We start from the raw sequence: 56,032 nt of genomic DNA on the forward strand, positions 1-56,032 counted from the left end.
ACCTCCTCAGCAGACAACGCAGCGGCGGAAACGAAGCGCAGCGACCTGCACCGATCTTTAACAGAACGAATAACCGATAGGTGTAAGTGCTCGGTCGATGACCAAACACTTGCACTGCAAGACGAGAAATGTCTCGATGTTTCTTTGATCTTGCGTGCCAGAAAATTTGCTTGGAATTGAACTGAAGAGTTTGATCCTGGCTCAGATTGAACGCTGGCGGCATGCTTTACACATGCAAGTCGAACGGTAACAGGGTGCTTGCACCGCTGACGAGTGGCGAACGGGTGAGTAATGCATCGGAATGTACCGTGTAATGGGGGATAGCTCGGCGAAAGCCGGATTAATACCGCATACGCCCTGAGGGGGAAAGTGGGGGACCGTAAGGCCTCACGTTATACGAGCAGCCGATGTCTGATTAGCTAGTTGGTGAGGTAAAGGCTCACCAAGGCGTCGATCAGTAGCGGGTCTGAGAGGATGATCCGCCACACTGGGACTGAGACACGGCCCAGACTCCTACGGGAGGCAGCAGTGGGGAATTTTGGACAATGGGCGCAAGCCTGATCCAGCCATGCCGCGTGTCTGAAGAAGGCCTTCGGGTTGTAAAGGACTTTTGTCCGGGAGCAAATCCTAGTGGTTAATAACCGCTGGGTCTGAGAGTACCGGAAGAATAAGCACCGGCTAACTACGTGCCAGCAGCCGCGGTAATACGTAGGGTGCAAGCGTTAATCGGAATTACTGGGCGTAAAGCGTGCGCAGGCGGTTGTGCAAGTCTGATGTGAAAGCCCCGGGCTTAACCTGGGAACGGCATTGGAGACTGCACGACTAGAGTGCGTCAGAGGGGGGTAGAATTCCGCGTGTAGCAGTGAAATGCGTAGAGATGCGGAGGAATACCGATGGCGAAGGCAGCCCCCTGGGATGACACTGACGCTCATGCACGAAAGCGTGGGGAGCAAACAGGATTAGATACCCTGGTAGTCCACGCCCTAAACGATGTCAACTAGCTGTTGGGGGTTTGAATCCTTGGTAGCGTAGCTAACGCGAGAAGTTGACCGCCTGGGGAGTACGGCCGCAAGGTTAAAACTCAAAGGAATTGACGGGGACCCGCACAAGCGGTGGATGATGTGGATTAATTCGATGCAACGCGAAAAACCTTACCTGGTCTTGACATGTAACGAACGCCGCAGAGATGTGGCGGTGCCCGAAAGGGAGCGTTAACACAGGTGCTGCATGGCTGTCGTCAGCTCGTGTCGTGAGATGTTGGGTTAAGTCCCGCAACGAGCGCAACCCTTGCCATTAGTTGCCATCATTAAGTTGGGCACTCTAATGGGACTGCCGGTGACAAACCGGAGGAAGGTGGGGATGACGTCAAGTCCTCATGGCCCTTATGACCAGGGCTTCACACGTCATACAATGGTCGGTACAGAGGGTCGCGAAGCCGCGAGGTGGAGCCAATCTCATAAAACCGATCGTAGTCCGGATCGCACTCTGCAACTCGAGTGCGTGAAGTCGGAATCGCTAGTAATCGCAGATCAGCATGCTGCGGTGAATACGTTCCCGGGTCTTGTACACACCGCCCGTCACACCATGGGAGTGAGTTTCACCAGAAGTGGGTAGGCTAACCGTAAGGAGGCCGCTTACCACGGTGGGATTCATGACTGGGGTGAAGTCGTAACAAGGTAGCCGTAGGGGAACCTGCGGCTGGATCACCTCCTTTCTAGAGAAGGTTGTTGATCGAGTACTTACAGCCTATCGGTTATTCGCGAGTTTGAGTCTCGCGATCAGAGTGCTTGGATGAGTACTGTGATCGCGTTGTTTGAACGCACTGATCTTTAACAAACTGAAGAAGCCGAATATATAAAGACGGCGAGAAGGAAGCGTAGAGTTAACTCTTTACGTGGACGGATCGTCATCTTGGGTATTTGATTGTATCTAGGCTACGTCGCCATATCAAAAGGGGCGGTGTAGTCGTCGCACAAACACACTTGTTGTTTTGGTGATCTAGGTTACTGAAATGATAGGGTCAAGCGACTAAGTGCATCTGGTGGATGCCTTGGCGATCATAGGCGAAGAAGGACGTGTAAGCCTGCGAAAAGCGCGGGGGAGCTGGCAATAGAGCTTTGATCCCGCGATGTCCGAATGGGGAAACCCCTCCGCAAGGAGATCCCAGACTGAATCCATAGGTCTGAGGAGGCGAACGCAGCGAACTGAAACATCTAAGTAGCTGCAGGAAAAGAAATCAACCGAGATTCCGTTAGTAGTGGCGAGCGAACGCGGAAGAGCCTGTACGTGTTATGGATTGTGTTAGTGGAAGGTTCATGGAAAGGACCGCCATAGTGGGTGATAGCCCCGTACACGAAAACGCATTCCAAGGACTAGGCGTACGATAAGTAGGGCGGGACACGAGAAATCCTGTCTGAAGATGGGGGGACCATCCTCCAAGGCTAAATACTCATGATCGACCGATAGTGAACCAGTACCGTGAGGGAAAGGCGAAAAGAACCCCGGGAGGGGAGTGAAATAGAACCTGAAACCGGATGCATACAAACAGTGGGAGCGGACTTGTTCCGTGACTGCGTACCTTTTGTATAATGGGTCAGCGACTTACGTTCAGTAGCGAGCTTAACCGAATAGGGGAGGCGTAGGGAAACCGAGTCCGAATAGGGCGATTTAGTTGCTGGGCGTAGACCCGAAACCGAGTGATCTATCCATGGCCAGGATGAAGGTGCGGTAACACGCACTGGAGGTCCGAACCCACTAGTGTTGCAAAACTAGGGGATGAGCTGTGGATAGGGGTGAAAGGCTAAACAAACTCGGAGATAGCTGGTTCTCCCCGAAAACTATTTAGGTAGTGCCTCATGTATCACTTCCGGGGGTAAAGCACTGTTATGGCTAGGGGGTCATTGCGATTTACCAAACCATGGCAAACTCTGAATACCGGAAAGTGCGAGCATGGGAGACAGACGGTGGGTGCTAACGTCCATCGTCAAGAGGGAAACAACCCAGACCGCCAGCTAAGGTCCCAAATGATCAGTTAAGTGGTAAACGAGGTGGGAAGGCATAGACAGCCAGGATGTTGGCTTAGAAGCAGCCATCATTTAAAGAAAGCGTAATAGCTCACTGGTCGAGTCGTCCTGCGCGGAAGATGTAACGGGGCTCAAACTGATAACCGAAGCTGCGGATTTGCACGTAAGTGCAGATGGTAGGGGAGCGTTCTGTAGGTCTGTGAAGGTGTCTCGTAAGGGATGCTGGAGATATCAGAAGTGCGAATGCTGACATGAGTAGCGATAAAGCGGGTGAAAAGCCCGCTCGCCGAAAGCCCAAGGTTTCCTACGCAACGTTCATCGGCGTAGGGTGAGTCGGCCCCTAAGGCGAGGCTGAAAAGCGTAGTCGATGGGAAACGGGTTAAAATTCCCGTACTTTTATGCAGTGCGATGTGGGGACGGAGAAGGTTAGGTCATCAGACTGTTGGAATAGTCTGTTTAAGCCGGTAGGCTGGGGTGGTAGGCAAATCCGCCGCCCCTTAAGGCCGAGACGTGATGACGAGGGTCTACGGACCTGAAGTGACTGATACCACGCTTCCAGGAAAAGCCACTAAGCTTCAGCTGCATAAGAACCGTACCGCAAACCGACACAGGTGGGCAGGATGAGAATTCTAAGGCGCTTGAGAGAACTCAGGAGAAGGAACTCGGCAAATTGATACCGTAACTTCGGGAGAAGGTATGCCTCTTAGAGTGAATCCCCTGCGGGAGGAGCTTTGAGAGGTCGCAGAGAATCGGTGGCTGCGACTGTTTAACAAAAACACAGCACTGTGCCAACACGAAAGTGGACGTATACGGTGTGACGCCTGCCCGGTGCTGGAAGGTTAAGTGATGGGGTGCAAGCTCTTGATCGAAGCCCCAGTAAACGGCGGCCGTAACTATAACGGTCCTAAGGTAGCGAAATTCCTTGTCGGGTAAGTTCCGACCCGCACGAATGGCGTAACGATGGCCACACTGTCTCCTCCTGAGACTCAGCGAAGTTGAAGTGTTTGTGAAGATGCAATCTCCCCGCTGCTAGACGGAAAGACCCCGTGAACCTTTACTGTAGCTTTGCATTGGACTTTGAACAGACTTGTGTAGGATAGGTGGGAGGCTATGAAGTGGGAACGCTAGTTCTCATGGAGCCGTCCTTGAAATACCACCCTGGTGTGTTTGAGGTTCTAACCTTGGTCCGTGATCCGGATTGGGGACAGTGCATGGTAGGCAGTTTGACTGGGGCGGTCTCCTCCCAAAGTGTAACGGAGGAGTTCGAAGGTTACCTAGGTACGGTCGGAAATCGTGCTGATAGTGCAATGGCAAAAGGTAGCTTAACTGCGAGACCGACAAGTCGAGCAGGTGCGAAAGCAGGACATAGTGATCCGGTGGTTCTGAATGGAAGGGCCATCGCTCAACGGATAAAAGGTACTCCGGGGATAACAGGCTGATACCGCCCAAGAGTTCACATCGACGGCGGTGTTTGGCACCTCGATGTCGGCTCATCACATCCTGGGGCTGTAGCCGGTCCCAAGGGTATGGCTGTTCGCCATTTAAAGTGGTACGTGAGCTGGGTTCAAAACGTCGTGAGACAGTTTGGTCCCTATCTGCAGTGGGCGTTGGAAGTTTGACGGGGGCTGCTCCTAGTACGAGAGGACCGGAGTGGACGCACCTCTGGTGTACCGGTTGTGACGCCAGTCGCATTGCCGGGTAGCTAAGTGCGGAAGAGATAACCGCTGAAAGCATCTAAGCGGGAAACTCGCCTGAAGATGAGACTTCCCTGAGGGCTTGACCCTCCTGAAGAGTCGTTCGAGACCAGGACGTTGATAGGTCGGGTGTGGAAGCGCTGTGAGGCGTTAAGCTAACCGATACTAATTGCTCGTGAGGCTTGATCCTATCATTTGAGTGGCTTGGGAAACTGAGCGACGAGATAGTGTTGTGCGGCACAATTGAATACCGAATATATGTGGGGTGGTGTAGACCATCCCAGGCTTCTTCAAGTTTGTACCAGTTTATGTCTGGTGGCCATAGCGAGGTGGTCCCACGCCTTCCCATCCCGAACAGGACCGTGAAACGCCTTAGCGCCGATGATAGTGTGGCATTCGCCATGTGAAAGTAGGACACCGCCAGACGCCCCATTGCAAAGCCCAGCTCAATCGAGCTGGGCTTTATGCATTGCATCGCCGTCTGGCTGACGATCCCTTTCCCGTTTCTGCTCCTTGTCTTCCCTTCTGTCTTGATTTAGTTGCCGCTTGTCCAGCCAGGCTTGCCTGCGTTCGCTTCTCTATACAATCCTGAAAAAACAGCTTAAGCAATGGGAATGGAATGGGCCGGCGAACGACGTTGGGTGGTTTCACCATGGTTGAGCTATTGGTGACCATTGCGGTGGTGGGGATTGGCCTGGCATTGGCGGTGCCGGCGTTTAACCAATTCATCGACACCAATCGTTACCAGGCGTTGTCGCGCGCCTTGGTGGCGGACATGACCAATGCCCGCGCCGAAGCGATTCGCCGCGGCGTGCCGGTGGGCGTGTGCGCGTCGACCGATGGCAGCAGTTGTTCCAATACGGCCAGCAATTGGTCGGTGGGCTGGTTGGTTTTCGCCGATCTCGATGGTAGCGGCGCGCCTTCCAGCAGCGAAATCCTGTCGGTGCATAACCCTGGCGGCGCCGCTGTCGCTTCGAGCACGGTGGCCGGTTTTCGTTTTGCGCCCAGCGGCGAGGCGAGGGGGGCGACGGCCAGCGGCACGCGCCTAACCACCACGCTGCAGATTCAGTTTCGTAGCCAGACCACTACGGCCAGCAGCACGGTGCAGGTGGCGCCGTACGGCTTGATCAGCGGGAATTAATATGCGCGCACGGATAAGAGCGGAGGCCGGGTTCTCCTTGCTGGAGGTGCTGATCTCAGTGCTGGTGGTGGCCCTAGGCATGTTGGCCATGGCCGGCATGCAGCTGAAATCCATCCGCGATTCACATGACGCTTATATGCGCAGCCTGGCTTCGGAATTGGCGGTGGAGGCGGCCGAGCGGGTGAGGGCGGCGACCGGCGATCAGGTTTACGCCCTGAATACCGCCAGCAATCAGATGGATTTGAATGGCGCGCTGGGGTGCTACGCCTCCGGGGTGGCGACGTCGGATTGTACCGCCAACAGTTCCGCCACGCAGACCATGGCGACGACAGACACTTCTTACTTTTCATCCACTGCCAATAGTTTGCTGGGCTCGGGCTCGGTGCAGGTTCTGCTAAAAAAAACGGACGGCAGTTCCGCGGCTACCTTGAGCGCGTGTAGCTACAGCCTGGCAGGGGCTTCCGGCACGGGTACGGCTTGTCAGGTTTCGGTCAGCGTCAGCTGGCAGGAAAAAGCGGCGAGCGGCACCACTCCCATGCAAACCCAGACCTTCGAGTACCGATTCCGATGAAAACCTTGGCGATGCGCAGCCGCCGTGAAGGCGGCATGACCTTGATCGAGCTGATGGTGGCGTTGACACTGGGCTTGATGGTGGTGCTGCTGGTCGGCCAGGTGTTCTATTCCAATAAGACCGTGTTTCGCAGCCAGGCGGCGCAGGCCGAGGTGCAGGAGAAAGGCCGTTTCGCCCTCCGCTGGATATCGGAGCAAGTGCGTCAGGCTGGCTATGTGGACACCACCAAGCTGGCCAATGGCCTGGCCGTCAATTTCCCCGCCAGCGGTACCACATTCACGAGCGCGGGAACGGTGTTGCTGGAGGCGAGCGGCACTTTGAACTACCGCTTTTACGGAAATAACGATAATCAGATCATAGATTGCCAGGGCAGTCCGGTGGCCAGCGCGTCGACGGCTTATAATTTCGCAATTGCCCGTACCGCCAGCGATGTGATGACCTGCACCACGGCGGGCAGCACCAGCACGGTGTTGAGCGGGGTGAAGCAATTGGTGCTGACGTATGGGGTGGATAGCAGCACGACGCCGGATAATATTCCAGAGAGTTATGCGGCGGCGGCAGCGGTTGCAGACTGGACCAAAGTGCATGTGGTGAGGGTCTGCATCCTGGTGGAGTCGGACACTCAGTACACCGCGCCCAGCGGCTACTCCGTGACCGACTGCAATGGCAGCGCTTATCCGGCGGCCGGGGTGTCCAATAGCGGCAAGCTGGCGCGTACCTTCCGGACCTCCATCTTCTTGCGGAACAATCTGTCATGACGGCCAAGGCGCAACAACAGGGGTTTTCATTACTGGTGGCCCTGATCTTCCTGACCGTGCTGGCGATGCTCGGTTTCGGGGCGGTGCGTTCGGCGCTGATGGAAGAAAAACTGGGCGGCAACAATCGCGAACGGGCCATCGCCTTCATGGCGGCGGAAGTGGCGATGCGTCAGGCCGAGACTTATATCGCCACGGCCGACAATCTGCCGGCAAGCGGCACCATGGCGAGCGGCACTGTCGCCGTGCCCAATTCGGCCGCGTCCGCCACCTATACCATTAGCTATGTCAGCACCAACGGGGGGCGCGATTACTACCGCCTGCTGGCGACGGGCTACGGCGGTCGCAAGACCCTGTTGAACACAACCCAGACGCAATTGGAGTCCGTTGTCTGGGTGGAGCAGTAAGGAGACGGAAGATGGCGCGCATCTTGATGCAAGGTTGCTTGAGTCTGATCTTGGCCCTGACCCAGGGGAGCCTGGCCTGGGCGTTGACCATTCCGACCCAGCCCTTATTGCAAAACACTTTGCAAGTGAACCCGATCAATCTGCTGGTGATGGGCAAGAGCCATAATCTGTTTGTCGCAGCTTACAACGACTATACGGATCTGGACGGTGTCGGGATGCCGGATATCGGCTACAAGCCCAAGTCCATCGACTATTACGGCTATTTCGACTCCTTCAAGTGTTACACCTATAGCTCGTCCAGCAGCGCTTTCATTCCCTATGCGACGACCAGCGACAAAACCTGCGACGGCTCGCACTGGAGCGGGGACTTCCTCAACTACGTCACCATGTCGCGCATCGATGTGCTGCGCAAATCGCTGTATGGCGGCAAGCGGGCCAGCGCTTCGCCCGCGACGCTGATCCGCTCCAACATCCCGCTGGACGCCCATGTCTGGGGCAAATCTTTCGGCAGCGTCATTTCCACTAGCCCCACGGTGTCCTTGGCCTCCTACGTCGATACCACGCTGGGCGTGTCCAAGTATGAAAATGGCGCCGGCACCTCTACCAGCACTATTGCCAGCATGCTGTCGGCGGGCCGCAACATCGTCATGGTGAACATGGATAGCGGCACCTATCCGGGTACGCCGGTGCTGCGGATCGCGGCGATGGATCCCACCAAGAACGTGATGACGGACTGGGTCAGCACCGAGAGTAACGGCAAGCTGTCTCAGAACTTCACCGCCTTGACCATGCAAGTGCGGGTGTGCGTGGCGGGCTTGCTGGAGAGCAATTGCAATCAGTACGGCAGCAATTACCTGCCCACCGGTCTGCTGCACAAATACGGCATCAGCAGCAATATGGAGTTTGGCTTGCTGACCGGCTCGTATGACTCGCCGCAGTTGGGCGGGGTGCTGCGCGACGCCATCGGCAAGTTCGGCGACGAATTGAACAGCGACGGTACTTTTAAGGCTGGGGGTACGGCCGATACGATCGACCGCCTCAGGATCAATAAGCCCAGCTCCAGCTACGACACCTCCACCAGCGGCAGCGGCAACTGGGGCAACCCGGTGGCCACCATGTATTACGAGGGCCTGCGTTATCTGGCGGGCAAGAGCGGGCCCAAATTCATCACCGGCACCACCTCGATCGATACCAGTACTTTGGGCCTGCCCAAGATCACCAGCTGGACCAACCCCTATAACGGCAGGGCCTGGTGCACCAAGCCCTTTGTCACCGTGATCAGCGAGGCTTTGACCTCTTACGACAGTCAGATGCCGGGCTCGCCCTGGGGCTTCTCCTACAGCAACGATTTGAGCGGGATGAACGTCAGCCAGTTGGGCAACACCTTGTGGGGCTACCAGTTTGGCAGCGGTAGTAAGAACGTGATGATAGGAGAGGTGTCCGGCGGCACCGCCGACGGTTTGCCGACCAGCAAGCCCGCCTCCAATTTCGATGTCCGCGGTTTGTCGCCGGAGGAGCCGACGCGGCAGGGCAGCTTTTACGCGGCGATGGCCGCTTATTATGCGCGCACCAATATCCTGGTGACGCCGACCAGTCCGCCCAGCGGCGCCACCTTGGCGCCGGTGCGCACTTTCGCGGTGGGGCTGTCTTCGCCCCTGCCCAAGATCACCGTGCCCTTGACCGGCGGTTCGGTGACGCTGGTGCCTTTCGGCAAGGTGGTGATTGGCGCAAGCAATACCTTGACCATTACCAACTTCTTCCTGACCAGCGCGGCCAGCGACGGCAGTTCCTATTCCTTTCAGGTGAACTTCGACGATAGCGAGTTCGGCAGCGACTACGACCTGGATGCTATCGCGACTTATCAGATCAGCAAGGTGGGCAGCAATCAGGTGCAGGTGACGGTCAACTCCACCTATGCGGCCAGCGGCTACGCAAACCATCTGGGTTTCATCATCTCCGGCGTGCAACCCTTGGCCGGGGCCTCCACCGAGAACAAGGCCGGCGCCTACCTGGTGGTGCGCGAGAACGAGTCAAGCAGCGCTACTCAGTGCATAGGCACCAGCAGCGGGCAGTCAGGCTATAACCCGCTGAATTACGGCCTCAGCAGCGGCTCTTGCCGTGTGCTGCCCTTGACCTTTACCGCCACCTTCACGCTGGATCCGACCAAGGGCTCGACTACGCTGTTCGAGAGCCCGTTGTGGTATATGGCCAAGTACGGCGGTTTCACCGACAACAAGACCAATCCCAGCAGCCCCAACTCCTTTGACCCGAACAATGTCTGGCAATGGGACGCGGACGGCGACGGCAACCCCGACAATTACTCGCTGGTCAGCAACCCGTCCAAACTGAACGCCCAGCTGGATCAGGCCTTCCAGAACATCAGCAATCAGAACGGGTCAGGTTCGGCCGGGGTGGGCAGCAAGTCCACGATCAGCGGCGATACTTATTACTACGAAGCCTCGGTCAACAGCGCGGACTGGTCCGGGGACTTGAGCGCCCGCAAGATTCTGGTCAGCGGCACCAGCTTGTCCCTGAGCAATCCCTTGTGGAACGCCAAGCTGAAGGTGAACAGCGACACCGGCCGCCAGATCATCACTTCCAGCGGCGGCATCGGCGGCGGGCAAGCCTTCCAGTGGTCCAGCCTGAACACCGTGCAGCAGCAGGCTCTGCGGGCTTCCTCGTCCGAGCTCAGCTCAGTGACGCAAAGCCGGCTGACTTATCTGCGCGGCAGCCCGGCGAACGAGGGCTACGGCAGCACGCAGTTCCGGCCGCGGCCTGCCACCAAGCTGGGAGACATCGTCAACTCCTCGCCGGCTTACATCCCGGCACCGGCGAACGGCTCCAGCGATCCGAACTACAGCAGCACCAGCTACCAGTCCTTCGTGACGAGCAAGGGCAGCCGTTCCTCCATGGTGTACGTGGGCGCCAACGACGGCATGCTGCATGGCTTTCAGGCTACCACCGGCGCAGAACTGCTGGCCTACATCCCCTCGCCGGTGTTCGGCAACCTGAACCTGCTGGCCAGCAACTCCTATACCCATAACTTCTATGTCGACTCGACCCCGGTTGCCGTCGACGCCCAGATTGGCAGCACCTGGGGCAGCTATCTGGCCGGCGGCCTGGGCGCGGGCGGTAAGGGCTTGTATCTGCTGGATATCACCAATCCGGACGCCTTCAGCGAAAGCAGCGCCGCCTCCATCGCCAAATGGGAGTTCAACGCCACCAACGATCTGGACATGGGCTATGTGTTCGGCGCGCCGCAGATCATCAAACTCAATGACAACAAGTGGTATGTGGTCAGCCACAATGGCTACAACAGCACCAACGGCGACGCCGCCCTGCTGATTCTGTCGCTGGATTCCAGCGTCAGCTGGGTCCTGAACAGCAATTACTACAAGCTGTCCACCTTGTCCGGCACCGCGGTGTCGCCCAACGGCCTGTCCACCATCGAGCCGGTGGATCTGGACGGCAACGGCACGATAGACGTGGTCTACGCCGGGGATCTGAAGGGCAATATGTGGAAGTTCGACCTCAGCTCCGGCACGCCGTCCAATTGGAAAGTGGCCTTGAACCGCGTGCCCTTGTTCAGCGCCAAAGACAGCAGCGGCGTGGCCCAGCCCATCGTGCTGGCGCCGGTGACCGCGCCCATGCCGGTCAGCAACGGCGTCACCTCGGCGAGCAATAGCAACCGGATTGTGATGTTCGGCACCGGCAAATACATAGAAAGCTGCGACAAGACCAGTAGCTGCACGCCGGAATCCAACAGCCACAGCGTGTACGGCATTTGGGACTGGGGCGCGCCGGTTTGCGATCGCCGCCTGTTGTTGCAACAAACCCTATCCACCAATGTAATCAGCGGCACCACTTACCGGCAGGCCACCAATACCTCGATCAGCTGGAAAGACTACACGCTGGCCAGCGCGACGGCGAACCAGAGCTGCTCGACGCAGTACGGCTCGATCAGTTCCACCGCCGGCAAGTTGGGCTGGTACGAGGATTTGAACATCAGCGGCGAGCGGGTGGTGGGGATGCTGAACTATTATTCGAAGACGCTGGAATATCAGACCTATATCCCTTCTTCGGATACCAGCGATATTTGCACGCCCAAGGACGCCGCCTATATTCTGCGGGTGCAGTACGATAACGGCGGCGCCGGGATCAAGCCCAAGCTGGCGGACACCGTGGCGCAGACGACGGACTCCTCCGGCAACTACAAGCCCATCATCGGCAAGCAGATGGGCGGCTCGTTGGGCACCACCGATTTTGTCCTGAGCGGCAAGGTCTACTCGCTGTCCAGCAGCACCACGGGCAGCACCTCGATCACGGGCTGGAACTTGGGGCGCAGCTGGAAGCGCGTCACCTGGCGCGAACTGACCAATAACTGAGGATGGGGAATGGGATATCGCAGCAAAGCGGCGCGGCGGACACATCGCGGCTTCACCTTGATAGAGCTGATTGTCGTAGTGGCCATTATCGGTATTTTGGTCAGCATCGCCTTGCCGTCGTACACCAACTACGTGCAACGCACCTATCGGGCCGAAGTGCAGACCGAGCTGCAAGCCATCGCCCAGGCGCAGGAAAAATACTTCACGCTGAATAATGCTTATGCGTCCTCGCTGACCGCGCTGAGCTACGCCTCCTCCAGTATTAGCAGCCAGGACAACCGCTACACCATCACCATGGGCGATCTGAGCGCCTCCGCCACATTGGCCAACGGCCAGGGCTATACCTTGCAGGCGGCCCCGGCCGGCGGGCAAGTGGGAGAGAGCTGCGGCACGCTGAGCCTCAATAGCCTGGGCAGCAAGAGCGCTGCCAGCGGCACCGTCAGCAATTGCTGGCGCTGAGGGCGAAACGAGACAGCCGCGGACCGGAGTCCGCGGCTTGGCTAGCGGCAGCGGTGGGGGGGCTGTGGTATCCTTCGCAACTTGATGTCCATGGGGGCGTGGCCGCCCATGGACGATTGCCGAGTTTGAAGGAAGCCGATGTCCTACCCGACACCTTTGTTCGAAAATAAAATCTGCACTCAGGAACAGCTGGCGGACAAGCTGGCGGCCTTGCCGCGCCCCATCGTCTTCACCAATGGCTGCTTCGATATCCTGCACCGCGGGCATGTGACCTATCTCGCGCAGGCGCGCGCCTTGGGCGCCAGCCTGGTGCTGGGTTTGAACACCGACGCCTCGGTGCGCCGCCTGGGCAAGGGCGACGACCGGCCCATCAATCATCAGGACAACCGCGCGGCGGTATTGGCCGCCTTGGAAAGCGTCAGCCTGGTGATCTGTTTCGACGAAGACACCCCGGCGCAGCTGATAGAACAGGTGCGTCCCGATGTGCTGGTCAAGGGCGGCGACTGGACGCCGGACAAGATCGTCGGCAGCGCCGAGACGCTGGCGCGCGGCGGCCAGGTGCACTCCATTCCCTTCCTGTTCGACACCTCCACCACCTCCACCTTGAATAAGATTCGGGCCAGCGAGGCCGGCCGGTGAGCGAACACGCTTTCGCGGTGCTGCGCCGTCTCGCCGACGGCCGTTTCCATTCCGGCGAAGACATCGCCGGCGAACTGGGCTGTTCCCGCACCCTGGTCTGGCAGGCGGTGCACGCCATCCAGCAAGACCTGGGCGTCACCGTATTCAGCGTGCGCGGGCAGGGCTATCGCTTGGAAGCGCCGTTTGAATGGCTGGACGTGTCGGCCATCCGCGACGGCCTGAGCGAGGCGGCGGCGGATACCTTCACGCTGGCGGTGGCGGAGCGCACCGACTCCACCAATTCCCAGCTGCTGGCGCGAGCCGCCAGCGGCGGCCTGCACGGCCTGGTATTGGCGACGGAGCTGCAAACCGCCGGCCGCGGGCGCTTGGGGCGGCGCTGGCAGGCGCGGCTGGGCTCGGGTCTGACGTTCTCCCTGCTGTGGCGCTTCGACCGCGGCCTGTCCCAATTGGCCGGCCTGTCCCTGGCGGTAGGGGTGGCCTTGGCGCGGACGCTGCGGCGGCTGGGCGCGCCGGTGGCCTTGAAGTGGCCGAACGATGTGTTGTTGAACGAGCGCAAGTTGGCCGGCATCCTGATAGAACTGTCCGGCGACGCGCTGGGTCCGACCGCGGTGGTGATCGGCATCGGCATGAATGTGGGCGAACCGGGCGAAGTGGATCAGCCGGTGGCCTGTTTGGCCGAGGCGGGCGTCAAGCTGGCGCGCAGCGCGTTGCTGGCGGAGCTGCTGAACGAACTGCACCGGGTGCTGAGCGATTTCGACCGTCATGGCTTCGTGCCCTTGCGGCAGGAGTGGATGAGCTTGTCCGCGCATCAGGACGCGCCGGTCTGCCTGAGTTTTTCCCATGGCGAGCCGGTGCAGGGCGTGGCGCGCGGCGTGGCCGAGAGCGGCGCCCTGCTGGTGGACACCGCCGACGGCGTGAAGACGTATCACGCCGGCGAGGTCAGTTTGAGGAAACTGGCATGAAGTTGTTGATCGACGCCGGTAATAGCCGGGTCAAATGGGCGGTGCATGATGGCCGTGACTGGCTGGTGCAGGGCGCGGTGGAGCATGGCGACATCGCCAGCCTGGCTGAAGTCTGGCGACAATGGCCGATCACGGCCGCCTGGGGCGCGTCGGTGGCGCGGGCGGAGGCGGCGCAAGCCTTGGAGGCGGCAACGCCCTGTCCCTTGCGATGGGTGCGGGCGGAGGCCGGTTTCGGCGATGTGCGCAACGCCTACCGCAACCCGGCCGAGCAGGGGGCCGACCGCTGGCTGGCGGTGCTGGCCGCGCGGCAACTGCATAGGGACGACTTGATCGTGGCCTGCGCCGGCACCGCGCTGACCGTGGAGGCCTTGACGGCCGAGGGTGATTATCTGGGCGGGCTGATCGTGCCCGGGCTGAAGCTGATGTTGAGCAGCCTGGCGCGCAACACCGCCAATCTGGACCGTTCCGCCGGCGTGGTGACGCCGTTCCCGCAAGGCACGGAAGACGCCTTGGCCAGCGGGGCGGTGTACGCGCTGACCGGCGCGGTGGAAACGCAGCGTCGGCAATTGCAGGCGCATACCGGACGCGCTCCGGTGCGGGTGCTGTTGACCGGCGGCGACGCGGCGCGCTTGGCGCCTTGGCTCGCCGGGCCGGTCGAGATCGTGGATAATCTGGTGTTATTGGGCTTATTAAGAGTGGCCGACGAAAAATGAAGTGGTTTCTAGCCTTGGTCGTGGTGCTGAATTTGCTGGTGGCGATGTATGGCTCGTTCAAACAGCGTCCGCCGGCGGACGTGCGGGCGCAGGAAGTGAGCCCGGAACTGGTCAAGCTGCTGCCGGCCAATTGGAAGCCGAACGCCTCCGCGCCGGCCGCGTCCGCCCCGGCGGCGGAGCCGCTGCGCGAATCTTCCGCGCCCAAAGCGGACAAGCTGGCCGCGGCCAAGCCTAAGGCCCAGGAAGCGTCCGCGCCGAAAACAGCGGCCGCCAAGGCGGAGGTTGCCAAAACGGAGACCGCCAAGCCGGAGCCCAAGGCCGAAACGGCCAAGCCGGCGGAAGCCGCCGCGGCCTGCCTGCAATGGGGGCCGCTGGACGACAAGCTGCTGGCCAGGGTCAAGGGCGGTGTGCCGCAGCTCAAGCTCAAGGCCGGCCAGCTGAGCGAGGCCAGCAAGGAAGAAACCGCCGGCGGCGGGCGCTTCTGGGTCTATTATCCGCCGCTGGCCACCCAAGCGGAGACGTCGACGCTGTCGTCGGAACTGAAGGGTAAGGGCTTTGACAACTACATCGTCAAGAACGACGACTTCAAAGGCCATCTGTCGCTGGGCCTGTTCGGCAAGGAAGACGCGGCCAAGGGTCTGGCCGCGCGGCTGAAGGCGGCCGGCTACGACAAGGCGCTGGTGCAGCAGAAGGGGCAGAAGGCGAGCAAGACCACGCTCAGCTTCAAGACGCTGGACGCGCAGCAGGCCGACAAGCTCAAGGGGCTGCAAAAGCGGCTGACGCCGGGAATCGGCCTGAAATCCTGCGGATGAGACGGATAGTCTTGATCTGACCGCTTGCCAGCGCCGGCGCGGCGATGCACTATCAAGCATCGCCCCAAGCGGGCGCAGGCGCAGGTCTTCATTTCTCCGATGACGGCGGCCTCTGGCCGCCGTTGTTCATTCTGTCAGCAGGATATGTCCAGACGAAGCAACATCACCCGGCTGTTGGACCGGGGCCGTTTCAATGACCGCACCTTGCGGCATTTGGGGTGGTCCATGGCCTTCATCGCCGGCGCGCTCAACGCCGGCGGCTTTCTCGCCGTGCACCGCTACACCTCGCACATGTCCGGCATCGTGTCCGGCATGGCCGACGAGTTCGCGCTGGGCGAGGTGACGCTGGGCCTGTCCTTGCTGGTGATGCTGCTGTGCTTCATCGCCGGCGCCATGCACAGTTCCTGGTTGATCCTGTGGGCGCGCCGGCAGCGTCTGCGCGGCGGTTACGGCGTGTCCATGATGGAAGAGGCCGGCCTGCTGCTGCTGTTTGGCCTGCTGGGGGCCGCGCTGTCCTTGCACAAGGGCTTTTTCACCCCGCTGACCGTGATGTTGCTCTGCTTCATCATGGGCATGCACAACACCATCGTCACCAAGCTGTCCGGCGGCCTGTTGCGCAGCACCCACATGACCGGCATCGCCACCGACATCGGCATCGAGCTGGCCAAGCTCAGCTACTACGGCCGGGAAAGCATGCCCAAGGTCAAGGACGTGCGCGCCAACCGCGTCAAGCTGCGCACCTATCTGCTGATCCTGCTGTCGTTTTTCGGCGGCGGCGTGGTGGGGGCGCTGGGCTTCAAGCATATGGGATACAGCTTCACCCTGCCGCTGGCGCTGCTCTTGTTTCTGCTGGGGCTGCGCCCGGTCTGGTACGACGTGAGACTGCGTTTTCGGCTGTGGCGCATCCAGCTGGAAAGCCATTGATTCGATTGGCTCTTGTGCGTCCGCGCGCATCGCGGCAAACTTCGGGGTTCCGCCCCAAGGGGGGCGGCAGCCTCAAGCCGTCGGCTGTGCAAAATGGACGGTAATCGTCGGGACGCCTGAGCCCGGCGTACTCTCTCGCGGAGAGTATTCATGAGCGAAACCATTTACGGCGACGGCGCGATCCGCCGTCAGGGCCTGTACGGCTCTTCCATTGAAAACACCTATGCCGGCGTGCTGTCCTTCATGCGCCGCAACTATAGCCGAGATCTGACCGGCGCCGACGTGGTGGTGTCCGGCATTCCGCTGGACCTGTCCACCACCTTCCGCTCCGGCGCGCGGCTGGGTCCGCAGGCGATCCGCGCCGCCAGCGTGCAGCTGGCCGAGTTGAGCCCCTTCCCCTGGGGCTTCAACCCCTTCGACGATCTGGCCGTGATCGACTACGGCGATTGCTGGTTCGACGCGCATAATCCGCTGACCATCAAGCCCTCCATCATCGAGCACGCGCGCACCATCCTGGCCTCCGGCGCCAAGATGCTGACCTTCGGCGGCGACCATTTCATCACCTACCCGCTGCTGATCGCGCACGCGGAGAAATACGGCAAGCCGCTGGCGCTGCTGCATTTCGACGCGCACTGCGACACCTGGCCGGACGACGAGCCGGACAGCCTGAACCACGGCACCATGTTCTACAAGGCGGTGAAGGATGGCCTGATCGATCCGAAGAAGTCGGTGCAAGTGGGCATCCGCACCTGGAACGACGACTTCATGGGCATGAATGTGCTGGACGCGCCCTGGGTGCACGACAACGGCGTGGACGCCACCATCGCGCGCATCAAGGAAGTGATCGGCGACAGCCCGGTCTACCTGACCTTCGACATCGACTGTCTGGACCCGGCCTTCGCGCCGGGCACCGGCACCCCGGTGCCGGGCGGCCTCAGCAGCGCTCAGGCTTTGAAGATCGTCCGCAATCTGGGCGATCTGAACATCGTCGGCATGGACGTGGTGGAAGTAGCGCCCGCGTACGACAATAGCGAGGTGACCGCCCTTGCCGCCGCGCATCTGGCCTGTGACATGCTGTGCCTGATGCGCAATAAGAAGCTGGCCGGCACGCTTTAAATCGTTGACGCATGCAAGAACGCCGCTCTCATCAAGCGGCGTTTTTATTTGCGCGGAACCAGGACCAGGCGCGCGCCGGCTGCGCCGCCGGCTCGCGCCGCAGCTCCATATAGCGTTCGCCGTCGCGCAGTTCGGCAAAGCCCAGCCGGCGGTAGAACGGGCGCGCGTCGCGGGACACCAGCAGAAAGCGCCGCAGCTGCTGCAGCTCGGGGTGGGCCAGCGCCGCCTCCATCAAGGCGCGGCCGACGCCGAGGCGACGGGCCTCGGCCAGCACGAACACATCGGACAAATAGGCGAAGCTGGCGTAGTCGGTGACGATGCGGGCAAAGCCCAGTTGCCGTTGTCCGCGGTAGGCGCCGAACACCAGCGAGTGCGCTATGGCCTTGTCCAGCTGCTCCGGCGTCAGGCCTTGCGCCCAATGGGTTTGAGACAGGAAGCGCTGAATCATGTCGCGGTCCAGCCGGCCGCGCTCGCAGCTGATCTCCAGATGGGCCATGGCGGCTCCGTGCGATGACGACGCCGCCAGTATCCGCGCTCGGCATCACCGCCGGATGACGGGGAGATGGCGGTATCGTTGCAGCGTTGCTAGAGCGCCGGCCAGCGGACCGCCAAAAGCAGCAAGAGGCCGATTTCGCACAACTCAATGCCCGCGCCCAGGCAGTCCCCGGTCATGCCGCCCAGCTTGCGCAGCAGGAAGCGCCGCCAGGCCAGCGCCGCCAAAGGCGCCAGCAGCAATGCCGGGGCCAGCCAGGCCGACAACACCGCCAGCAGCGCCGCGTTGACCGCCAGGCTGGGGCCGTGCCGCCGCCAGGCGAAGCGCTCGCCGCTGCCGGGCGCGATCGCCGGCAGGCTGGCCGACCAGTACACCGCGAAACAGCGGCACCAGGCGGGGATCAGCAGCAGGCCCCAGGGCGGCGCCGGCTGTTTGGCCAGCAACATCAGCAAGACCAGCTTGGCGACGATGGCCAGGATCAGCGCCAGCGCGCCGAAGCTGCCGACGTGAGGATCTTTCAGCACCTCGAAGAAACGTTCGCGCGAACGGTGGGCGGCGCCCAGCGCGTCGGCGAGATCGCCCAAGCCGTCCAGATGCAGGCCGCCGGTGACCCAGGTCCACATCAAGAGCGCCAGCAGCGCCGCCAGCCAAGGATCGCTCAGGCGGCCCAGGGTCAGCGCCGCCAGCAATAGCGCGCCGACGATCAAGCCCACCGCGGCGAACCAGCGAGCGCTGTCGGCCAACCACTCGGGCTTGAACTCGCGCAGCTGCGGCGTGGGCAGGCGGGTCAGGAACTGCAGCGCCAGAATCAGTCCGCGCACGGTGCTTCCAGCCGCATCAAATAGGCCGGGTGCCCGTCCAGGATGGATAATTGGGCAAAGCCGCCGCGCTGCACCGTCATCAGCTTGGCCACCGCAAAATCGGCGCCCAGCAACTCCGCCAGCAAGGTGGTGATGACGCCGCCGTGGGTGACCAGCACGCGGTGGCTGCCGCTGGCCGTGGTCATCCACTCGGACAGGCCGGCCAGCACTCGGGTGCGGAAGCCATCGTAAGCTTCGCCGCCCGGCGGCGTCAGCTCCCCGGCCGCCAGTTTGGCGCGCCAGTCCGGATAGCGCTGCGCCAGCACCTGCACGTCCATGCCGTCCCAGTCGCCAAAGTCCATTTCCGCGAAGCGCGGGTCCACTTTCAGCGTCAGCGAGCCGTGCAGAGCGTGCTGGACCGCGAACTCGCGGCAACGCTGCAAAGGCGAGCTGGCCATCGCCGTCACCGGCGCCAGCGCGCAAATGCGCTGCCAGCTTTGCGCCATCTGAATGTGTCCGGTGGCGTTCAGCGGCAGATCGCAACTGCCGATCAAGCGGCCCTCATGATCGATTTCGCCGTGACGCAACAGGGTCAGGGTATAGGGGTTCATTCCGCTTTTCCGGTGATGCCCGCCTCGGCGAAGGTGGCCATCTCGTTGTGCAGGCGGATGGCCATTTGCAGCAAGGGCACGCACAAGGCAGCGCCGGATCCCTCGCCCAGATGCATGCCCAGGTCCAGCACCGGCTCCAGCTTCAGCGCGTGCAGCGCCAGCAGGTGGCCGGTTTCTTCCGAGCGGTGGCTGGCCAGCAGCCAATCTCCCGCGCGCGGCTCCAGCGCCAGCGCGCAGAGCGCGGCGGCGCTGGAAATGAAGCCGTCCACCAGCGCCGGCGCGCCTTGCGCGGCGCTTTCCAGATAGAAGCCGGCCATGGCGGCGATTTCCAGGCCGCCCAGCTCGGCCAGGATGTCCAACGCGGACAAATCGCGCTCGGCGACGCGGGCCAGCGCGGTGCGCACCATTTGGCGCTTGGTGTCCAGGCCGGCCTCGTCCAGGCCGGTACCGCGGCCGACGATGCGCTCCGGCGGCAAGTCCGCCAGCCGGCAGATCAGCGCGGCGGACGCGGTGGTGTTGCCGATGCCCATGTCGCCGGCGATCAGCAAATTGGCGCCGCCGTCCAGCGCGCGGCGCGCGGCCAGGCGGCCCACTTCCAGCGCGGCCTCCGCCTGTGCCGGCGTCATTGCGGCCTCCCTGGCCAGATTGCCGGTGCCGGCCCGCACTTTGGCGTGGACGATGGGCAGCGCGGAGACGTCGCTGAGCACGCCGGCGTCCACCACCTCCAGCCTGGCATCCAGGCTTTGCGCCAACACGCAGATGGCCGCGCCGCCATTGGCGAAATTGCGCACCATTTCGCCGGTCACCACCGAGGGATAGGCGGACACGCCTTCCGCCGTCACGCCGTGATCGCCGGCGAACACCGTGATCGCCGGCCGCAGCGCGTCCGGGCAGACCTTGCCCTGCCAGGCGGCGAAGCGGCAGGCCAGCTCTTCCAGCCTGCCCAGGCTGCCCGCCGGCTTGGTGAGTGTGGCCTGGCGGGCACGGGCGGCCTGGTAGGCGGCGAAATCGGGTGAGCGAAAGGTATCGATGAATGTCATGAGATGGCCAACTCCAGCCTGGATGAGAGAGTGATTCAGCGGCGACTTTAAGCGATAGCCCGCCACCGGGGCAACCCGCAGCCGGTGGACGATTTGATCCTAACTAAACATATTTCTTTTGGCGCCATCCTGTCGGGATGCTCTCCGGTATAATCCGGAACCTAGCAGGTGTCCGCGGCTCAAGCGCCGCGGATGAAACGGGAAGCCGGTGCAAGACCGGCGCTGCCCCCGCAACGGTAAGGCCTGGCGTGTGAAGCTGTTCAACCGAGTCGCGCTCGACGCGCGAGACGTTGAACCTCAACGCCCAGGCGATGCAACGGCCACTGTCCATCGGATGGGAAGGCGCATCGCCGCAAGGCCGAGCCCGGAGACCGGCCTGCTGGCATGCGCGATCATGGAAACCACACTCGCGCCCGCCCAATGGCCGCCCGGAAGGCGGCCGCACTGGAGTATCGCGGGGAGGCGATCCGACAGACGGCCCGGCGTCCTGCCGCGGCGTCCCCCTTTTCATGCCTTCTTCGCACTCTTCCTAACCATGCCGCCCTGGCGGCCAGATTCGATGTGGAGTGTGTTTCATGTTCAAACCCCAACAATGCGCCTTGCTGGTCTCGCTGGCCTGCGCCGGCCAGGCCTATGCCGCCAATGTGCCCGAGTTCGCCGGGGATCCGGTAGTGGTGACTGCTACGCGCCAGCCGCAGGAAATTTCCAAGACCTTGTCCGATGTGAGTGTGATTACGCGTGAGCAGATTGAGCAATCAGCGGCAACCAGCTTACCTCAGTTGCTGTCGCGTCAAGGTGGCCTGGAAATTGTCAGTACGGGAACGCGTGGTGCACCGTCCAGTATTTTCATGCGTGGAGCCAACGCCAATCAGACGGTGGTGTTAGTGGACGGCGTGCGTATCGTCTCGGCTACAACAGGCACCAGCGCAGTGGAGAACATTCCTCTCGAACAGATCGAGAGAGTGGAGATTTTGAGAGGGTCTGGTTCCAGTCTATATGGCGCGGATGCGATTGGTGGTGTGATCCAGATTTTTACTCGTGAAGGCAAAGGTAGTCCCAAGTTGAATGCCAGCTTTGGTGTGGGCGACCATGGCCTGATGAAGGCCGGGGCAGGGATCAGCGGTAAAGTTGAGAATACGGCGTTCAGCCTGAATTTGAACCATGAAATGAACGAAGGTATTTCCGCGACGAATCGGGACAGTTCAAACTACAATCCGGATCGAGATCCGTATCGCAACCTTTCATATAGCGCTAACGTTACCCAAACACTGTTGCCGGGGCATGAACTGACAGTGCGTGCTTTTCAAACCTTTAGCAAACTTGATTTCGACCAATCGTCTGTGGGCGAAGATTTGCAGAAAAACAGGCAAAACGGCTTTACGATTCAATCAAAAAACGCGTTGACTGATCATTGGTCCAGCACTTTGCGTTTCAGTCATACCGTTGATCGTCAAGAGACGTGGGTTGCCAGTGATATGGTTAACCGTAGCAGCTTGATAGAAACTCGTCAGAATGAATGGTTCTGGCAGAATGATATCAAGACAGGCATAGGCACTTTCTTGGCTGGCGCGGTGCATACTCAGCAGAATGTTGACGGTCAATCTACTTATTTGCCGAATGGGTACTCGGTGACTCAACGCACCAATAATGCCGGATTTGTAGGCTACTCCGGGGAGTTCGGCCATAATTTGGTGCAGGCAAACCTACGCAATGATAGGGACTCCCAGTTTGGAGGTAAGACGACAGGACAGCTGGCCTATGGTTATCGCTTCAGCGATGAGTTGACTGCGCGTGCCAGCTATGGAACGGCATACAAGGCGCCAACCTTCAATGACTTGTATTGGCCCAACTATGGCAACCCGTCATTGCAGCCTGAAACCTCGCGTAATATCGAGCTGGGCTTGAAGTGGCTTGGTAAAGGCCGCCGCTTGGAACTGTCCTGGTTTGATAATCGAATTGAAAACCTGATTGTTTATCAGAAAGACCACTCCCTCAATCGTGATGCCCATAATAGGGGCGTCACTTTGTCCGGCGCTGCTACATATGGTGCGTGGGATCTTAGCGGTTCGGCTACCTACCAGGATCCGATTGATGAGAGCAGCCATTTACAGTTGCAACGTCGTGCGCGTGCCTTTGCTCAACTGAGTGCCGCCTATGACTGGGGTAAGGCGATCACAGGGGTTGAATGGCAGGCTAGCGCCAAGCGTCCGGATGTTGACTACCGGCCTTATCCCAATGTTCCAGTCACGCTGGGCGGTTATTCATTGACCAATCTGTTCGCCAACTACCGTTTAGCCAAGGAATGGACGGCAATGATGCGTCTGACCAATGTCTTCGAGAAACGCTACACCACGGCTTATGGCTACAACACCAGTGGTTTAGGTGGTTATCTCGGCGTCACCTACCAGGCGCAGTAAAAGTGTAGAGGTGTAACCATGCTCCACCTGATCACCGGCGGCGCGCGCAGCGGCAAGAGCCGCTACGCCGAAACCCTGGCCTTGGCCCACCCGGGTCCGGTCTGCTATCTGGCGACGGCCGAGCTGCGCGGCGGCGACGCCGAGTTCGCCGCTCGCGTCGAACACCATCGTCGACGGCGTCCGGCGGCGTGGTCGCAAGCGGAGGCCGGCCGCGGCTTGGCCGCCGAGCTGCTGCGTCGCGACGCGGCGGGCGGCCTGCTTTTGGTCGACTGCCTGGGCATGTGGCTGATGCGCTTTTTCAACGAGGACGGCGGTTTCGACACCGCCGGTTTCGAACAGGAACGCGCCGCGCTGCTGGCGGCATTGGAACAGGCCCGAGGCGAGGTGCTGCTGGTCAGCAATGAAATCGGCTGGGGCGTGGTGTCGGCCAATGCCCAGACCCGATGCTTCGTCGACGAGCTGGGGCGGGTGAATCAAGCGGTGGCGGAGGTCTGCCAGCGGGTGACGCTGGTGGCCTGCGGCTTGCCGCTGGTGTTGAAAGGCGAGATATGAGACGGTTGCCGGTTCTGGCCTTGCTGCTGGGCGCGCTGCCGGCTTTGGCGGCGGTCAGCGCCCAGGACGGCGGCGGCCAGACCATCACGCTGGCGCAGCCGGCGCAAAGGATTCTGACCCTGGTGCCGCACGCCACGGAAATGCTGTACGCGGTGGGCGCCGGCGACAAGCTGGTGGCCACGGTGGAACATAGCGACCATCCGGACGCCGCCAAGCGTTTGCCGCGGGTGGGCAGCTTCACCGGCTTCAGCCTGGAGGCGGTGATGCGGCAGCGGCCGGATCTGGTGGTGGCCTGGCGCGACGGCGGCGCGCCGCGCGAACTGGAGCGCTTGCGCGGCCTGGGCATTCCCGTCTATCTGAGTCACCCTTTGCAGCCGGACGACGTGGCCAAGGAAATGCTGGCCTTGGGGCGGCTGGCGGGCGTGGACGCCGCGGCCGGCAAGGCGGCCGCGAGCTATCGCCAGCGCCTGGCCGAGTTGCGCCGGCGTTACGGCGCGCGCGCGCCGGTGCGGGTGTTCTATCAGGTTAGCCAAACGCCCATTTTCACCGTCAGCGATCAAAGCTTCATGGGGCCGCTGATCAGCTTATGCGGCGGCGTCAACGTGTTTGGCGATGTCCGGCAGCCGGCGCCGCAAGTGTCCGCCGCCACCGTGGTGGCCGCGCGTCCGCAGGCCATTCTGGCCGGCGACGAGGCCAGCCTGCGGATGTGGCGTCGTTGGCAGACGCTGCCGGCGGTTGCCAAAGACGCCTTGTTCGCCTTGCCGGGCGACGCCATGGTCGTGCCCGGCCCGCGGCTGGTGGACGGCGCGGCGGCCCTGTGTCTCGCGCTGGACACAGCGCGGCAGCGGCTGGGTTTGACGGCCAAGTAAGCGCCGGCTATCCTCGCCGCCATGGACAAGGAACTGGAATATCTCGAGTCGCGGGTGACGGCGTTGGTGGCGCGCATTCGCGAACTTGAAACACAAAACGGCCGTTTTGCCGAAGCGCTGTCCGAAGCGCTGCGCGACAATGCGGAGCTGAACTTCAGAGTGAACGAAACCCGCGCGCGGGTGGCGGCTCTGGTCGAGCGCCTGCCCAAGGCGTCGGAGGATGCGGAATGAGCGACGTGGCTCAGGTTGAAATCGAACTGCTGGGACGTTCCTTCACCATCGGCACCCCGGCGGAAGAAAAGGAAACGCTGCAAGAGGCGGTGCGTCTGCTGGCCGGCAAGATCGAAATGATCCAGCAGCACGGCAAGGTGATGGACGCCGACAAGATCGCCATCATGGCCGCCTTGAACATCGCCCACGATTTGTTGAAGACAAAAGTGGGAGAGGGCTTGGAGATGGCGGCGTTTCAGCGTAAAATACGCAGTATGAGCGAAGCAGCCGACCAGGCGCTCCGCGAAAGCCAGCAAGCGCTGTTTTAAACCGCAGCCCGCTGGCGAACACCAAGGTCAGTACCCCCTGCGGTGTTTGTGAAGGCACACAATTCCTTTGTACCAATGCGTTCGCTTCAGGCTGCCAGCGTGAGTCATGGGCGTGCCGCGTCCTCTAGAGGATGCGCCCGAAATGACTGGCAGGCGGCCCTCCCTGGAAACAGGGTACAAGCGAATTTTGCCCGAACGACACTCGCGGGGGCTCCCCCCTCTGCCATGACCGCACCCTCTCTTGTTTCCGATCCGTTTCCCGTCGACAAGCCCGCATTGCGCAGGAAAATTCGCCGCGCGCGTCAGGCCCTGAGCGCTTCTTACCGTTTGCAGGCGATGCGGGCGATCGCGCGTCACGCCTCGCGGCTGCTCAAGCGCGGCAAGCGCGTGGGCGCTTATCTGGCCGCCGGTTCGGAGCTGGATCTGGAAATCCTGATGAGCGCAGCGCTGTGGCGCGGCGCGGAAGTCTATCTGCCGCAGATTCCGCGGCGCGGCCGCCGGCTGTGGTTCAGCCGTCTGGGCGCGGCTGACCGCTGGTATCTGCATCCGCGCTACCGGATCGCCGAATACGATGGCCCGGCGCTGCGCGCCGAACGGCTGGATGTGTTGTTCGTGCCGCTGCTGGCCATCGACGACGAGGGCTATCGTATGGGGCAGGGCGGCGGCTTCTACGACACCACGCTGGCCTTCCGCCAGCGCGCGCGCTTGTTCGGCAAGCCCTTGCTGGTGGGCGTGGCCTACGATTGCCAGCGCGTCGAGCGCGTGCCGCGCGAGCCCTGGGACGTCCGGCTGGATTATTTGCTGACCGAATCCGGTTTGCGCCGGCTGCCTTTGAGCCCCCTATGCCGATAGCCATCGTCTTCCTGGCCGTTTTGCCGGCCTTGGCCCTGCTGGGGCGGCTGGAGTGGGCGGTGGCGTGGCTGTATCTGAGCTTGAGTCTGCTCTGCTTCATTCTGTACTGGCGCGACAAGCGGGCGGCGGAGCGCGGCGGGCCGCGCACGCCGGAAGCCCGGCTGCTGTGGCTGGGTGTGCTATGCGGCTGGCCCGGCGGCCTGATGGCACGCCGGCTGTTTCGCCACAAAACCGTCAAGCAGCCGTTCCGGCTGCTGTTCTGGTGCGGCGCGGCGCTGAATCTGGCCTTGCTGGGCGGCTGGCTGTATCTGCGTGCGGCTTAGCGCCAGGGGCGGCGGCCGTAGTCGCCGTAATAGCCGTAGACGGGCGTCACCACGACGGGCGCCGGGCGCACCACCACCGGCGCGGGTCTGACGACTACCGGCGCCGCCCGGGGCGGCACCACCACGCAGGCGCTCAAGGCACCGCTCAGCAACAGGCCCATCACCAGCTGTTTTTCATGCGTTTTCATGGTCTTCCCTTTCCATATCACTTCAGAACCCCCTTTCGGGGCGGTGAAGACAGCCTAAGCCGCAATCTTTCCAGTAAGATTGAGCAAGCGTTAACCCTTTCCCTGACTGATTAACAGACATTGCCCATGCGATACTGGCTGATGAAGTCCGAACCGGACGATACCTCGATCGACGATCTCGCCGCCGAGCCCGAACGCTTGTTCGAGTGGACCGGCGTGCGCAATTACCAGGCGCGCAACTTCATGCGCGACGGCATGAAAGAGGGGGACCGGCTGCTGTTCTGGCACTCGTCCTGCCCGGAGCCGGGCGTGGCCGGCCTGGCGGAAATCGCCGCTGCCGCGCATCCGGACTCCAGCCAGTTCGACCCGGAAAGCCCTTACTACGACCCCAAGTCCTCTCCCGACGCGCCGCGCTGGCTGGCGGTGGACGTGCGTTTCCTGCGCAAGACCCGGTTGCTGTCCCCGGCCGAGCTGCGCCGACACCCGCCGCTGGCGGAGATGACGGTGCTCAAGCGCGGCAACCGGCTGTCCATCACCCCGCTGAGCGAGGACGAATGGCGCTATATCACTGAACAGCTGCTGGCATGCTGAGCGTGCCGCTGATTTTGGCGCTGCTGGCCTGCGGCGCGGTGGCCGGCTTTCTGGCCGGCCTGCTCGGCGTCGGCGGCGGCCTGGTCATCGTGCCCGTGGTGTTGGGGGTCTTGTCCGCCGCGCATCTGGGCGGCGACCATGCTCAGCATCTGGCGGTGGGCACCTCGCTGGCGGTAATGGTGTTCACCAGCCTGTCCAGCGTGCGCGCTCATCACAAAAAGGGCGCGGTGGACTGGCGCATTGTGCGGGCGATGGCGCCGGCGATGGTGGTCGGCACCTTGCTGGGCAGCCTGATCGCCGGCGCGATTTCCGGGCTGGCGTTGAAATGGTTCTTCGTCGGCTACGCCTACCTGGTCGCCGTGCAGATGTTCTTCAATCTCAAGCCGCAAGCCAGCCGCGGAATGCCGGGCCAGGCCGGGCAGTGGGGCGCCGGCGGCGCGATAGGCATGATTTCCAGTTGGGTGGGCATAGGCGGCGGTTCCATGAGCGTGCCTTATATGAGTTGGTGCAATGTGCCGGTGCACACCGCCATCGCCACCAGCGCGGCCTTGGGCTGGCCCATCGCCGTGTCCGGCGCCGTCGGCTATCTCTACAGCGGCTGGAGCGTTGCCGGCTTGCCGGCAGGCGCCTTGGGTTTTATCTATCTGCCGGCGATGCTGGCGCTGATGCTGATGACGGTGCTGATGGCGCCGCTGGGCGCGCGCGCCGCGCACAAGCTGCCGGTGGCCCGTTTGAAGCAGGTGTTCGCCGCCTTGATGGCGACGATGGCCAGTGAGATGTTGTATAGCCTGCTGCGCGGCTAATAATCCTGTTCATAGTCTGCTGCGCTTCGGCGATACGGCGTTAAAAACCAGCTCAAAATGCTCAGTACCCCTCGTACATTCCGCTTTTTCGCTAATTTTCGCCTTGTCTCGCTCTGGCTCGCGGGACTTTGAACAGGCTCTAAGAAACCGAACTTTTGATGGAGAAGCCATGCTGTATCCGCCGATAGAACCGTTTGCCAGCGGCATGCTGCCGCTGGACGGCTTGCATTCCATGTATTGGGAGCAGTGCGGCCAGCCGCAGGGGTATCCGGTCCTCTATCTGCACGGCGGCCCCGGAGACGGCTGCGTGCCGGCCTGCCGCCAGTTGTTCGATCCCAGTTTTTACCGCGCGGTGCTGTTCGATCAGCGCGGCAGCGGCCGCTCCTCGCCGCGCGGCGAGCTGCGCGACAACAGCACCGCCCATCTGGTGGCGGACATCGAGCGGCTGCGCGAGCAACTGGGCATAGAGCGCTGGCTGGTGTTCGGCGGCTCCTGGGGCAGCACGCTGGCGCTGGCTTACGCCCAGGCGTATCCGGAACGCGTCAGCGGCCTGATTCTGCGCGGCATTTTCCTGGGCGAGCGCCGCGAGATCGACTGGTTTCTGCACGGCATGGGTCAGTTCTTTCCCGAGGAGTGGCAACGCTTCGTCGCGCCCATCCCGGAGGCGGAGCGCGGCGACTTGCTGGCCGCCTATTACCGGCGGCTGACCGACCCGGACCCGGCGGTGCACCTGCCGGCCTGCCGCGCCTGGGGACGTTACGAGGGCGCTTGCGTCGCGCTGCGCCCCAATGCCGACGCCGCTGAGCGCGCCGGCAGCGAATACGTGGCCTTGTCGCTGGCGCGGCTGGAGGCCCATTACTTCGTCAACCGCGTGTTTTTGCCGGAAGGCGCGCTGCTGGACGGGCTGGCGCGCATCCGCCACATTCCCGCCGCCATCGTGCAAGGCCGTTACGACGTGGTCTGCCCGCCCTCCACCGCGCTGAGGCTGGCCCAGGCCTGGCCGCAGGCCCACTACGAACTGGTGGAAGCCGCCGGCCACTCTGTGTGGGAGCCGGGCATACTCGAGGCGCTGCTGCGGCAACTGGAGCGCTTCCGCGACGCCCATCTGGCCGGCCGGGTCTAAGAACGTGTTTACGATCTCGCGAGCGAAGGCGAGACAAGGCGAAAACGCTTGAAGAAGCGGAATGCACAGGTGGCGCATGAGCATCCTGAAAGCGTTTTCAACGCCGTATCGCCGAAGCGCGGCAGACTTTGAATCGCTTCTAAGCCCGCGCAACTATTTGGCGCGTGGGCCGGTCGAATCTGGTTTTCGACAAGGAAAGACTGGCAATTGAAAACCATCGTTCTCTGCGCCGCGGCCTTACTGGCCGGAATGCCCGCCTCCGCCTCCGCCTATAGCGACGAGACGCGCTTCCCCTTTGCCGGCCAGCCCGGCGAACTGCCGCTGGAAGTGGTGTTGCGCTTCGCCAAGAACCGGCTGGGCGAAGACGGCCAGTTCGAATACCGCAGCCTGAAAGTGATACAGACCAGCCCGCCGGAAGCCTTCGACAAGGCCAGCATCGCGCTGCTGCGCGAAGGCCTGATGGACGACAGCGTCAAGGGCATGCGCCAGCGCTTCCAGCTCTCCCGCGAAGGCAATGTCTGGACCATACGCTCGGTGAAGGAGGATTTCTCCTGCTGGCGCGGCCGCAAAGGCTGGGGCGTCAAGCCCTGCCCTTGACGGCGACGGGTCAAGGAGCCGGCCAAGCATTTGTTTTTTTGGGGTCTTATCGCGGAAGCGAAGACGCCGTTATAATGGGGGCAACCTTTTTGCGGACGGGCTATCCGGAGCGGAGCGCATCACTGGCGCCTCCGGGCAGCCCGCCTTTTGTATTTCAGAGTCCAGATAAAGATCGCCATGCAAGAACAATACAGCCCGCGCGCGGTGGAAGCCGCCGCCCAGCAGAAATGGCAGAAGACTGCCGCTTTCAAAGCCGTGGAAGACGCGTCGCGTCCCAAATACTACGCGCTGTCGATGTTCCCCTATCCGTCCGGCAAGCTGCACATGGGCCATGTGCGCAACTACACCATCACCGACGTGCTGGCCCGCTTCAAGCGTCTGCAAGGCTTCAACGTGCTGCAGCCCATGGGTTGGGACGCCTTCGGCTTGCCGGCCGAGAACGCCGCGATGAAAAACGGCGGCGCGCCGGCGGCCTGGACCTACGCCAACATCGAATACATGAAGCAGCAGCTGGACAGCCTGGGCTTTGCGCTGGACTGGGAACGCGAGCTGGCCACCTGCAAGCCGGACTACTACCGCTGGGAACAGTGGCTGTTCACCCGTTTGTTTGAAAAAGGCGTGATCTACAAGAAAAACGGCGTGGTCAACTGGGACCCGGTGGATCAGACCGTGCTGGCCAACGAGCAAGTGGTGGACGGCCGCGGCTGGCGTTCCGGCGCGCTGGTGGAAAAGCGCGAAATCCCGATGTACTACTTCCGCATCACCGACTACGCCGAGCAGCTGCTGGCGGATCTGGACAAGCTGGACGGCTGGCCGGAACAGGTCAAGACCATGCAGCGCAACTGGATAGGCAAGAGCTTCGGCTCCGACGTGGCCTTCGCCTACGACGAAGCCAGCATCGGCCACGCCGGCCAGCTCAAGGTCTACACCACCCGTCCCGACACCCTGATGGGCGCCACCTATGTGGCGGTGGCCGCCGAACATCCGCTGGCCAGCCAGGCCGCGGCCGGCAACGCCGAGCTGCAAGCCTTCATCGCCGAATGCAAGGCCGGCTCCGTGGCCGAGGCCGACGTGGCCAAGATGGAAAAGAAGGGCATGGACACCGGCCTGTTCGTCGTTCATCCGCTGACCGGCGCCAAGCTGCCGGTATGGGTGGCCAACTACGTGCTGTGGGGTTACGGCGAAGGCGCGGTGATGGCGGTGCCGGCGCATGACGAGCGCGATTTCGAGTTCGCCAACAAATACCGCTTGCCGATCCAGCAGGTCTACGCGCCGGCCAGCGGCGAAGACAACTTCGACGCCGCCGCCTGGCAGGATTGGTACGCCGCCAAGGACGACAGCATCCGCACCGTGGGCAGCGGCAAATACGACGGCCTGAACTTCGCCGCCGCCTTCGACGCCATCGTCGGCGATCTGGAAGCCAAGGCCTCCGGCCAGAAGAAAACCCAATACCGCCTGCGCGACTGGGGCATTTCCCGCCAGCGCTACTGGGGCTGCCCTATCCCCATCATCCACTGCCAGAGCTGCGGCGACGTGCCGGTGCCGGAAAAAGACCTGCCGGTGACGCTGCCGGAGAACGTGATTCCGGACGGCGCCGGCTCCCCGCTGGCCAAGATGCCGGAATTCTACGAAACCAGCTGCCCGAAATGCGGCGGCGCGGCCAAGCGCGAAACCGACACCATGGACACCTTCGTCGAGTCCAGCTGGTACTACGCGCGCTACGCCTCGCCCAAGTGCGACACCGCGATGGTGGACAAGAAGGCGGCCGACTACTGGCTGCAAGTGGACCAATACGTGGGCGGCATCGAACACGCCATCCTGCACCTGCTGTACGCGCGCTTCTTCCACAAGCTGATGCGCGACGAGGGCCTGGTGTCCAGCGACGAGCCGTTCAAGAGCCTGCTGACCCAGGGCATGGTGGTGTGCGAAACCTTCTATCGCGAACTGCCCAACGGCGCCACCGACTGGATCGCGCCGCAGGACGTGGTGCTGGAGCGCGACGCCAAGGGCAAGATCGTGGCCGCCAAGCATCGCGTGGACGGCCTGCCGGTCGTGGTGGGCGGCATCGAGAAAATGTCCAAGTCCAAGAACAACGGCGTGGACCCGCAGGAATTCATTGAAAACTACGGCGCGGACACCGCCCGTCTGTTCATGATGTTCGCCGCGCCGCCGGAGCAGAGCCTGGAATGGTCGGACGCCGGCGTGGAAGGCGCGTTCCGCTTCCTCAAGCGCTTGTGGAAGGCGGCGAACGAGCATGTCGCAACCGGCCTGGCGCCGGCTTACAGCGGCGGCGAACTGAGCGCCGGCCTGAAAGACCTGCGCTTCAAGCTGCACGCCACCATCCAGAAAGTGGCCGACGACTACGGCCGCCGCCAGCAATTCAACACCGCCATCGCCGCGGTGATGGAACTGCTGAACACCTACGACAAGACCGACACCTCCGGCGACGCCGGCCGCGCCGTGGCGCAGGAAACGCTGGAAGCCGTGACCCTGTTGCTGTCCCCCATCGTGCCGCATATCTGCGACGCGTTGTGGAACGCCTTGCGTCCGGGCAGCGAATTGCTGCAACAGGCTTGGCCGAAAGTGGACGAGAGCGCGCTGATCAAGAGCGAGATCGAACTGATGGTGCAAGTGGGCGGCAAGCTGCGCGGCAGCGTCACCGTGGCCGCCGACGCGGCCAAGGACGCGATCGAGGCGGCGGCGCTGGCGCATGAAAACGTGCAGAAGTTCATGGAAGGCAAACCGGCCAAGAAAATCATCGTGGTGCCGGGCCGCCTGGTCAACATCGTGGTGTAAACCGGCGTGGCTTAGGCTCCGGGTCGCGGATCGCGCCCCGGGCCGGGCCAGGCAAGCATTGTTTCCCGATAAGGAATCGCGAATGAGACTTTCCCTGCAATGGCTGTGGCTGGCGCTGCTGGCCCTTACGCTGAGCGCCTGCGGCTTCCACCTGCGCGGCCTGGGCGGCCCGATGAAGCCGCTGCCGTTCGCCTCGATGTATTTCGACGGCGGCAACACCGCGGTGGCCGGCGACGTGCGCACCGTGCTGGCGCGCGACCCGCGTCTGCAAGTGCTGGGCAATCCCAAGCAGGCCGAGGCGGTGGTGACCATCCTCAGCGAAAATCAGTCCAAGGACATCCTGACCCTGAACGTGGGCGGCAAGATCAACGAGTACCAGCTGACTTACACCGCCGTGGTGCGCACCGTGCTGTTCGGCGTGCCGGTGGAGCCGGACATGACGGTGGTCGTGCGCCGCAGCATGAACTACTCCGACAGCGCCATCCTCGGCAAGGAGCAGGAAGAAGCGCTGATCTGGGCCGACGCCCGCCGCGACGCGGCCGAGCAGATCGTGCGCCGGCTGGCCTATCTGAAAAAGCCGGCCGCCGCGCCGCTGACCGGCCCGCAAAGCCTGAAGCCCGCCGATGCCCAGCCTAAGCCCTGACGCGCTGATCGCGGCGCTGGGCAAGGGCCTGGCGCCGCTTTACCTGATCCACGGCGAGGAAGCGCTGCTGGCGCTGGAAGCCGCCGACGCGCTGCGCCAGGCGGCGCGCGAGCAAGGCTATCAGGAGCGCGAAGTGCTGACGGTGGAGGCCGGTTTCGATTGGTCGCAATTGCGCGACGCGATGAGCAGCGTCTCGCTGTTCGCCGAGCGCAAGCTGCTGGAAATCCGCATTCCCAACGGCAAACCCGGCACCGAAGGCGCGGAAGCGCTGCAACAGCTGGCGGCGCAGCCGCCGCAGGACACGGTGACCTTGATCACCCTGCCCAAGCTGGAGCGCGCGCAGCAGCAGTCCAAATGGTTCCAGGCGCTGGAAAAGCTGGCGGTGACGGCGGAGGCCCGCCTGGTGGGGCGCGCCGAGCTGCCCGGCTGGATCACGCGCCGGCTCAAGGCCCAGGGCCAGGTGCTGGGCGGCGAGGCGCTGGCCTTCTTCGTTGATCGCGTGGAGGGCAATCTGCTGGCCGCGCGCCAGGAAGTGGACAAGCTGGCCTTGCTGTATCCGGCCGGCGAACTGACGCTGGAGCAATTGCGCGCCGCGGTGGCCAATGTGGCCCGCTTCGACGTGTTCCATCTGTCCGAATCCTGGCTGGCCGGCGACGTGCCGCGGGTGCTGCGCATGCTGGACGGCCTGATGGCCGAAGGCGAGGCGCCGGTGCTGGTGTTGTGGTCGCTGACTGAAGACGTGCGCATGTTGCTGCGTCTGCGCCAGGGCCTGAAGGATGGGCGCAACGCGCGCGACATGGCGCGCGAACTGCGTTTGTGGGGCGACAAGCAGCGTCTGGCCGAACCGGCCTTGCGCCGCATCGGCCCGCGCAAGCTGATGACCGCGCTGGACGAATGCGCGCGCATAGACCGTCAGATCAAGGGCGTGGAAGTCGGCGACCCCTGGCAGACCATGCGCGGGCTGGCGGGCCTGCTGGCCGCTTGATCCGGCGGGACATTCACCAAGATTCGCGCCCCGTGCGCGGCAAACAGGAGAGCACCATGGCTTTATTCGATACCTTGAGCGGTTTGCTGTCCGGCGGCGCGGAAGGCGGCGCCGGCGAAGCCCTGCAAAGCTTGTTGCAACAACAAGGCGGCTTGTCCGGACTGCTGGAACAGTTCCAGCAAGGCGGTCTGGGCGAGCTGGTGTCGTCCTGGGTGGGGCAGGGCGGGAATCTGCCTGTGTCCGCCGAGCAGATCCAGCAAGTATTGGGCGGCGATCAACTCGCCGGCATCGCGGAAAAAGTGGGCCTGGACCAGGGGCAAGTGTCGCAATTGGTGGCCGAACATCTGCCCGGCCTGGTGGACAAGCTGACCCCCAACGGCCAGCTGCCGCAGGGCGATGATTTGCTGTCCCAGGGCGCGGATCTGCTCAAAGGCTTATTCCGCTGATCCCACCCATCCATGCAACAACGCCGGCCGCGAGAGACTCGCCGCCGGCGTTTTTCATGCCTTTGGCCGGCCCGCTTGCAAGCGGGATCAGGCCGGCGCAAGGAATCCGTTCCGAGAACGTGTTTACGATCTCGCGCGCTAGGGCGAGACAAGGCGAAAACCGCTGAAGAAGCGGAATGTACATAAGGCACATGAGCGTTTCCAAGGTGCACTCACCGAGCCACGTTCCACGACGCGCAGCAGATCGTAAATAGATTCTTAATGATGATGACCGGCCGCGCCGGCGGTCACCGTCAGCTCCGCCGCCGGGCTTTTCAAGTCATGGGCGTCCTGGCCGGGGGCCGGAATGTCCGCCCAATTGGTTTCGCCCTGTTCGCACAGCTGTTTCACCTTGAAGTAGAGCTTGCCCGGCTGGGCGGCGATCTTGGCCTGGAATACGAACTCATCGTAGAAATTGGACGGCAGCTTGCCGCCCTTCCAGGTGATGCGGCTCACATCCTCGCTCACCTTGCGGCCGTAATTGTCGAAAGGCTTGACCGCGCTCTTGCTCACCTCCACTTCCCAGCCGGCTTTCGGCATCGGCTGCGCCAGACGCACGCCCTCCGGCATTTCCACGCTGATGGCGGTGGTGGGGCTGCCGTTGCAGCCATGGCCGATTTTCAGCACGCCCTTGTAATAGCCGCCGCTGGCGGCGGTGGGCGTTTCCAGGGTGACGTGGGCGAGGGCGGAGCCGGAAGCGGCCAGCAAGGCCAGCAGGGCGATCTTTTTCATCGTAGCTCTTTGCGGATCAGGGTTAGCGCGCGTGTCGGCCATTGGCGGCGACAAATGCGAATGAGGATTAGCCGCATCAGTTTAGCGCCTGCTCATCCCCCTAGCATGCGACAAAGTGTCGCAGAGTCGGCATGAGAATAATGCAAATTGCGATGGCTTTGTCATGGCCGCTATACTGGTCGCCCGCCCAATGGTTCAGGAGTCGTCATGATGGTCCGTGCCTTATCCACCGCAGCGTTGATGATGTTGTCCACTCATGACTGTGCCGCCGGCGGCTACAGCGGCCTTGGCGCCGCCAGCGTCAGCGCGGAGGAGGTGGCGCGCTACCGCGCCGCGCCCTTGCCGGCGGAGCTGAGCCGCAAAGTGCAGAATATGCTGGACCTGCGCGCGCCCGGCGCCGGCGTGCTGTCCCCGGACGGCAAGGCCTTGTATTTCAGCTGGCGCGTCACCGGCGTGCCGCAGGTCTGGAGGCTGGACGGTCCGCAACGCTTTCCGGTGCAGCTTACCGGCGGCGAAGACGCCACCCTGATCCAGGACGTCAGTCCGGACGGGCGCTGGCTGGTGCTCAGCCGCGACCGCAAGGGCGAGGAAAATCCCGGCCTCTATCTGCAAGCCGCCGCCGGCGGCGCGCTGCGCGAAGTCCAGCACAAGCCCGGCGTGCAGACCCAGTTCCAGTTTCTCAGCAAGGACGGCCAATGGCTGTACTACCGCAGCAACGACGAGCGGGCCGACAGCTACACCCTGTATCGCTATCGGCTGGCCGACGGCCGCCGCGAGCGTCTGTTCGGCGAGCGCGGCGCCTGGAGCATCGCCGACCACCGCGACGACGGCCGTCTATTGCTGCAAAAGACGCTGAGCAACGCCAGCGCGGAATTCTATTTATGGACGCCGGACGGCAAAGCCTTGCAGCCGCTGCTGGGCCAGGGCGAGGCCGTCGACTATCGGATGGACTTCGGCCTGCGCGACGGCGAATACCTGGTGCGCAGCAATAAGTTCGGCGAATACCACCGTCTTTATCTGTGGAGCGCCGGCGTTTTCCAGGCGCTGACGCCGGAAGCGCGCGGCGACGTGGAAAACCTCAACATTGACCATGAGCGGGGCCGCATCTACTACACGCTGAGCCAGGATGGTTACGGCAAGGCCTTGGCGCTGGACGGCCGCCGCGGCTATCGCGCGCTGAAGCTGCCGGCCTTCCCCGGTGCGGCCCAGGTCAACGTCGTCAACCTCAGCCGCGACGGCCGCTATGTCAACTTCAGCGTGGAAACCGACACCGCGCCGGCCAGCAGTCATGTTTGGGACAGCAAGCGCGGCAAACTCAGCCAGTGGCTGTTGCCGTCCGCGCCGGAACTGGATACCCAGGGCTTCGCCAAGGTCAGCCTGGAAAGCTACCCGGCGCGCGACGGCACGCCGATTCCGATGTTCGTGCGCCGGCCGACGCGCTGCGCGGCCACGCCCTGCCCGGTGGTGGTCCACTTTCACGGCGGGCCGGAGAGCCAGAGCCGGGCCGGCTTCTTGCCGCAGGCCCAGTTATTCGTCGACGCCGGCTTCATCTATGTGCAGCCCAATGTGCGCGGCTCCGTCGGCTACGGCAAGAGCTGGCTGGACAGCGACAACGGTCCGCGCCGGCTGCAAGTGCTGTCCGATATCGAAGACGCCGCGCGCCATATCCGCAGCCAGTGGGGCGCGGACGGCGTGGCGCCCAAGATCGGCGTGATGGGCGGCAGCTACGGCGGCTATTCCACGCTGGCGGCGATGACCATCTTCGCCGGCGCCTACGACGCCGGCGTGTCCAATGTCGGCATCGCCAATCTGGTCAGCTTCCTGCAAAACACCGCGCCCTACCGCCGCGCGCTGCGCGCCGCCGAATACGGCGACCTGGAGCGCGACCGCGCCGCGCTGGAGCAATTGTCGCCCATCAATCACATCGACAAGCTGCGCGATCCGCTGCTGATCATCCAGGGCGTCAGCGACCCGCGGGTGCCGGTGGGCGAGGCGCTGCAAATGTACCGCGCGATGGCCGGCAAGGGCGTGGACGGCGGCCTGATCCTGTTCCCGGACGAAGGCCACGGCGCGGCCAAACGGGAAAACCAGGTGCTGCAACTGGGCCATAGCCTGTGGTTTTTCCAGCGCCACCTCTTGGGGCAGAATGAGGGCGGCGGCGCCAAAGCCGGGCGCGCCGAATCGGGAGAACAACATGAGTCCACAGGCGCTTGAAGACTACCTCCATCAACACATCCCGCTGTCCGCCGCGATGGCGGTCCGCGTGGCCGAGGCCAGCGGCGAGCGCGTGATCCTGAGCGCGCCGCTGGCGCCCAATATCAACCACCGCGCCACCGTGTTCGGCGGCAGCGCCTCGGCGGTGGCCATCCTCGCCGCCTGGTGCCTGGTGTTCATGCGCTTGCGCGAGCGCGGCCTGGCCGGCCGCGTCATCATTCACGGCAACGACATGCGCTACGACAAGCCCATCGTCGCCGACTTCCTCGCCCGCGCCGCCGCGCCGGATGAAGCCGCCTGGGACAAGCTGGAGCGGGCTTTGCGGCGCGGACGCATGGGGCGCTTGCGGCTTGCCGTGGCGCTGGAGTGCGGCGGCGAAGCGGTGGGCGGCCTGAACGGCGAGTTCGTGGTGCTGCCAGGCGAAGGAGATTCCCAGCACTGAAGCCCCCCGGCGCAGCGCTATCGCTTATCAAACTTTAAATCCAATCTGAATAGCTTATTTTTTGTGCTAAAAAGAAATATCTTGTGCCGGGTTGGGTTGAGCGATAGCCAAAATAACCGCGCCCCGGCGTTTCGGCCGCAGCCGCGCCGCAACGCCAGCGGACGCAGGCTGGGGGAGGCCGATGGCTTCAAAAGCGCAAAAAGAGCTGGAACTGGTGCTGCGTTTATTGCAGCGCAAGGGTTTGCACGCAGTGGACCGGCAGTCCTGGCCGCCGCCGCTGCCGGATGTGGGCGCCACCCTCAGCGACGGCCGGCGGATCGCTTTCGAAGTGACGGAAGTGCATGCGGACGAGCACTTGTTCGGCGGCGGCAAGGGCTGTCTGCGCGCCCGCGAAGTGCGCCAGGCGCAGCAGGGCGAGGATGCGGCGATCAGCGTGCCCAATGCGCCCATCGCCGCGATCAAATACCGTATCCAAGCCAAGTGCGTGAAGCGCTATGCGGCCAAGCCCGGCTATGAATTGAGCCTGCTGCTGGCGGCCAATATCCCGCAGTTCGGCGGCGTGGCCGCCACCACCCTGTTTCCCGCCTTCATCCAGGAAGCGGCGCTGACCGCCGCCACCCATCATCTGTTGGAGTCGTCCGCCTTCGAGCGCGTCTACCTGCATCTGATCCAGCCCGGCGTCTTGTACGAGTGGAGCAAGCAAGACGCCTGGGTGGAAATGGCCAAAACAACGGAGGAGGGCGTCCGTCCGCCTTTTTGGGCGGAACCCATGCTCGGCGGCGTCTGTTGGCAAGGCGGCGCGTCCTGAAGGTTAGGACGCGCGTTTTCATTCCGGCTCGTGTTTGCGGGAGCCGTCGTTCCACACACTCCTTAAGCGTGACGCGCAAGGCAAGGCGGCGAGGTTAATCCCCGGCGAGGCTTGGTGGGTATCGCCTACGGCTCCACCCACCCTACAAATACCCCCGACCAAACTATCTGCCGTAGGGTGGGTGGAGCGTAGCGATACCCACCGCAAGGCGCTTAGCGGTTGCGCAGCCGGATGCGGCGGAAGCGCGCTTCCAGGCTGAAGCGCCGTCCCAGCGCCAGGTAGATCTGGTGTTGGCTATCGACATGGCGGTAAACCCGGACCCGGTCAGCGCCCAGCAGCATCATGATTTCCAGATAGTTGAAAAAGCCCATCCACTGGCCGCGTCCGTCGCGGTCGTCAAAATCGATGTCGCGCGCCACGCGGCTGAGCAGGCCTTTACCGACGTATTCCCGGTTGTCCTTCAGCCATTGCAACAGGTGAGCCGCGCATTCGCGGCCATAGGCGTGGTCGGCGAGGAGATCCTTGCTGGGCGTGGGCATTTGCCAGTAATGCGGGTGGGTGCGGCCGGGGCAGAAGCGGACGAAGGGCAGCAGTGCGCTCTGTTGTTCCAGAGCGTTCAGTTTGTAGCGACGGCGCGGGGGAAAGTTTTGAGGGTGTTGCATGGTGTTTCTCCTGCTGTGACACAAGATAAACCACCTGCCGGGGAAGGCTGAGGTATTAGGCAGGCGCGTGGCAGGATTGGCGTACCGGACTGTCTCCAAACCGGCGAGTGCCATGGCACTCCCCCACCATGCGCCTGCCAAATGGCGCGGCCATGGTAAAGCAGCCTGCGCAGTTGCTGCGTAGGCCACAAAGATGGAGATGTACCGGGACGCCAATCCCGGGTGCCGCGTGTAGGCGGCAACGGGGGGATTGTTGCCGAGCGGCGGGCGGGGGTCAAGGCGAGGCGGCTTCTTCTTGATCGTTTCAAGATATCCACAGATGAGGCGGAATGGGAAAGTTATCCCCAGTCAACCCATATGGCTAAGCCACTCGCCATTTTCAAACGGGTCGGTGTTGCGTTAGCGGCCGGGCGCCGGCCCCCATTTCGCCAGAGTCTCGCGCTCTTCCTGGGTCATCTGGGTCAAATTGGCCAGCGGCATGTATTTGGACGCCACCGCCTGCTTGATCCGGTGCGCGTTGATGAGGATCTCCTGCGCATCGTCAAACTTCAGGCCGGCCGGCGGCGCCACGAAACCGGCCTGACTGGGCGTGGCCGAGTGACAGGAGAGGCAGCGGTTTTGAATGATGGCGTGAATTTGCCGCAGACGGACATCGGCCGCCGTTTGCGCCGCCGCCGGTTCAGGGGCGTCCGCCGCGGCTTGCGGCGCCGCGGGCGCGGTATTGGGCGGGGGCGGCGCGGCCAATAGCGCCACGCCGACCAGCAGCAGGCCGCCCAGCGCCGGCAGCAGCGGCCGCTGGCGGCCGGAGTGGCGCAGCACGAAGTATTGGCGGATCAGCGCGCCGGACAGGATGAACAGCACCATGATCAGCCAGGCGTGGCGGCTGCCGAAGGTGAAGGCGTAGTGGTTGCTGATCATCAGGAACACCACCGGCAGCGTGAAATAGGTGTTGTGCACCGAGCGCTGCTTGCCGCGCAGCCCATCCAGCGGATTGGGTTTGTCGCCGGCCTGGATGGCGCGCACCATGCGGCGCTGACCGGGGATGATCCAGAACAGGACATTGGCCGACATGCAGGTGGCCATGACCGCGCCGGTGATCAGGAAGGCGGCGCGGCCCTGGAAGATGTGGCTGCTGGCGTAGGCCGCCAGCGCCATCAGCAGCGCCACGGCCAGGCTGAGCGCGCCGTCGCGGTTCATGTCCGGGCTGATGCGGCGGCAGAGCTGATCGTAGGCCAGCCAGCCGCCCAAGAGGAAGGCGACGGCGATTAAGGCGGCCGCGCCGCCGGACAAGGCCGCCGCCCAGGCCCAGGGGCTGGCGGGGTTGACCAGGTAGAAGGCGGGATTGAGCAGGTAGAGCAGGGAGAACAGGCCAAAGCCGGACAGCCAGGTGGCGTAGGATTTCCAGAATGACCAGTGCAGTTTGTCGTCCAGCGGGAAGGGCGGTTGGCCCAGGTATTTCTGGTTATGGTAAAAGCCGCCGCCGTGCACGGCGAACATCTCGCCGTGCAGGCCGCGCCGGGCATCGGCGGCAGCGGGCGGCGACAGGCTGTTGTCCAGCATGACGAAGTAAATCGATTCGCCTATCCAGGCGATGGCGGCGATCACGTGCAACCAGCGCAGCAGCAGGTTGCCCAGCTCCAGCAGGTAGTTTTCCATGGCGAGGTTTCCGGGTGGGGGACGGGAACAGCGTCAACTGCCGCGGTAGGTGGAGTAGCTCCACGGCGTCAGGACCAGCGGCACATGGAAGTTTTCGTCCGCCTTGGCGACGCCGAAGCGCAGCAGCACCTGATCTAGAAAGCGCGGTTCCGGCAGCTTCACGCCTTGGGCGGCGAAATAATCGCCGGCATGGAACAGCAGTTCGTACACGCCGGCGCGCAGTTGCTCGCCTTCCAGCAGCGGCCGTTCGCAGCGGCCGTCGCTGTTGGTCGTCGCCTCGGCCAGCAACAGCCGTTGTTCTCCGTCCAGCCGGTACAACTGGCAGCGCACGCCCGCCGCCGGCTTGCCGTGCATGGTGTCCAGCACATGGGTGGTCAATTTGCCCACGGTTGTTTCTCCTTTGTTGTGCGGCCCGATCTGGCGGACCTGTTGTCGATCTTGTTGTTCGCGATGGCGATTTAAAATTGTCGACAATTTGTGTTGACGATAGTGTTTGCCAACGACAATAATTGTCAACAAAATTCTGAAGGCATAGAGCGGGATATGGAAATACCGGGAGAGGACATGTTGCATTCCGCTAACGGAACGCAGGCCGCGGCGCCCAGGGCGTCCACCTTGGTGGGCGACGGCGCGCCGAGCAATGACGCCGATCGCTTGTACTGGGAAATCTTCGACGCGGTGATAGACCAGCGCTTATTGCCGGGGGTCAAGCTGACCGAGGCGGTGCTGTGCGACGCCTTTCAATGCTCGCGCAGCAGCGCCCGCAGCGCGCTGGCTCAGCTGGCGCACGACAAGATCGTCGACATCCTGCCCAACCGCGGCGCTTTCGTCGCCAAGCCGGACGAGAAGGAAACCCGCGATGTGTTCGAGGCGCGGCGCATGGTGGAGGCGGCGATTCTGGACAAGCTGCTGGCCTTGCCCGATCTGGCCGAGCGCCTGCCGCCGATGCGGCGCATGGTGGCCGACGAGCGCGCCGCCTTCGAGCGCGGCGACCGGGTCAGTTGGATCCGTCTGTCCAACGCCTTCCATGTGCAATTGGCGCGGCTGGCCGACAACGAGGTGTTGACCGAGTTGATGCACGGCCTGTGTTCGCGCACTTCGCTGATCATCGCCTTATACGATGTGCCCGGCCGCAGCGCTTGTTCCTTCGACGAGCATGAGGCGATTCTGAAGCGGCTGGAGGCGGGGGACCGCGCCGGCGCGGCGGCGGCGATGCACCATCATCTGGAGGATTGCGAGCGGCGGATGAAGGTGGAAACCCACACCCATTTGGACCCGTGGACGGTGTTCAATCTTAAGCGCTGACAGCGGGAAGGATGGCCATGCAGGCGGATTATCCACGCGATTTGATCGGCTACGGCCGCGATCTGCCGGAGGCCAACTGGCCGGGCGCGGCGCGCATCGCCGTGCAGTTCGTGCTCAATTACGAGGAAGGTGGCGAGAGTTGCGTGTTGCACGGCGACGCCGGCTCCGAGCAGTTCTTGTCGGAAATCATCGGCGCGGCGGCCTACCCGGCGCGGCATCTGTCGATGGAGTCGATTTACGAGTACGGCTCGCGCGCCGGGGTGTGGCGCATTCTGCGCGAGTTTGAGCGGCGCGGCCTGCCCTTGACGGTGTTCGGCGTCGGCATGGCTTTGGAGCGGCATCCGGAGCTGGCCGGCGCGCTGGCGGAGCTGGGCCACGAGATCGCCGGCCACGGCTATCGCTGGCTGCATTATCAGCAGGTGGACGAAGCGGTGGAGCGGGAGCACATGCGGCGCTGCGTGGAGGCGATCCGTCGTTTGACCGGCCAGCGTCCGTCCGGCTGGTACACCGGCCGCGACAGCCCCAATACGCGCCGGCTGGTGGCGGACGACGGCGGCTTTCTCTACGACTCCGATTACTACGGCGACGATTTGCCGTTCTGGACCCTGGTGCGGCGCAGCGACGGCGGCGAGCAGCCGCATCTGATCGTGCCTTACGCGCTGGACACCAACGATATGCGCTTCGCCACCGCGCAGGGCTTCAATACCGGCGAGCATTTCTTCAGCTATCTGAAAGACGCGTTCGACGTGCTTTACGCCGAGGGGGCGGACAAGCCGCGCATGTTGTCGGTGGGTCTGCATTGCCGCTTGATCGGCCGGCCCGGCCGCTTTGCCGGCCTGTGTCGTTTTCTCGATTATCTGGAGCGTCATCCGCGGGTATGGATCTGCCGGCGGCTGGACATCGCCCGGCATTGGCGGGAGACGCATCCTTTCACCGGAGAGCGGCCATGTCCTTGACGCTGGAACGCATCAACGCCCTGCCGACGGAACAGTTCGTCGCCGCGCTGGGCGGTGTTTTCGAGCACTCGCCGTGGGTGGCGGCGCAGGCGGCCGGCCTGAGGCCGTTCGCCAGCGTGGCGGACCTGCACGGCTGCATGCGGCGGCAGGTGGAGGAGGCGGGCGCGGAGGCGCAATTGAAACTGATCCGCGCCCACCCGGAGCTGGCCGGCAAGGCCGCGCTGCGCGGGGAGTTGACCGCTGAATCCGCCGCCGAGCAAGGCGGCGCGGGCCTGGATCAGTGTTCGCCGCAGGAACTGGAGTTGTTGCGGCGGCTGAACGCCGACTACCGGGCCCGTTTCGGTTTTCCCTTCATCCTGGCGGTGCGCGGCTATGGGCGCGCCGGCGTCATCGCCGAGTTCCAGCGGCGGCTGGCTGCGGAGCCGGAGGCGGAACGGCTGGCCTGTTTGCAGCAAATCTATCGGATCGCCGGCCTGCGCTTGGCCGAACTGATTTCTTCCTGATCCCGCGCCTAGACCGGAGCCGCCATGTCCAGCCAGATTCTCGTCATGTACTTGTTGTCCATCCTGGTGGTGATCGCCGTGCCCGGCCCCCTGTCGCTGTTCATGGTCGCCACCAGCGCCGAGCATGGCCTGTTGCGCGCCTGGCCGGCGTTTGCCGGCGGCGTGCTGGCGTCTTTGTCGCTGCTGCTTTTGTCCGCCTTGGGCGTGGGCGCGCTGATCCTGGCCTCTCCCGGTCTGTTCTCCGTCCTGCAGACGCTGGGGGCCGGCTATCTGCTGTGGCTGGGTTTCAAGACCTGGCGCGGCGCCGGCCGGGCCGCGGCGGCTCAGGGCAGCCGAAAGGCGGCGCCGGCGCAATGGTTTTCCCATGCTTTTCTGCTGGGCATCAGCAATCCCAAGGACATCGCTTTTTTCGTGGCGCTGCTGCCGCAGTTCATCAACGCCCAAGCGCCGCTGGCGCCGCAACTGGGCTGGATGGCGGCCGGCTGGGTGGCGATCGATTTATCGTGCAAGACCGCGTACGGCCTGTTGGCGGAGCTGTTCTTCCAGCGTCTGGCGGTGCTGCGGCTCGTCTTCCTCAAGGTTTCGGCCTTGTTTTTTCTCGCCTTGGGGCTGGCGCTGATTTGGAGCCGGCTGGCGGCATGAATGGCGTACGGCGCGCGCGCCGACGTCATTGATAAGGAGAAAGTCTGATGGCGCTTGTCAATCACCCGGCGGGAACGGCGCTGCACGCCCCGGCGGTCGAGGTGCCGGAGTTCGCCCGGCGTTACGCCAATCTGGCCGCGGCGGATTTCGGCGCGAGGGTCCTGGCCTGTTCCGATCAGTGGTTCGCCGCGGCGGAACGGATGCTGCAAGCGTCGGAGCCGGTGTTCATCGTCGGCGAGTTCGACGATCACGGCAAATGGATGGACGGCTGGGAAACCCGCCGCCGCCGCAACGGCGGCTACGACCACGCGGTGATCAAGCTGGGCCTGCCCGGGGTGATCAAGGGACTGGACATCGATACCAGCCACTTCAGCGGCAACTACCCGCCGGCGGCCTCGGTGGACGCCTGCCGTTCGGCCGGCGATCCGGATGAAGACAGCGAGTGGGTGGAAATCCTGCCGGCGACCTCCTTGGGCGCCAGCGCTCATCATTTCATCGCCATCGACGATGCGCGCGATTGGACCCATCTGCGTTTGAATATTTACCCGGACGGCGGCGTGGCGCGTTTCCGCGTCTACGGCCAGCCCGCCTGCGACTGGGCGCGGCAGGACCCGGCCGCGCTGCATGAGGTGTCGGCGCTGGAAAAGGGCGGCCGCATCGTCGCCTATAACGACGCCCATTTCGGCGTGCCCTTCCGGCTGATCATGCCGGGGCGCGGTGTGAATATGGGCGACGGCTGGGAAACCCGCCGCCGCCGAGAGCCGGGCAACGACTGGTGCATCGTCGAGCTGGGACATGCGGCGCTGGTGGACAGCATCGAAGTCGACACCGCGCATTTCAAGGGCAATTACCCGGATCGGGTCTCGGTGCAGGCGGCTTACGTCCGTCATGGCACCGATCAATCCATCGTGACCCAAGCCATGTTTTGGGAACACTTGTTGCCGGAGCAGAAAACCGAGATGGACCGGCAGCATTTTTACGACAAGACCATGCTGCGCGATCTGGGCGCGGTCACCCATGTGCGGCTGAACATCTTCCCGGACGGCGGGGTCAGCCGGCTGCGGATTTGGGGACGGCTGGCGGATTGAGCCGCTCGCCCTTGCCGACGGCGTTCTGTTGAGGAGCGAGGCATGATGATTCTAAGCTTGGAACCGTTGACCAAACAGGCGTTCGCCCCGTTTGGCGATGTGATCGAAATCGACGGCAGCGATTGGTTTCCCATCAATCAGGGCCGCACTCGCCGCTATCACCGGTTGGGCCTGGTGGAGGCCGGCGGCGGCCAGCCCGGCATCAGCATGGCGCGCGGCGACGCGCATGGCCTGCCGTTGGAGATCCGCATGCTGGAACGGCATCCGCTGGGCAGCCAGGCCTTCATTCCCTGCAGCGGCGCCGCCTGCGTGGTGGTGGTGGCGCCGGCAGGCATGGGCGACCGCCCGGACGAAGACCGGATCCGCGCCTTCCTGGCGCGCGGGGATCAGGGGGTCAACTACCACCGCGGCACCTGGCACCACCCGCTGACCTGTCTGGAGCAGGTGGGCGATTTCATTCTGCTGGACCGCATCGGCGCCGGCGACAACTGCGACGAGGCCGTCTTGTCGCGCCCCTGCCTGATCAAACCGGGCGGCGCGGGCTGAGCCTGCGCCGCCTTCCCTTTTTGCTGTCAAGGAGTCGATTGTGTAATACCCGCAAGTCGCCAGGACCGCGTGTTTGAAAAAGCGGCCCGGCATCTACCAAGGAGACGAGCATGGATGGCAAGCAGACGGTGCACCCGGTGGATCAGCCCCTGCCGGCGGGCAAGCTGTTCACCCTGGGCCTGCAGCATGTGTTGGTGATGTACGCCGGCGCGGTGGCGGTGCCGCTGATCATCGGCGGTTCCCTGGGCTTGCCCAAGGAGCAGATCGCGTTCTTGATCAGCGCCGATTTATTCTGTTGCGGGCTGGTGACGCTATTGCAGTGCGTGGGCTTCCGCGGCCTGGGCATCCGGCTGCCGGTCATCATGGCGGTGACTTTCGCCGCCGTGGGCCCGATGGTGGCCATTGGCGGCAACCCGGCGCTGGGCCTGCCCGGCATCTTCGGCGCCACTATCGGCGCCGGGGTGCTCAGCCTGTTGCTGGTGCCGCTGATGGGGCGCTTGATCGGCCTGTTTCCGCCGCTGGTCACCGGGGTGGTGATCACGTCCATCGGCCTGTCCATCATCCGCGTCGGCATAGACTGGGCCGCCGGCGGCAGGGGCAACCCGGATTACGGCCATCCGCTCTATCTGGGGGTATCGGTGGCGGTGCTGGTGTTCATCCTCTTGATCACCCGCTATCTGAAAGGCTTTTTCTGCAATATCGCGGTGTTGCTGGGTTTGCTGTTCGGCTTTGTCCTGGCCTTGCTGCTGGGCAAGGTCAATTTGGGCGGCCTGGGCGAGGCGGCCTGGTTCGCGCCCATCGCGCCCTTCCGTTTCGGCATGCCGCGTTTTGAGCTGTGGTCCATCCTGACGCTGACCGTGGTGATGCTGATCATCTTCGTGGAGTCCATGGGCATGTTTCTGGCGCTGGGGGAGATCGTGGAGCGTCCGGTGGACAGGGCGGCCTTGGTGCGCGGTCTGCGGGTGGATGCGCTGGGCACGGTGATCGGCGGTCTGTTCAATTCCTTCCCGCATACCTCGTTTTCCCAGAACGTCGGCCTGGTGGGTGTCACCGGGGTCAGCAGCCGCTGGGTGTGCGTGATGGCCGGCGGCATTCTCGTGGTGTTTGGCCTGGTGCCCAAGATGTCGCTGATCGTGGCCTCGATTCCGCCCTTTGTGCTGGGCGGGGCGGGCCTGGTGATGTTTGGCATGGTGCTGGCCACCGGCATCAAGATTCTGGGCAAGGTGGACTATCAGACGCAGCGGCATAATCTGCTGGTGGTGGCCATCAGCCTGGGCCTGGGCATGATTCCCACGGTATCGCCTGGTTTTTTCCGGCAGCTGCCGGAGGTGCTGGCGCCGCTGCTGCACAGCGGCATCCTGTTGGCCACGGTCAGCGCGGTGGCGCTGAATGTCTGGTTCAACGGCCTGGCGCGGCCGCGGGAGACGGCGTCGTCAGGCGTCGCGCTTGGGGAGGCCGCGCATTAGCGGGGGCGGGGTTGCGGCGGCCTGGGATCAGGCCGTCTCGGCGCCCGCCGCCGCGATCTCGCGCTTGTCGCCGTACATTTTGCGGTCCGCCACCGTCAGCAGTTCGTCGATCAACAGGCCGTCCTCCGGGTAATAGGCGATGCCGATGCTGACGCCCACCGTGATCAGGTTATCGTTGACCTCGTAGGGCTGATGAATCACCTGTTTCAGGCGATTGACGATTTTGTCCGCCTCGCGGTTGGATTCTATGTCTTCCATCAGCACCACGAACTCGTCGCCGCCCAGCCGCGCCACCGTGTCTTCGCCGCGCAATTCTTCCTTGATGCGGGCGGCGATCAGTTGCAGGATGCGGTCGCCGGTGATGTGGCCGTAGGTGTCGTTCACCGGTTTGAAGCGATCCAGGTCCAGGAACAGCAAGGCCAGCCGCTTGCCGCTGCGGTCCACCCGAGAGATGGCGTGTTGCAGCCGGTCGTAGAACAGATTGCGGTTGGCCAGGCCGGTCAGACGGTCGTGATTGGCCAGGTAGAACAGTTGGTTTTCGCGCTGGCGACGTCCGTGCGCCAGTTGCAGATAGTGGTGCGACACCAGCAGCAGGCCGGCCAGCAAGGCCAGCGACAGGAATAGCAGCATGCCCCATTCAAACGCGCCTATCTGCCGCCAGCCCAGTTGCTGGCTGATGGTGAGCAAGAGCGGCTGGCTGGCGCCGCCCAGCGGATGGCGGGCTTCCAGCCGGGGGAAGAGCAGGGTTTCCAGGGCGCTGGCGCGTGCCGCGTCGCGCAGCAGGGTGGGCGGGCCGGGCGGCGGGTCGTTGCGGTGGAACAGGCGCACTTCCACGCCCTCGCGCAGCGCCAGCGGGCTGGGCAGCAGGCTGTCGGCGCGTATCGCCATGGCGGCGAAGTGGGCCGGCGCCAGCGGGGCGGCCAGCGGCTTGCTCAGCATATCGTCCATGGCGCGGATCAGCAGATAGCCGGCCGGCAGGCCGGGCAACTTGATCTGACTGGAGATTTCCATCCGTCCGCTTTCCAGCGCGTTCTGAAGGGCTTGGCGCGCGGCTTGCAGCCGGCCCAGGTCCGCGGCCAGCAGGCCGGGCTGGGGCATGGGTTCGATGAAGGCGAGCGGGAACAGGCCGAAGCGGCCTTCCCAGCCATCGCCGCTGGCGGCGGGCAGGGGCAGCGCTTGGCCGTACAGCTGCTTCAAGCGTTGTCTGAACATCGGCAATTGGCCGGGACTGATGCGTTCGATATGCCCCAGCCACTGGATCTGTGGATAACGGCGCAGCAGTTGCCGGGCCAGCCTTTTCTCGGACGGCAGGTTCCAGCTGCGGTCCAGCGTGCTGAAGGTGGCGTAGCTGTCCAGCACGGTTTCATGGCTTTGCAGTTTTTGATTGAGCTGTTCGGACAGCAGCAGGGCGTCGCGGTTGAATTGCTGCTCCGCGCCCAGCAGCGCGTGACTGGCGACCGACAGGGCCACTAGCGCACTCAGCACCAGCCATATCGCGATGCATCCTGCATAAACCAGCCGTGTCCGCATGTAGCAACCGTAGGAAGGGGGAAAGAGGGGATGACAGATTTTATAAGAAGGAGCGGCTATTTTTTAGCTTTGACTGATGAAAAAGCGGGTTTTAAGTAGTTGTACGTAAAACAATACTGTGGTTTTTCGGGATGAGATTGAAATCAAACGGCCCGCCAGGGCGGGCCGTTTGGGCGTTGAAGAGACGGGTCTTTGCTCTTTGAAGGCTGTTTAAAGCGCTGTCTCGCCGTTGCTCAGCGCGCCTGCGCCCAGTCGGCGATCAGGCGTTGCGGCGTGCCGCAGGCTTTGCGCTTGAGCACGAAGTTGCGGCATTTGTCCAGGAACTGGCCGCGGTTTTCCACCATGTCCTGGCGCATCTCCAGCAGCTCGGTCTGGCGGCAGCGCTCCATGCGCTCCAGATCCAGCTCGGCCTTGCGCGCGCGCTGCGGGCGGAAGCGGTCGTCGCTCAGCGCCAGTCCGGCGGCCTGCCGCAGCCAGACGCCGAAGTCGTGCGGGTCGTGCGGGCCGATGTCGTGGACCATGCCCAGACGCCAGGCTTCGCGCGCGCTCAGCGGCAGGCAGGCTTCGGTCAGCTGCCGGGCCTGTTCCTCGCCCACCGCGCGCGGCAGGCTGTAGGTCCAGTATTCCGAGCCGTACAGGCCCATGGTCTTGTAGTGCGGGTTGAGCACCACGCCGCCGCGGGCGAACACCAGATCGGCGGCCAGGGCCAGCATCACGCCGCCGGCGCCGGCGTTGCCGCTCAGGCCGGACACCACCAGCTGCCGCGCGGTCAGCATTTCCTGGCAGACGTCGTCTATGGCCTGGATATTGGCCCAGGCTTCCAGCCCCGGTTCCGGCGCGGCCTGGATTACGTTGAGGTGGACGCCGTTGCTGAAGCTGCCGCGGCCGCCGCGCACCAGCAGCACGCTGGTGTCCTGGGCCTTGGCCCAGCGCAGGGCCTCGCTCAGCCGCCGGCATTGCTCGGTGCTCATCGCGCCGTTGTAGAACTCGAAGGTCAGCTCGCCGACGCGGCCGTATTCGCGGTAGCGGATGGGCTGATAGCTTTCTTCGCAGTGAGGATGGGTGGCGAGGCTCCAGTCCAGCCGCGGCACGTCGTCCAGCAAGCCGGCCAGCACATGGCGCGTCGGGCGTTTGAAGGTTTCTTCGCCGGCCTCCGGCTTGCGGCGCAGCGCGCCCAGCCACAGGCTGTGCTCGCCGGCGCCCACCAGCACGGCGTCGTCGTGCACCGCCAGCAGTTGGCCAGGCTGGCCGGCGCGGTAGTCCAGATGGGCGTCGTAGACGTAGTAGTCGCCGCCGGCCAGTTGCGTCAGTACGCCGGGCTGACCGTCGGCGGCGTCGATGCGGCGCTTGATCTCGGCGGCGGGCTGTTGCCACAGGAAGGCGCGGTCGCTTTGCCGCATATTGGCTTGCAGCCGGCCGCGCACATGCGCTTGGCCGTAGTCCAGCGGCGCGGGCTTGAAGCCGGTGCCGAACTTCTCCACCACGTCGCGGATGCAATACAGGGCGGCGTCGCTGACCGGGCCGTTGTAGAGCTCGGATTTGCGTACGTCCGGCGGCATGTCGAATTCGCAGCTGGACCAGATCGGGCCGGCGTCCATTTCCTCCACCGCCTGCAGCGCGGTGACGCCCCAGCGTTTTTCCCGCAGCGTGATGGCCCAGTCCAGCGCCGAGGCGCCGCGGTCGCCGATGATGCCGGGGTGGATGATGACCACCGGCCGGCTGGCGTCGCGCCACAGGGTTTCCGGCACCCGGTCCTTGAGGAAGGGGCAGATGACGAGATCGGCGCCGGATTGCTGGATGTTGGCGCTGACTTCCTGTTCATTGGTGAACAGCTGCACGCTGACTTGGTGGCCGGACTGGCGCAATTCCAGCCAGGCGCGCTGGGTGAGTCCGTTGAACGCCGACGACAACAAGATGATTTTCAATGACCGCATGACCGCTCCTTGCCCAAAAATGAATGTATGGCCGGCGGCGGGAGGCTGCCGCGCGAACCGTGCGCATGGGCGAGGATGATAGTTTTAGTTCTGATAATGACAAATGACTAAAGTCAAGCTTGATGCGATTGAAAATCAGAACGCAGCTTTCTGCCATCAATGATTACAGATGCTTTGGTTTTGTGATCTGTATATATGGCGACGGCGCGCGGGGAGGGAAGGGCGCGCCTAGTCCTGCTGGTGCAGGCATTGCTTGATGCCGGCCAGCTGCCGCCGGCTGACCGGCAGAGGCTGGCCGATATCGGCCAGGCGCACCTGCCATTGTTCCTCGCCGTCCGCGCTGGCGCGGAACAGCTCGCGCAGCGCGTGGCGCATCACCAAGCAATTGCGGTGGATGCGCACGGCGGCGTCGCCCAGCCGCTGTTCCAGTGCGATCAGGGTTTCGTCCAGCAGGTATTCCGCGTCCGGGGTCACCAGGGTGACGTATTTGAGTTCGGCCTTGAGGTAGCGGGCCTGGGAGAAGGGGATGGGCAGCAGGCGGTCGCGCTGGCGCACGGTGAAGCTGGCCTCCGGCTGCGGCGCATCGCCGCGCTGGCGGGCGGCGCGCTCCAGCGCCTGACGCAGGCGTTCGCGCCGCACCGGCTTGAGCAGGTAGTCTATGGCCTCCAGTTCGAAGGCGCTGACCGCGTACTGTTCATGGGCGGTGGTGAAGATCAGCTGCGGCGCCAGCGGCTGGCGCCGCAGTTGCTGAGCCAGTTCCAGGCCGGAAACGCCGGGCATGGAGATGTCGGCCAGCACGATGTCGGCCGGGTTTTGCGCCAGCCAGCTCATGGCCTGGCGGCTGTCGGTCAGGCAGTAAACATGTTGCAGGCCTTGCTCGCGCAGCAGTTGGCGCAGGCGCTCGCAGGCCAGCGGTTCGTCGTCCACCACCAGCGCGCGCCAATCTTGCCAGGGGCTTACAGCACCCATTGCGGCTTGCCCAGCTTTTCCACCAGCATGCGCCAGGCTTGCAGGATTTTCTGGAACTTGTTGTTGGTGGGGGCGAGGTCGCGCACCTTGCTCAGCATGTCGTGGGCGCGGCGCATATGGCTTTCGTGCCAGCCCTGGCGGTGGACGTAGGCCATGGTGGCGTTGATCAGGTTGAGCATGACCTGGATGTTTTGCGGCATTTCCTCGTGGGCTTTGACGAAGCGCTCGATGGCGGAGTCGAATTGCCCGGCCTGGGCTTCGCGCACCGCCTGGTTGTTGAGTTCCAGCACCGATTGCACATTGTCGGCGATCAGCTGGCGGCCGTCCTCGCCCAGGCCCACTTCTTCGAACATGTCGCCGAAGCGCGCCAGCAGTTCCTCGTCGTCGTGATGGTTGCGCACCAGGTCGCGCATCACGCTGTTGCCGGCGTCCTTGTGGCCCTGGGCGTAGCAGGCGCGGGCGAACTCCATCTGCGCGTCGCTGCTGAGTTTGGGCGCCAGCTGGCGGAATTTGGTCTCGGCGTCGCTAAACAACTGACGCGCCTTGTCGCGGTTGCCCTTTTTGTTTTGCAGCTGGCTGTCCACCACGCCGGCCATCCATTCGCCTTCTTCGTTGTAGCGGTAGTCGCGGCGCAGATTGGACAGGGTGCGGCCGACGTTGGCGGTGTCGCCGCGCGCCAGTTGCACCCGCGCCAGCGCGGCGTAGTGGGTGGGGCTGCGGTGCCAGGTGTATTTGGCGATGTCCAGCGTGGTCTGGCAGGCGCCTTCCGCCACCTCCAGCTGATTATTGAGCAGGGCCACTTCCGCCAGCTGTTGCTGGCGGCGGAACACCACCGGCGAGATGTCGGTGGCCTGTTTCAAGGTGGCCTGGGCTTCGTCCAGATTGTGGTTGCTGCGGTAGAGCTTGGCCAGCCAGTCGTAGGCTTCCATCACCCGGTCGTTGTCGGTGAGCACCTCTTCGAACAGCAGCCGCGCCTCGTCGTAGGCTTTCAGCCCGGTCAGCGATTTGGCCAGGCCCATCTTGGCCCAGGGCACCGGCTTGATGCGCAGCACGTCCATGTACAGGGAACGCGCGCTGTCGAAGTCGCCTATCTTCAGCGCCAGCGAGCCCTTGAGCTTCATGAAGTCCAGCGTGAATTCGCCTCGCTCGCCGATCAGGCGCGTGCAGACTTCGATGGCGCTCAGGTATTCGTGGCGCATGATGGCCTCGTCCACCAGACGGAAGGCTTCGCGGCGGCGCATCGCTTTTTCCAGCCGCTCGCGCAGCACTTCGCCGGTGAAGGGTTTGAGCAGGTAGTCGTCCGGCCCCAGTTCCGCGGCGGAGATCACGCGCTGGGAGCGGCGCTCGCCGGTGACGATCATGAACACGCAGGACTGCTTGATCAGATTGCGTTCCTTGACCTCTTCGAACAGGTAGAGGCCGTCGTAGCCGTTGCCCAGATCGTAGTCGCACAGCACCACGTCGAACTCGTACTTGCCCATCTTGGCCAGCGCGTCGCCGGCCTTGCTGGCGTACTCCACCTTGTCGGCGCCGAAGGAGGAAAGGGTCATCGCCAGCGCGCGCTGCATTTCCGGCAGGCTGTCTATGATCAGGAACAGACGCTTGCTGTACGGATCGTCGTAGCTTTTCCGAGGCGCGGCGCCGGTCTTGCTGGCGGCGGCGACGCTCTGGAAGGTGGTCGAGTTGGTGTTGGCTGTGCTCATCTCGCTATCTTTGACGATTCTCCGCAAACTGTCATCAGTGCGACTTACAAAAATCGCTCAAGCGGCCGCCGCCGCGGCGAGAGGCTTAGCCGGCGCTCAGCTTGGCGTAGCGCAGATCCAGCCACTTCACGCCGTGCTCGGCGAAGTTGATTTGCAGGCGCACATCCTCGCCGCCGCCTTCGGCGTTGATCACCACGCCGCTGCCGAACTTGGCGTGTTCCACCGATTGGCCGATGCGGAAGCCCTGGCTGTTGTCGGCGGCCACGCGGCCCACCTTCGGAACCGCGCGCCAGGATGCATTTGTCGATGCATTTGTCTTGGCCGTCGCTTTCACTTTAGCAGATAGGTCGTGGGTGAGCTCCGCCGGGATTTCGTCGACGAAGCGCGAGCGGATGGGGTAGCGGCTCTGGCCGTGCAGCATGCGGCTTTGCGCGTTGGACAGATAGAGGCGCTGACGCGCGCGGGTGATGGCCACGTACATCAGCCGGCGTTCTTCTTGCAGGCCCTTGCCGTCGTTCATGCTGTTTTCGTGCGGGAACAGGCCTTCTTCCAGGCCGGAGACGAAGACGGCGTCGAATTCCAGGCCCTTGGCGGCGTGCACCGTCATCAGTTGCAGCGCGTCGCTGCCGGCTTCGGCCTGGTGTTCGCCGGCTTCCAGGCTGGCGGCGCTGAGGAATTCGGTCAGCGCTTGCGCCGGCTCGTCCGGCATGAAGCCGGCGGCGGCGTTGATCAATTCGTCCAGGTTGGCCAGGCGCTCTTCGCCTTCTTTCTTATCTTGCTCGTACATCGCGCGCAGGCCGGAGTCGTCTATGGCCAGGCTGACGGCTTCGGCCAGCGGCAGCTCGCGGCCGCGTTCGCGCATGCGTTCCACCAGCAGCACGAACTCGCCCAGTTTGGCCGCGGTGCGGCCGCCGCCGGAGGCGCAGGCGGCCTGCCACAGGGTGACGCCCTGCTCGCGGCTGACCGCTTGCAGGCCTTCCACCGTGCGCGCGCCGATGCCGCGCGCCGGCACATTGATCACGCGCAGCAGCGCGTTGTCGTCTTCCGGGTTGGCGATCAGGCGCAGATAAGCCAGCGCGTGTTTGACTTCCTGGCGTTCGAAGAAGCGCAGGCCGCCGTAGATGCGGTAGGGAATCTGGGCGTTGACCAGCACGTGTTCCAGCAAGCGCGACTGGGCGTTGGAGCGGTAGAGAATGGCCATGTCGGACAGATTGAAGCCGTCCCGCTTGAGGCTGCGCACCTCGTCGCTGATGAACTCGGCTTCCTCGCCGTCGGAGTAGGCTTCGAACAGGCGGATCTTTTCGCCCTCGCCGGCGTCGGTCCACAGATTCTTGCCCAGCCGGCCGTCGTTCTGCTCGATCAGCGCGTTGGCGGCATTGAGGATATTGCCCATCGAACGGTAGTTCTGTTCCAACCGCACCGGCTCGCTGACCGAGAAGTCGTTGAGCAGGGAGCGCATATTGCCCACTTCCGCGCCGCGGAAGGCGTAGATGCTCTGGTCGTCGTCGCCGACGGCGAACAAGGAGCCGCCGTCGCCGGCCAAGAGCTTGAGCCAGGCGTACTGCAGGCGGTTGGTGTCCTGGAACTCGTCCACCAGGATGTGGCGGAAGCGGCTGCAATAATGCTGGCGCAGCGCCTGGTTGGCGCTCAGCAGCTCGTAGCTGCGCAACAGCAGTTCGGCGAAGTCCACCACGCCTTCGCGGCGGCATTGGGCGTCGTAGGCGGCGTACAGCTCCACCAGCTTGGCTTCGTAGGGATTGAGCGCCGGCGGCAGCTTGTCGGCGCGCAGGCCGGCTTCCTTGCTGCCGTTGATGAAGCTTTGCACCGCGCGCGGCGGGAATTTCTCGTCGGACAGTTCCAGGCTTTTCAGCAGGCGTTTGATCGCCGCCTGTTGGTCGGCGGAGTCCAGAATCTGGAAGGTCTGCGGCAGGCCGGCGTCGCGGTAGTGGGAGCGCAGGAAGCGGTTGCACAGGCCGTGGAAAGTGCCTATCCACATGGTGCGCACGTTGACCGGCACCATGGTCGCCAGCCGGGTCTGCATCTCGCGCGCGGCCTTGTTGGTGAAGGTTACCGCCAGAACGCCGCTGGGACTGGTTTGTCCGGTGGACAACAGCCAGGCGATGCGGGTGGTCAGCACCCGGGTCTTGCCGCTGCCCGCGCCGGCCAGCACCAGCGCGCTCTTGTCGGGCCAGGTGACGGCGCGCAGTTGTTCTGGATTGAGGCCGGCGAGGAGATCTGTCATGGCGAGGTGTCTATCTGGTTCAGGCAAAACGCCATTTTACACCAGGCGTCGGCATCGTCGGCATTGCGTGGGTAAAAGCGAAAATGGCAGCCGGGAGGCTGCCATTCCGAGGAGGGCGGGTTCAGCGTTCGGCGCTTCTCGCCCAGTCGAAGCTGGGGCGGAAACTATCCGTCAAGGTCAGCGCCATGCTGGCGGTGATATGGTCCTTGTCCTGGTAGCGCACTTTGCCGTCGCGGCTGGCGAAGCAGGTCTTGGCGTCGCAGAACTGATCCAGGGGGTCCCACAAGCGGATGTTGGGGTGACGGGCGGCGACGCGTTGCAGCAGC

The 56,032-nt window shown here is 63.4% G+C and carries 52 protein-coding genes, 3 rRNA genes, 1 other RNA gene and 1 riboswitch (1 of these 57 cut by a window edge); of the genes, 41 read left to right on the plus strand and 15 right to left on the minus strand.

The window, feature by feature from the left end; all coding sequences use genetic code 11:
* The first annotated feature begins 178 nt into the window (after nt 1–178).
* The 15 genes from AB1Z25_RS00005 to speB all read left to right on the plus strand — a co-directional run bounded on the left by AB1Z25_RS00005 (nt 179) and on the right by speB (nt 17,601).
* Nucleotides 179–1,714 (plus strand): 16S ribosomal RNA (locus AB1Z25_RS00005).
* Between the two features lie 304 nt (nt 1,715–2,018).
* Nucleotides 2,019–4,907 (plus strand): 23S ribosomal RNA (locus AB1Z25_RS00010).
* A gap of 121 nt (nt 4,908–5,028) precedes the next feature.
* A 5S ribosomal RNA gene (gene rrf / locus AB1Z25_RS00015) occupies nt 5,029–5,143 on the plus strand.
* Together the 16S, 23S and 5S rRNA genes form the textbook arrangement of a ribosomal RNA operon.
* Nucleotides 5,144–5,336: 193 nt before the next feature.
* Nucleotides 5,337–5,858 (plus strand): GspH/FimT family pseudopilin, encoded by a 522-nt coding sequence (locus tag AB1Z25_RS00020; protein WP_486636343.1) that lies wholly within the window; start codon nt 5,337–5,339, stop codon nt 5,856–5,858.
* Between the two features lies 1 nt (nt 5,859).
* Nucleotides 5,860–6,429 (plus strand): type IV pilus modification protein PilV, encoded by a 570-nt coding sequence (gene pilV / locus AB1Z25_RS00025; protein ID WP_486636344.1) that lies wholly within the window; start codon nt 5,860–5,862, stop codon nt 6,427–6,429.
* Nucleotides 6,426–7,187, plus strand: coding sequence for a PilW family protein (locus AB1Z25_RS00030; RefSeq protein ID WP_486636345.1), 762 nt, complete (start codon nt 6,426–6,428; stop codon nt 7,185–7,187). The genes pilV and AB1Z25_RS00030 overlap by 4 nt, the downstream gene beginning before the upstream one ends.
* Complete coding sequence (locus AB1Z25_RS00035) at nt 7,184–7,591, plus strand: pilus assembly PilX family protein (protein ID WP_486636346.1); 408 nt, start codon at nt 7,184–7,186, stop codon at nt 7,589–7,591. The genes AB1Z25_RS00030 and AB1Z25_RS00035 overlap by 4 nt, the downstream gene beginning before the upstream one ends.
* Before the next feature lie 11 nt (nt 7,592–7,602).
* Nucleotides 7,603–11,976 carry a pilus assembly protein gene (locus AB1Z25_RS00040; protein WP_486636347.1) on the plus strand — a complete coding sequence of 1,458 codons (4,374 nt, stop codon included), beginning with the start codon at nt 7,603–7,605 and terminating at the stop codon, nt 11,974–11,976.
* 9 nt (nt 11,977–11,985) lie between these two features.
* Nucleotides 11,986–12,435 carry a type IV pilin protein gene (locus AB1Z25_RS00045; RefSeq protein ID WP_107801148.1) on the plus strand — a complete coding sequence of 150 codons (450 nt, stop codon included), beginning with the start codon at nt 11,986–11,988 and terminating at the stop codon, nt 12,433–12,435.
* Nucleotides 12,436–12,573: 138 nt separating this feature from the next.
* Nucleotides 12,574–13,074 (plus strand): D-glycero-beta-D-manno-heptose 1-phosphate adenylyltransferase, encoded by a 501-nt coding sequence (gene rfaE2, locus AB1Z25_RS00050; protein WP_235085091.1) that lies wholly within the window; start codon nt 12,574–12,576, stop codon nt 13,072–13,074.
* Nucleotides 13,071–14,036: a biotin--[acetyl-CoA-carboxylase] ligase gene (locus AB1Z25_RS00055; RefSeq protein ID WP_227106353.1), complete on the plus strand. Its 966-nt coding sequence runs from the start codon at nt 13,071–13,073 to the stop codon at nt 14,034–14,036. The genes rfaE2 and AB1Z25_RS00055 overlap by 4 nt, the downstream gene beginning before the upstream one ends.
* Entirely contained in the window at nt 14,033–14,749 is a 717-nt protein-coding gene (locus AB1Z25_RS00060) for a type III pantothenate kinase (RefSeq protein WP_235085089.1), read from the plus strand. Before AB1Z25_RS00055 ends, AB1Z25_RS00060 begins: the two co-directional genes overlap by 4 nt.
* A complete protein-coding gene (locus AB1Z25_RS00065) occupies nt 14,746–15,561 on the plus strand; it encodes an SPOR domain-containing protein (protein WP_235085086.1) in 816 nt (271 codons plus the stop codon). Before AB1Z25_RS00060 ends, AB1Z25_RS00065 begins: the two co-directional genes overlap by 4 nt.
* A 144-nt stretch (nt 15,562–15,705) precedes the next feature.
* A complete protein-coding gene (locus AB1Z25_RS00070) occupies nt 15,706–16,485 on the plus strand; it encodes a YoaK family protein (protein ID WP_107801143.1) in 780 nt (259 codons plus the stop codon).
* A gap of 150 nt (nt 16,486–16,635) precedes the next feature.
* Nucleotides 16,636–17,601, plus strand: coding sequence for an agmatinase (speB, locus tag AB1Z25_RS00075; protein WP_227106359.1), 966 nt, complete (start codon nt 16,636–16,638; stop codon nt 17,599–17,601).
* A 31-nt stretch (nt 17,602–17,632) separates the two neighbouring features.
* Here speB and AB1Z25_RS00080 read toward each other — a convergent pair whose 3' ends face one another.
* The 4 genes from AB1Z25_RS00080 to cobT form a co-directional block, all read right to left on the minus strand.
* A complete protein-coding gene (locus tag AB1Z25_RS00080) occupies nt 17,633–18,097 on the minus strand; it encodes a GNAT family N-acetyltransferase (RefSeq protein WP_227106360.1) in 465 nt (154 codons plus the stop codon).
* Between the two features lie 89 nt (nt 18,098–18,186).
* The gene (gene cobS / locus AB1Z25_RS00085) at nt 18,187–18,915 is read right to left on the minus strand and encodes an adenosylcobinamide-GDP ribazoletransferase (protein WP_486636348.1); all 729 of its coding nucleotides are present in this window, start codon (nt 18,913–18,915) and stop codon (nt 18,187–18,189) included.
* Nucleotides 18,903–19,505, minus strand: coding sequence for a histidine phosphatase family protein (locus AB1Z25_RS00090; protein WP_107801139.1), 603 nt, complete (start codon nt 19,503–19,505; stop codon nt 18,903–18,905). The genes cobS and AB1Z25_RS00090 overlap by 13 nt, the downstream gene beginning before the upstream one ends.
* The gene (gene cobT, locus AB1Z25_RS00095) at nt 19,502–20,545 is read right to left on the minus strand and encodes a nicotinate-nucleotide--dimethylbenzimidazole phosphoribosyltransferase (RefSeq protein WP_486636349.1); all 1,044 of its coding nucleotides are present in this window, start codon (nt 20,543–20,545) and stop codon (nt 19,502–19,504) included. Before cobT ends, AB1Z25_RS00090 begins: the two co-directional genes overlap by 4 nt.
* Nucleotides 20,546–20,694: 149 nt before the next feature.
* Nucleotides 20,695–20,939, plus strand: a riboswitch (cobalamin riboswitch).
* Nucleotides 20,940–21,120: 181 nt separating this feature from the next.
* Here cobT and AB1Z25_RS00100 point away from each other — a divergent pair.
* The 8 genes from AB1Z25_RS00100 (at nt 21,121) to AB1Z25_RS00135 (ending at nt 26,097) form a co-directional block, all read left to right on the plus strand.
* A complete protein-coding gene (locus AB1Z25_RS00100; RefSeq protein WP_486636350.1) occupies nt 21,121–22,962 on the plus strand; it encodes a TonB-dependent receptor domain-containing protein in 1,842 nt (613 codons plus the stop codon).
* Nucleotides 22,963–22,980: 18 nt separating this feature from the next.
* Nucleotides 22,981–23,514, plus strand: a complete 534-nt coding sequence (gene cobU / locus AB1Z25_RS00105; RefSeq protein ID WP_227106365.1) for a bifunctional adenosylcobinamide kinase/adenosylcobinamide-phosphate guanylyltransferase — start codon at nt 22,981–22,983, stop codon at nt 23,512–23,514.
* Nucleotides 23,511–24,383 (plus strand): cobalamin-binding protein, encoded by an 873-nt coding sequence (locus AB1Z25_RS00110; RefSeq protein ID WP_227106366.1) that lies wholly within the window; start codon nt 23,511–23,513, stop codon nt 24,381–24,383. The genes cobU and AB1Z25_RS00110 overlap by 4 nt, the downstream gene beginning before the upstream one ends.
* Before the next feature lie 21 nt (nt 24,384–24,404).
* The gene (locus AB1Z25_RS00115) at nt 24,405–24,614 is read left to right on the plus strand and encodes a hypothetical protein (RefSeq protein WP_048409989.1); all 210 of its coding nucleotides are present in this window, start codon (nt 24,405–24,407) and stop codon (nt 24,612–24,614) included.
* Nucleotides 24,611–24,922 (plus strand): cell division protein ZapA, encoded by a 312-nt coding sequence (locus AB1Z25_RS00120; protein WP_019101793.1) that lies wholly within the window; start codon nt 24,611–24,613, stop codon nt 24,920–24,922. The genes AB1Z25_RS00115 and AB1Z25_RS00120 overlap by 4 nt, the downstream gene beginning before the upstream one ends.
* A gap of 31 nt (nt 24,923–24,953) precedes the next feature.
* Nucleotides 24,954–25,137: non-coding RNA, 6S RNA (gene ssrS, locus AB1Z25_RS00125), on the plus strand.
* Nucleotides 25,138–25,198: 61 nt separating this feature from the next.
* Nucleotides 25,199–25,774, plus strand: coding sequence for a 5-formyltetrahydrofolate cyclo-ligase (locus tag AB1Z25_RS00130; RefSeq protein WP_253313564.1), 576 nt, complete (start codon nt 25,199–25,201; stop codon nt 25,772–25,774).
* Nucleotides 25,765–26,097 (plus strand): DUF1294 domain-containing protein, encoded by a 333-nt coding sequence (locus AB1Z25_RS00135; RefSeq protein WP_107801133.1) that lies wholly within the window; start codon nt 25,765–25,767, stop codon nt 26,095–26,097. Before AB1Z25_RS00130 ends, AB1Z25_RS00135 begins: the two co-directional genes overlap by 10 nt.
* On the opposite strand, the gene AB1Z25_RS00140 is transcribed toward AB1Z25_RS00135, so the two are convergent.
* A complete protein-coding gene (locus AB1Z25_RS00140; protein WP_235085075.1) occupies nt 26,094–26,285 on the minus strand; it encodes a hypothetical protein in 192 nt (63 codons plus the stop codon). The two genes, AB1Z25_RS00135 and AB1Z25_RS00140, sit on opposite strands and share 4 nt — an antisense overlap.
* A gap of 126 nt (nt 26,286–26,411) precedes the next feature.
* Between AB1Z25_RS00140 and AB1Z25_RS00145 the strand changes: the two genes are divergently transcribed.
* The 8 genes from AB1Z25_RS00145 (at nt 26,412) to AB1Z25_RS00180 (ending at nt 34,269) form a co-directional block, all read left to right on the plus strand.
* Nucleotides 26,412–26,876, plus strand: a complete 465-nt coding sequence (locus AB1Z25_RS00145) for an EVE domain-containing protein (protein ID WP_486636351.1) — start codon at nt 26,412–26,414, stop codon at nt 26,874–26,876.
* Nucleotides 26,870–27,679: a sulfite exporter TauE/SafE family protein gene (locus AB1Z25_RS00150; protein WP_107801130.1), complete on the plus strand. Its 810-nt coding sequence runs from the start codon at nt 26,870–26,872 to the stop codon at nt 27,677–27,679. Before AB1Z25_RS00145 ends, AB1Z25_RS00150 begins: the two co-directional genes overlap by 7 nt.
* Nucleotides 27,680–27,848: 169 nt before the next feature.
* On the plus strand, nt 27,849–28,802 hold the full coding sequence (gene pip / locus AB1Z25_RS00155; protein WP_486636352.1) for a prolyl aminopeptidase: 954 nt from the start codon (nt 27,849–27,851) through the stop codon (nt 28,800–28,802).
* Nucleotides 28,803–29,009: 207 nt separating this feature from the next.
* The gene (locus tag AB1Z25_RS00160) at nt 29,010–29,399 is read left to right on the plus strand and encodes a hypothetical protein (RefSeq protein ID WP_486636353.1); all 390 of its coding nucleotides are present in this window, start codon (nt 29,010–29,012) and stop codon (nt 29,397–29,399) included.
* Between the two features lie 177 nt (nt 29,400–29,576).
* Nucleotides 29,577–32,195, plus strand: a complete 2,619-nt coding sequence (gene leuS / locus AB1Z25_RS00165; RefSeq protein WP_107801127.1) for a leucine--tRNA ligase — start codon at nt 29,577–29,579, stop codon at nt 32,193–32,195.
* Nucleotides 32,196–32,277: 82 nt separating this feature from the next.
* A complete protein-coding gene (locus AB1Z25_RS00170) occupies nt 32,278–32,838 on the plus strand; it encodes an LPS-assembly lipoprotein LptE (protein ID WP_107801126.1) in 561 nt (186 codons plus the stop codon).
* Nucleotides 32,819–33,823: a DNA polymerase III subunit delta gene (holA, locus tag AB1Z25_RS00175; RefSeq protein WP_107801125.1), complete on the plus strand. Its 1,005-nt coding sequence runs from the start codon at nt 32,819–32,821 to the stop codon at nt 33,821–33,823. The genes AB1Z25_RS00170 and holA overlap by 20 nt, the downstream gene beginning before the upstream one ends.
* Nucleotides 33,824–33,879: 56 nt before the next feature.
* On the plus strand, nt 33,880–34,269 hold the full coding sequence (locus AB1Z25_RS00180) for a YidB family protein (RefSeq protein WP_107801124.1): 390 nt from the start codon (nt 33,880–33,882) through the stop codon (nt 34,267–34,269).
* A gap of 258 nt (nt 34,270–34,527) precedes the next feature.
* On the opposite strand, the gene AB1Z25_RS00185 is transcribed toward AB1Z25_RS00180, so the two are convergent.
* Nucleotides 34,528–35,040, minus strand: coding sequence for a YcnI family copper-binding membrane protein (locus tag AB1Z25_RS00185; RefSeq protein WP_227106373.1), 513 nt, complete (start codon nt 35,038–35,040; stop codon nt 34,528–34,530).
* A 207-nt stretch (nt 35,041–35,247) separates the two neighbouring features.
* Here AB1Z25_RS00185 and AB1Z25_RS00190 point away from each other — a divergent pair, with 207 nt between their 5' ends.
* From AB1Z25_RS00190 to AB1Z25_RS00200, 3 genes are all read left to right on the plus strand, one after another.
* The gene (locus AB1Z25_RS00190; protein WP_486636354.1) at nt 35,248–37,254 is read left to right on the plus strand and encodes a prolyl oligopeptidase family serine peptidase; all 2,007 of its coding nucleotides are present in this window, start codon (nt 35,248–35,250) and stop codon (nt 37,252–37,254) included.
* Nucleotides 37,235–37,696 carry a YiiD C-terminal domain-containing protein gene (locus AB1Z25_RS00195; RefSeq protein ID WP_486636355.1) on the plus strand — a complete coding sequence of 154 codons (462 nt, stop codon included), beginning with the start codon at nt 37,235–37,237 and terminating at the stop codon, nt 37,694–37,696. Before AB1Z25_RS00190 ends, AB1Z25_RS00195 begins: the two co-directional genes overlap by 20 nt.
* A gap of 181 nt (nt 37,697–37,877) precedes the next feature.
* Nucleotides 37,878–38,504 carry a hypothetical protein gene (locus AB1Z25_RS00200; RefSeq protein ID WP_107801121.1) on the plus strand — a complete coding sequence of 209 codons (627 nt, stop codon included), beginning with the start codon at nt 37,878–37,880 and terminating at the stop codon, nt 38,502–38,504.
* Nucleotides 38,505–38,716: 212 nt separating this feature from the next.
* On the opposite strand, the gene AB1Z25_RS00205 is transcribed toward AB1Z25_RS00200, so the two are convergent.
* From AB1Z25_RS00205 to uraH, 3 genes are all read right to left on the minus strand, one after another.
* Entirely contained in the window at nt 38,717–39,166 is a 450-nt protein-coding gene (locus tag AB1Z25_RS00205) for a hypothetical protein (RefSeq protein ID WP_486636356.1), read from the minus strand.
* A 399-nt stretch (nt 39,167–39,565) separates the two neighbouring features.
* The gene (locus AB1Z25_RS00210; protein ID WP_486636357.1) at nt 39,566–40,822 is read right to left on the minus strand and encodes a urate hydroxylase PuuD; all 1,257 of its coding nucleotides are present in this window, start codon (nt 40,820–40,822) and stop codon (nt 39,566–39,568) included.
* Between the two features lie 33 nt (nt 40,823–40,855).
* The gene (gene uraH, locus AB1Z25_RS00215; protein WP_107797751.1) at nt 40,856–41,209 is read right to left on the minus strand and encodes a hydroxyisourate hydrolase; all 354 of its coding nucleotides are present in this window, start codon (nt 41,207–41,209) and stop codon (nt 40,856–40,858) included.
* A 177-nt stretch (nt 41,210–41,386) separates the two neighbouring features.
* Between uraH and AB1Z25_RS00220 the strand changes: the two genes are divergently transcribed.
* The 7 genes from AB1Z25_RS00220 (at nt 41,387) to AB1Z25_RS00250 (ending at nt 47,328) form a co-directional block, all read left to right on the plus strand.
* On the plus strand, nt 41,387–42,127 hold the full coding sequence (locus AB1Z25_RS00220; protein WP_486636358.1) for a GntR family transcriptional regulator: 741 nt from the start codon (nt 41,387–41,389) through the stop codon (nt 42,125–42,127).
* A 17-nt stretch (nt 42,128–42,144) separates the two neighbouring features.
* Nucleotides 42,145–43,083 (plus strand): allantoinase PuuE, encoded by a 939-nt coding sequence (gene puuE, locus AB1Z25_RS00225; RefSeq protein ID WP_235085056.1) that lies wholly within the window; start codon nt 42,145–42,147, stop codon nt 43,081–43,083.
* A complete protein-coding gene (gene uraD, locus AB1Z25_RS00230; RefSeq protein ID WP_486636359.1) occupies nt 43,074–43,586 on the plus strand; it encodes a 2-oxo-4-hydroxy-4-carboxy-5-ureidoimidazoline decarboxylase in 513 nt (170 codons plus the stop codon). The genes puuE and uraD overlap by 10 nt, the downstream gene beginning before the upstream one ends.
* 24 nt (nt 43,587–43,610) lie before the next feature.
* Complete coding sequence (locus tag AB1Z25_RS00235) at nt 43,611–44,228, plus strand: LysE family translocator (RefSeq protein ID WP_486636360.1); 618 nt, start codon at nt 43,611–43,613, stop codon at nt 44,226–44,228.
* A 47-nt stretch (nt 44,229–44,275) separates the two neighbouring features.
* Nucleotides 44,276–45,316, plus strand: coding sequence for an allantoicase (gene alc, locus AB1Z25_RS00240; protein WP_486636361.1), 1,041 nt, complete (start codon nt 44,276–44,278; stop codon nt 45,314–45,316).
* A gap of 42 nt (nt 45,317–45,358) precedes the next feature.
* Nucleotides 45,359–45,862 carry an ureidoglycolate lyase gene (locus AB1Z25_RS00245; RefSeq protein WP_486636362.1) on the plus strand — a complete coding sequence of 168 codons (504 nt, stop codon included), beginning with the start codon at nt 45,359–45,361 and terminating at the stop codon, nt 45,860–45,862.
* 110 nt (nt 45,863–45,972) lie between these two features.
* Complete coding sequence (locus AB1Z25_RS00250) at nt 45,973–47,328, plus strand: nucleobase:cation symporter-2 family protein (protein WP_107797758.1); 1,356 nt, start codon at nt 45,973–45,975, stop codon at nt 47,326–47,328.
* Between the two features lie 27 nt (nt 47,329–47,355).
* On the opposite strand, the gene AB1Z25_RS00255 is transcribed toward AB1Z25_RS00250, so the two are convergent.
* From AB1Z25_RS00255 to AB1Z25_RS00280, 6 genes are all read right to left on the minus strand, one after another.
* On the minus strand, nt 47,356–48,813 hold the full coding sequence (locus tag AB1Z25_RS00255) for a diguanylate cyclase domain-containing protein (protein WP_486636363.1): 1,458 nt from the start codon (nt 48,811–48,813) through the stop codon (nt 47,356–47,358).
* A 278-nt stretch (nt 48,814–49,091) separates the two neighbouring features.
* On the minus strand, nt 49,092–50,792 hold the full coding sequence (locus tag AB1Z25_RS00260; protein ID WP_486636364.1) for a hydrogenase maturation protein: 1,701 nt from the start codon (nt 50,790–50,792) through the stop codon (nt 49,092–49,094).
* Between the two features lie 228 nt (nt 50,793–51,020).
* Nucleotides 51,021–51,761: a LytR/AlgR family response regulator transcription factor gene (locus tag AB1Z25_RS00265; RefSeq protein ID WP_227106391.1), complete on the minus strand. Its 741-nt coding sequence runs from the start codon at nt 51,759–51,761 to the stop codon at nt 51,021–51,023.
* Nucleotides 51,749–53,464, minus strand: coding sequence for a tetratricopeptide repeat-containing response regulator (locus tag AB1Z25_RS00270; protein ID WP_107797762.1), 1,716 nt, complete (start codon nt 53,462–53,464; stop codon nt 51,749–51,751). Before AB1Z25_RS00270 ends, AB1Z25_RS00265 begins: the two co-directional genes overlap by 13 nt.
* Nucleotides 53,465–53,549: 85 nt before the next feature.
* Nucleotides 53,550–55,706, minus strand: coding sequence for a UvrD-helicase domain-containing protein (locus tag AB1Z25_RS00275; RefSeq protein WP_235085037.1), 2,157 nt, complete (start codon nt 55,704–55,706; stop codon nt 53,550–53,552).
* A 121-nt stretch (nt 55,707–55,827) separates the two neighbouring features.
* Nucleotides 55,828–56,032, minus strand: the end of a protein-coding gene (locus AB1Z25_RS00280; RefSeq protein ID WP_486636365.1) for an acyltransferase family protein. It continues 1,886 nt past the right edge of the window; the window shows 205 of its 2,091 coding nt (coding positions 1,887–2,091); its start codon lies beyond the right edge, outside the window; it ends in the stop codon at nt 55,828–55,830.

The organism is Chromobacterium sp. HL1, from assembly GCF_057418835.1.

Coding starts and splice junctions, on each gene's coding strand:
- leuS (WP_107801127.1), top strand. CDS start 29,577: ATGCAAGAACAATACAGCCCGCGCGCGGTGGAAGCCGCCGCCCAGCAG.
- AB1Z25_RS00020 (WP_486636343.1), top strand. CDS start 5,337: ATGGGCCGGCGAACGACGTTGGGTGGTTTCACCATGGTTGAGCTATTG.
- AB1Z25_RS00265 (WP_227106391.1), bottom strand. CDS start 51,761: ATGGGTGCTGTAAGCCCCTGGCAAGATTGGCGCGCGCTGGTGGTGGAC.
- cobT (WP_486636349.1), bottom strand. CDS start 20,545: ATGACATTCATCGATACCTTTCGCTCACCCGATTTCGCCGCCTACCAG.
- AB1Z25_RS00115 (WP_048409989.1), top strand. CDS start 24,405: ATGGACAAGGAACTGGAATATCTCGAGTCGCGGGTGACGGCGTTGGTG.
- AB1Z25_RS00245 (WP_486636362.1), top strand. CDS start 45,359: ATGATGATTCTAAGCTTGGAACCGTTGACCAAACAGGCGTTCGCCCCG.
- AB1Z25_RS00275 (WP_235085037.1), bottom strand. CDS start 55,706: ATGACAGATCTCCTCGCCGGCCTCAATCCAGAACAACTGCGCGCCGTC.
- AB1Z25_RS00080 (WP_227106360.1), bottom strand. CDS start 18,097: ATGGCCCATCTGGAGATCAGCTGCGAGCGCGGCCGGCTGGACCGCGAC.
- AB1Z25_RS00135 (WP_107801133.1), top strand. CDS start 25,765: ATGCCGATAGCCATCGTCTTCCTGGCCGTTTTGCCGGCCTTGGCCCTG.
- AB1Z25_RS00270 (WP_107797762.1), bottom strand. CDS start 53,464: ATGAGCACAGCCAACACCAACTCGACCACCTTCCAGAGCGTCGCCGCC.
- holA (WP_107801125.1), top strand. CDS start 32,819: ATGCCCAGCCTAAGCCCTGACGCGCTGATCGCGGCGCTGGGCAAGGGC.
- uraD (WP_486636359.1), top strand. CDS start 43,074: ATGTCCTTGACGCTGGAACGCATCAACGCCCTGCCGACGGAACAGTTC.
- AB1Z25_RS00065 (WP_235085086.1), top strand. CDS start 14,746: ATGAAGTGGTTTCTAGCCTTGGTCGTGGTGCTGAATTTGCTGGTGGCG.
- AB1Z25_RS00140 (WP_235085075.1), bottom strand. CDS start 26,285: ATGAAAACGCATGAAAAACAGCTGGTGATGGGCCTGTTGCTGAGCGGT.
- AB1Z25_RS00070 (WP_107801143.1), top strand. CDS start 15,706: ATGTCCAGACGAAGCAACATCACCCGGCTGTTGGACCGGGGCCGTTTC.
- AB1Z25_RS00045 (WP_107801148.1), top strand. CDS start 11,986: ATGGGATATCGCAGCAAAGCGGCGCGGCGGACACATCGCGGCTTCACC.
- AB1Z25_RS00120 (WP_019101793.1), top strand. CDS start 24,611: ATGAGCGACGTGGCTCAGGTTGAAATCGAACTGCTGGGACGTTCCTTC.
- pip (WP_486636352.1), top strand. CDS start 27,849: ATGCTGTATCCGCCGATAGAACCGTTTGCCAGCGGCATGCTGCCGCTG.
- AB1Z25_RS00190 (WP_486636354.1), top strand. CDS start 35,248: ATGATGGTCCGTGCCTTATCCACCGCAGCGTTGATGATGTTGTCCACT.
- AB1Z25_RS00030 (WP_486636345.1), top strand. CDS start 6,426: ATGAAAACCTTGGCGATGCGCAGCCGCCGTGAAGGCGGCATGACCTTG.
- AB1Z25_RS00110 (WP_227106366.1), top strand. CDS start 23,511: ATGAGACGGTTGCCGGTTCTGGCCTTGCTGCTGGGCGCGCTGCCGGCT.
- cobU (WP_227106365.1), top strand. CDS start 22,981: ATGCTCCACCTGATCACCGGCGGCGCGCGCAGCGGCAAGAGCCGCTAC.
- AB1Z25_RS00150 (WP_107801130.1), top strand. CDS start 26,870: ATGCTGAGCGTGCCGCTGATTTTGGCGCTGCTGGCCTGCGGCGCGGTG.
- speB (WP_227106359.1), top strand. CDS start 16,636: ATGAGCGAAACCATTTACGGCGACGGCGCGATCCGCCGTCAGGGCCTG.
- AB1Z25_RS00235 (WP_486636360.1), top strand. CDS start 43,611: ATGTCCAGCCAGATTCTCGTCATGTACTTGTTGTCCATCCTGGTGGTG.
- AB1Z25_RS00145 (WP_486636351.1), top strand. CDS start 26,412: ATGCGATACTGGCTGATGAAGTCCGAACCGGACGATACCTCGATCGAC.
- AB1Z25_RS00180 (WP_107801124.1), top strand. CDS start 33,880: ATGGCTTTATTCGATACCTTGAGCGGTTTGCTGTCCGGCGGCGCGGAA.
- AB1Z25_RS00250 (WP_107797758.1), top strand. CDS start 45,973: ATGGATGGCAAGCAGACGGTGCACCCGGTGGATCAGCCCCTGCCGGCG.
- AB1Z25_RS00035 (WP_486636346.1), top strand. CDS start 7,184: ATGACGGCCAAGGCGCAACAACAGGGGTTTTCATTACTGGTGGCCCTG.
- AB1Z25_RS00090 (WP_107801139.1), bottom strand. CDS start 19,505: ATGAACCCCTATACCCTGACCCTGTTGCGTCACGGCGAAATCGATCAT.
- alc (WP_486636361.1), top strand. CDS start 44,276: ATGGCGCTTGTCAATCACCCGGCGGGAACGGCGCTGCACGCCCCGGCG.
- AB1Z25_RS00060 (WP_235085089.1), top strand. CDS start 14,033: ATGAAGTTGTTGATCGACGCCGGTAATAGCCGGGTCAAATGGGCGGTG.
- AB1Z25_RS00260 (WP_486636364.1), bottom strand. CDS start 50,792: ATGCGGTCATTGAAAATCATCTTGTTGTCGTCGGCGTTCAACGGACTC.
- AB1Z25_RS00200 (WP_107801121.1), top strand. CDS start 37,878: ATGGCTTCAAAAGCGCAAAAAGAGCTGGAACTGGTGCTGCGTTTATTG.
- pilV (WP_486636344.1), top strand. CDS start 5,860: ATGCGCGCACGGATAAGAGCGGAGGCCGGGTTCTCCTTGCTGGAGGTG.
- puuE (WP_235085056.1), top strand. CDS start 42,145: ATGCAGGCGGATTATCCACGCGATTTGATCGGCTACGGCCGCGATCTG.
- AB1Z25_RS00220 (WP_486636358.1), top strand. CDS start 41,387: ATGTTGCATTCCGCTAACGGAACGCAGGCCGCGGCGCCCAGGGCGTCC.
- AB1Z25_RS00205 (WP_486636356.1), bottom strand. CDS start 39,166: ATGCAACACCCTCAAAACTTTCCCCCGCGCCGTCGCTACAAACTGAAC.
- AB1Z25_RS00040 (WP_486636347.1), top strand. CDS start 7,603: ATGGCGCGCATCTTGATGCAAGGTTGCTTGAGTCTGATCTTGGCCCTG.
- AB1Z25_RS00100 (WP_486636350.1), top strand. CDS start 21,121: ATGTTCAAACCCCAACAATGCGCCTTGCTGGTCTCGCTGGCCTGCGCC.
- rfaE2 (WP_235085091.1), top strand. CDS start 12,574: ATGTCCTACCCGACACCTTTGTTCGAAAATAAAATCTGCACTCAGGAA.
- AB1Z25_RS00185 (WP_227106373.1), bottom strand. CDS start 35,040: ATGAAAAAGATCGCCCTGCTGGCCTTGCTGGCCGCTTCCGGCTCCGCC.
- AB1Z25_RS00170 (WP_107801126.1), top strand. CDS start 32,278: ATGAGACTTTCCCTGCAATGGCTGTGGCTGGCGCTGCTGGCCCTTACG.
- AB1Z25_RS00210 (WP_486636357.1), bottom strand. CDS start 40,822: ATGGAAAACTACCTGCTGGAGCTGGGCAACCTGCTGCTGCGCTGGTTG.
- AB1Z25_RS00195 (WP_486636355.1), top strand. CDS start 37,235: ATGAGTCCACAGGCGCTTGAAGACTACCTCCATCAACACATCCCGCTG.